General features: G+C 61.8%; 62 protein-coding genes and 2 tRNA genes (1 of these 64 cut by a window edge). 29 read left to right on the top strand and 35 right to left on the bottom strand.

All coding sequences use genetic code 11. The features are described from left to right. Positions 1–198 carry the 5' portion of a CoA pyrophosphatase gene (locus RPS27_RS05025; RefSeq protein ID WP_211415726.1) on the bottom strand. 429 nt of this gene lie to the left of the window's left edge, so only the first 198 of its 627 coding nucleotides appear in the window; it begins with the start codon at positions 196–198; its stop codon lies beyond the left edge, outside the window. A gap of 70 nt (positions 199–268) precedes the next feature. On the opposite strand from RPS27_RS05025, the gene RPS27_RS05020 reads away from it, so the two are divergent. The 6 genes from RPS27_RS05020 to RPS27_RS04995 all read left to right on the top strand — a co-directional run bounded on the left by RPS27_RS05020 (position 269) and on the right by RPS27_RS04995 (position 6062). Further along, on the top strand, positions 269–694 hold the full coding sequence (locus RPS27_RS05020) for a PaaI family thioesterase (RefSeq protein WP_211415725.1): 426 nt from the start codon (positions 269–271) through the stop codon (positions 692–694). Positions 695–922: 228 nt separating this feature from the next. Continuing rightward, positions 923–1945, top strand: a complete 1023-nt coding sequence (locus RPS27_RS05015) for an aldo/keto reductase (protein WP_211415724.1) — start codon at positions 923–925, stop codon at positions 1943–1945. Positions 1946–1960: 15 nt separating this feature from the next. Continuing rightward, the gene (locus RPS27_RS05010; protein WP_212067766.1) at positions 1961–3274 is read left to right on the top strand and encodes a tetratricopeptide repeat protein; all 1314 of its coding nucleotides are present in this window, start codon (positions 1961–1963) and stop codon (positions 3272–3274) included. A 201-nt stretch (positions 3275–3475) separates the two neighbouring features. Beyond that, positions 3476–4066, top strand: coding sequence for a hypothetical protein (locus tag RPS27_RS05005; RefSeq protein WP_212067765.1), 591 nt, complete (start codon positions 3476–3478; stop codon positions 4064–4066). Between the two features lie 147 nt (positions 4067–4213). Then, positions 4214–5215: a hypothetical protein gene (locus RPS27_RS05000; protein ID WP_313753883.1), complete on the top strand. Its 1002-nt coding sequence runs from the start codon at positions 4214–4216 to the stop codon at positions 5213–5215. 67 nt (positions 5216–5282) lie between these two features. After that, positions 5283–6062, top strand: coding sequence for an ATP-binding protein (locus tag RPS27_RS04995; protein ID WP_313753937.1), 780 nt, complete (start codon positions 5283–5285; stop codon positions 6060–6062). A gap of 35 nt (positions 6063–6097) precedes the next feature. Here the strand turns inward: RPS27_RS04995 and RPS27_RS04990 are convergent, their stop codons facing one another. Together RPS27_RS04990 and RPS27_RS04985 are read right to left on the bottom strand one after the other, a co-directional pair. Next, positions 6098–7657 carry an oleate hydratase gene (locus tag RPS27_RS04990; RefSeq protein WP_212067763.1) on the bottom strand — a complete coding sequence of 520 codons (1560 nt, stop codon included), beginning with the start codon at positions 7655–7657 and terminating at the stop codon, positions 6098–6100. Between the two features lie 97 nt (positions 7658–7754). After that, a complete protein-coding gene (locus RPS27_RS04985; RefSeq protein ID WP_249132009.1) occupies positions 7755–9617 on the bottom strand; it encodes a long-chain fatty acid--CoA ligase in 1863 nt (620 codons plus the stop codon). 95 nt (positions 9618–9712) lie between these two features. Here RPS27_RS04985 and RPS27_RS04980 point away from each other — a divergent pair, with 95 nt between their 5' ends. From RPS27_RS04980 to RPS27_RS04970, 3 genes are all read left to right on the top strand, one after another. Further along, complete coding sequence (locus RPS27_RS04980) at positions 9713–10060, top strand: DUF3088 domain-containing protein (RefSeq protein ID WP_211415718.1); 348 nt, start codon at positions 9713–9715, stop codon at positions 10058–10060. A 122-nt stretch (positions 10061–10182) separates the two neighbouring features. Then, positions 10183–10752: a cysteine hydrolase family protein gene (locus tag RPS27_RS04975; RefSeq protein WP_211415717.1), complete on the top strand. Its 570-nt coding sequence runs from the start codon at positions 10183–10185 to the stop codon at positions 10750–10752. A gap of 163 nt (positions 10753–10915) precedes the next feature. Then, the gene (locus RPS27_RS04970; RefSeq protein WP_211415716.1) at positions 10916–11233 is read left to right on the top strand and encodes a hypothetical protein; all 318 of its coding nucleotides are present in this window, start codon (positions 10916–10918) and stop codon (positions 11231–11233) included. A 32-nt stretch (positions 11234–11265) separates the two neighbouring features. Here the strand turns inward: RPS27_RS04970 and RPS27_RS04965 are convergent, their stop codons facing one another. The 5 genes from RPS27_RS04965 to RPS27_RS04945 all read right to left on the bottom strand — a co-directional run bounded on the left by RPS27_RS04965 (position 11266) and on the right by RPS27_RS04945 (position 14789). Further along, positions 11266–12537: an NAD(P)/FAD-dependent oxidoreductase gene (locus RPS27_RS04965; RefSeq protein WP_212067762.1), complete on the bottom strand. Its 1272-nt coding sequence runs from the start codon at positions 12535–12537 to the stop codon at positions 11266–11268. Positions 12538–12545: 8 nt separating this feature from the next. Beyond that, positions 12546–13253 carry a dihydrofolate reductase family protein gene (locus RPS27_RS04960; RefSeq protein WP_212067761.1) on the bottom strand — a complete coding sequence of 236 codons (708 nt, stop codon included), beginning with the start codon at positions 13251–13253 and terminating at the stop codon, positions 12546–12548. Between the two features lie 21 nt (positions 13254–13274). Then, positions 13275–13946, bottom strand: a complete 672-nt coding sequence (locus tag RPS27_RS04955; RefSeq protein WP_211415713.1) for an FABP family protein — start codon at positions 13944–13946, stop codon at positions 13275–13277. 234 nt (positions 13947–14180) lie between these two features. Beyond that, positions 14181–14360 carry a hypothetical protein gene (locus RPS27_RS04950; RefSeq protein ID WP_212067760.1) on the bottom strand — a complete coding sequence of 60 codons (180 nt, stop codon included), beginning with the start codon at positions 14358–14360 and terminating at the stop codon, positions 14181–14183. A gap of 180 nt (positions 14361–14540) precedes the next feature. After that, positions 14541–14789, bottom strand: a complete 249-nt coding sequence (locus RPS27_RS04945) for a hypothetical protein (protein WP_194404658.1) — start codon at positions 14787–14789, stop codon at positions 14541–14543. Between the two features lie 299 nt (positions 14790–15088). Here RPS27_RS04945 and RPS27_RS04940 point away from each other — a divergent pair, with 299 nt between their 5' ends. The 4 genes from RPS27_RS04940 to RPS27_RS04925 all read left to right on the top strand — a co-directional run bounded on the left by RPS27_RS04940 (position 15089) and on the right by RPS27_RS04925 (position 17274). Beyond that, complete coding sequence (locus tag RPS27_RS04940) at positions 15089–15634, top strand: sigma-70 family RNA polymerase sigma factor (RefSeq protein ID WP_211416590.1); 546 nt, start codon at positions 15089–15091, stop codon at positions 15632–15634. Further along, on the top strand, positions 15631–16272 hold the full coding sequence (locus RPS27_RS04935) for a ChrR family anti-sigma-E factor (RefSeq protein ID WP_212067759.1): 642 nt from the start codon (positions 15631–15633) through the stop codon (positions 16270–16272). Before RPS27_RS04940 ends, RPS27_RS04935 begins: the two co-directional genes overlap by 4 nt. Positions 16273–16352: 80 nt before the next feature. After that, a complete protein-coding gene (locus RPS27_RS04930; protein WP_212067758.1) occupies positions 16353–16937 on the top strand; it encodes an RNA polymerase sigma factor in 585 nt (194 codons plus the stop codon). 19 nt (positions 16938–16956) lie between these two features. Next, on the top strand, positions 16957–17274 hold the full coding sequence (locus RPS27_RS04925; RefSeq protein ID WP_212067757.1) for a hypothetical protein: 318 nt from the start codon (positions 16957–16959) through the stop codon (positions 17272–17274). 25 nt (positions 17275–17299) lie between these two features. On the opposite strand, the gene RPS27_RS04920 is transcribed toward RPS27_RS04925, so the two are convergent. Together RPS27_RS04920 and RPS27_RS04915 are read right to left on the bottom strand one after the other, a co-directional pair. Next, positions 17300–17701, bottom strand: a complete 402-nt coding sequence (locus tag RPS27_RS04920) for a DUF2177 family protein (protein ID WP_211416589.1) — start codon at positions 17699–17701, stop codon at positions 17300–17302. A 138-nt stretch (positions 17702–17839) separates the two neighbouring features. Beyond that, the gene (locus RPS27_RS04915) at positions 17840–18613 is read right to left on the bottom strand and encodes a DUF1295 domain-containing protein (protein ID WP_249132006.1); all 774 of its coding nucleotides are present in this window, start codon (positions 18611–18613) and stop codon (positions 17840–17842) included. A 192-nt stretch (positions 18614–18805) separates the two neighbouring features. Here RPS27_RS04915 and RPS27_RS04910 point away from each other — a divergent pair, with 192 nt between their 5' ends. Genes RPS27_RS04910 through RPS27_RS04900 form a run of 3 tightly spaced genes read left to right on the top strand, consistent with a single transcriptional unit; the run spans position 18806 to position 22133 of the window. Next, complete coding sequence (locus tag RPS27_RS04910) at positions 18806–20119, top strand: NAD(P)/FAD-dependent oxidoreductase (protein WP_212067756.1); 1314 nt, start codon at positions 18806–18808, stop codon at positions 20117–20119. Positions 20120–20123: 4 nt separating this feature from the next. Further along, positions 20124–20912 carry a DUF1365 domain-containing protein gene (locus tag RPS27_RS04905; protein ID WP_212067755.1) on the top strand — a complete coding sequence of 263 codons (789 nt, stop codon included), beginning with the start codon at positions 20124–20126 and terminating at the stop codon, positions 20910–20912. Positions 20913–20915: 3 nt separating this feature from the next. Continuing rightward, the gene (locus tag RPS27_RS04900) at positions 20916–22133 is read left to right on the top strand and encodes a cyclopropane-fatty-acyl-phospholipid synthase family protein (protein WP_212067754.1); all 1218 of its coding nucleotides are present in this window, start codon (positions 20916–20918) and stop codon (positions 22131–22133) included. A gap of 26 nt (positions 22134–22159) precedes the next feature. Here the strand turns inward: RPS27_RS04900 and RPS27_RS04895 are convergent, their stop codons facing one another. From RPS27_RS04895 to RPS27_RS04850, 10 genes are all read right to left on the bottom strand, one after another. Beyond that, the gene (locus RPS27_RS04895; protein ID WP_212067753.1) at positions 22160–23311 is read right to left on the bottom strand and encodes a hypothetical protein; all 1152 of its coding nucleotides are present in this window, start codon (positions 23309–23311) and stop codon (positions 22160–22162) included. Between the two features lie 312 nt (positions 23312–23623). Further along, a tRNA-Phe gene (locus RPS27_RS04890) sits at positions 23624–23699 on the bottom strand. A gap of 186 nt (positions 23700–23885) precedes the next feature. Then, positions 23886–24068, bottom strand: coding sequence for a DNA gyrase inhibitor YacG (gene yacG, locus RPS27_RS04885; protein WP_212067752.1), 183 nt, complete (start codon positions 24066–24068; stop codon positions 23886–23888). 145 nt (positions 24069–24213) lie between these two features. After that, entirely contained in the window at positions 24214–24846 is a 633-nt protein-coding gene (locus tag RPS27_RS04880; protein ID WP_194404668.1) for a Maf-like protein, read from the bottom strand. A gap of 285 nt (positions 24847–25131) precedes the next feature. Continuing rightward, a complete protein-coding gene (locus RPS27_RS04875; RefSeq protein ID WP_194404669.1) occupies positions 25132–25599 on the bottom strand; it encodes a low molecular weight phosphatase family protein in 468 nt (155 codons plus the stop codon). Positions 25600–25604: 5 nt separating this feature from the next. After that, positions 25605–26102, bottom strand: coding sequence for a UPF0262 family protein (locus RPS27_RS04870; protein ID WP_194404670.1), 498 nt, complete (start codon positions 26100–26102; stop codon positions 25605–25607). Then, positions 26099–27394, bottom strand: coding sequence for a histidinol dehydrogenase (hisD, locus tag RPS27_RS04865; protein ID WP_211415702.1), 1296 nt, complete (start codon positions 27392–27394; stop codon positions 26099–26101). Before hisD ends, RPS27_RS04870 begins: the two co-directional genes overlap by 4 nt. A gap of 157 nt (positions 27395–27551) precedes the next feature. Next, on the bottom strand, positions 27552–28001 hold the full coding sequence (locus tag RPS27_RS04860; RefSeq protein WP_194404672.1) for a DUF2948 family protein: 450 nt from the start codon (positions 27999–28001) through the stop codon (positions 27552–27554). Between the two features lie 83 nt (positions 28002–28084). Next, positions 28085–28744 (bottom strand): epimerase, encoded by a 660-nt coding sequence (locus RPS27_RS04855; RefSeq protein WP_211415701.1) that lies wholly within the window; start codon positions 28742–28744, stop codon positions 28085–28087. 26 nt (positions 28745–28770) lie between these two features. After that, entirely contained in the window at positions 28771–29709 is a 939-nt protein-coding gene (locus RPS27_RS04850; RefSeq protein ID WP_313753882.1) for an SDR family oxidoreductase, read from the bottom strand. 84 nt (positions 29710–29793) lie between these two features. On the opposite strand from RPS27_RS04850, the gene RPS27_RS04845 reads away from it, so the two are divergent. Then, on the top strand, positions 29794–30423 hold the full coding sequence (locus tag RPS27_RS04845) for a TetR/AcrR family transcriptional regulator (RefSeq protein ID WP_212067750.1): 630 nt from the start codon (positions 29794–29796) through the stop codon (positions 30421–30423). A 49-nt stretch (positions 30424–30472) separates the two neighbouring features. On the opposite strand, the gene RPS27_RS04840 is transcribed toward RPS27_RS04845, so the two are convergent. From RPS27_RS04840 to RPS27_RS04820, 5 genes are all read right to left on the bottom strand, one after another. Then, positions 30473–31297 (bottom strand): alpha/beta fold hydrolase, encoded by an 825-nt coding sequence (locus RPS27_RS04840; RefSeq protein ID WP_212067749.1) that lies wholly within the window; start codon positions 31295–31297, stop codon positions 30473–30475. Positions 31298–31452: 155 nt separating this feature from the next. Continuing rightward, positions 31453–31962, bottom strand: coding sequence for a hypothetical protein (locus tag RPS27_RS04835; RefSeq protein WP_212067748.1), 510 nt, complete (start codon positions 31960–31962; stop codon positions 31453–31455). 296 nt (positions 31963–32258) lie between these two features. Beyond that, complete coding sequence (locus RPS27_RS04830; protein ID WP_194404678.1) at positions 32259–32567, bottom strand: EthD family reductase; 309 nt, start codon at positions 32565–32567, stop codon at positions 32259–32261. A gap of 229 nt (positions 32568–32796) precedes the next feature. Next, positions 32797–34503 carry an FAD-dependent oxidoreductase gene (locus tag RPS27_RS04825; RefSeq protein WP_212067913.1) on the bottom strand — a complete coding sequence of 569 codons (1707 nt, stop codon included), beginning with the start codon at positions 34501–34503 and terminating at the stop codon, positions 32797–32799. 25 nt (positions 34504–34528) lie between these two features. Continuing rightward, positions 34529–34717: a hypothetical protein gene (locus RPS27_RS04820; RefSeq protein ID WP_194404679.1), complete on the bottom strand. Its 189-nt coding sequence runs from the start codon at positions 34715–34717 to the stop codon at positions 34529–34531. A gap of 318 nt (positions 34718–35035) precedes the next feature. Here RPS27_RS04820 and RPS27_RS04815 point away from each other — a divergent pair. The 4 genes from RPS27_RS04815 (at position 35036) to RPS27_RS04800 (ending at position 40363) form a co-directional block, all read left to right on the top strand. Further along, positions 35036–35110: transfer RNA gene (locus tag RPS27_RS04815), tRNA-Thr, on the top strand. Between the two features lie 80 nt (positions 35111–35190). After that, positions 35191–36816, top strand: coding sequence for a DUF6538 domain-containing protein (locus RPS27_RS04810; protein WP_313753881.1), 1626 nt, complete (start codon positions 35191–35193; stop codon positions 36814–36816). A 343-nt stretch (positions 36817–37159) separates the two neighbouring features. Beyond that, positions 37160–38971 (top strand): metallophosphoesterase, encoded by a 1812-nt coding sequence (locus tag RPS27_RS04805; protein ID WP_313753880.1) that lies wholly within the window; start codon positions 37160–37162, stop codon positions 38969–38971. A 60-nt stretch (positions 38972–39031) separates the two neighbouring features. After that, on the top strand, positions 39032–40363 hold the full coding sequence (locus tag RPS27_RS04800) for a hypothetical protein (RefSeq protein ID WP_313753879.1): 1332 nt from the start codon (positions 39032–39034) through the stop codon (positions 40361–40363). Positions 40364–40398: 35 nt separating this feature from the next. Here RPS27_RS04800 and RPS27_RS04795 read toward each other — a convergent pair whose 3' ends face one another. The 6 genes from RPS27_RS04795 to RPS27_RS04770 all read right to left on the bottom strand — a co-directional run bounded on the left by RPS27_RS04795 (position 40399) and on the right by RPS27_RS04770 (position 44018). Continuing rightward, the gene (locus RPS27_RS04795) at positions 40399–40788 is read right to left on the bottom strand and encodes a hypothetical protein (RefSeq protein WP_313753878.1); all 390 of its coding nucleotides are present in this window, start codon (positions 40786–40788) and stop codon (positions 40399–40401) included. A 28-nt stretch (positions 40789–40816) separates the two neighbouring features. Continuing rightward, entirely contained in the window at positions 40817–41608 is a 792-nt protein-coding gene (locus RPS27_RS04790; protein ID WP_313753877.1) for a hypothetical protein, read from the bottom strand. A 144-nt stretch (positions 41609–41752) separates the two neighbouring features. Continuing rightward, a complete protein-coding gene (locus RPS27_RS04785) occupies positions 41753–42007 on the bottom strand; it encodes a hypothetical protein (protein WP_313753876.1) in 255 nt (84 codons plus the stop codon). 31 nt (positions 42008–42038) lie between these two features. Further along, entirely contained in the window at positions 42039–42611 is a 573-nt protein-coding gene (locus RPS27_RS04780; protein WP_313753875.1) for an AbiJ-NTD4 domain-containing protein, read from the bottom strand. A 10-nt stretch (positions 42612–42621) separates the two neighbouring features. Continuing rightward, on the bottom strand, positions 42622–43434 hold the full coding sequence (locus RPS27_RS04775) for a hypothetical protein (RefSeq protein WP_313753874.1): 813 nt from the start codon (positions 43432–43434) through the stop codon (positions 42622–42624). 209 nt (positions 43435–43643) lie between these two features. Further along, positions 43644–44018, bottom strand: a complete 375-nt coding sequence (locus RPS27_RS04770; protein WP_313753873.1) for a hypothetical protein — start codon at positions 44016–44018, stop codon at positions 43644–43646. Positions 44019–44261: 243 nt separating this feature from the next. On the opposite strand from RPS27_RS04770, the gene RPS27_RS04765 reads away from it, so the two are divergent. Together RPS27_RS04765 and RPS27_RS04760 are read left to right on the top strand one after the other, a co-directional pair. After that, entirely contained in the window at positions 44262–44906 is a 645-nt protein-coding gene (locus RPS27_RS04765) for a recombinase family protein (protein ID WP_313753872.1), read from the top strand. Between the two features lie 229 nt (positions 44907–45135). Further along, positions 45136–45225, top strand: coding sequence for a helix-turn-helix domain-containing protein (locus tag RPS27_RS04760; protein ID WP_313753871.1), 90 nt, complete (start codon positions 45136–45138; stop codon positions 45223–45225). 124 nt (positions 45226–45349) lie between these two features. Here RPS27_RS04760 and RPS27_RS04755 read toward each other — a convergent pair whose 3' ends face one another. Then, on the bottom strand, positions 45350–45658 hold the full coding sequence (locus tag RPS27_RS04755) for a hypothetical protein (RefSeq protein WP_313753870.1): 309 nt from the start codon (positions 45656–45658) through the stop codon (positions 45350–45352). Between the two features lie 218 nt (positions 45659–45876). Continuing rightward, a complete protein-coding gene (locus RPS27_RS04750; RefSeq protein WP_313753869.1) occupies positions 45877–46218 on the bottom strand; it encodes a hypothetical protein in 342 nt (113 codons plus the stop codon). 550 nt (positions 46219–46768) lie between these two features. Between RPS27_RS04750 and RPS27_RS04740 the strand changes: the two genes are divergently transcribed. From RPS27_RS04740 to RPS27_RS04725, 4 genes are all read left to right on the top strand, one after another. Then, entirely contained in the window at positions 46769–47161 is a 393-nt protein-coding gene (locus RPS27_RS04740) for a response regulator (RefSeq protein ID WP_409517540.1), read from the top strand. 12 nt (positions 47162–47173) lie between these two features. Then, positions 47174–47497, top strand: coding sequence for a response regulator (locus RPS27_RS04735; RefSeq protein WP_313753867.1), 324 nt, complete (start codon positions 47174–47176; stop codon positions 47495–47497). A gap of 1940 nt (positions 47498–49437) precedes the next feature. Then, on the top strand, positions 49438–49749 hold the full coding sequence (locus RPS27_RS04730) for a hypothetical protein (RefSeq protein WP_313753866.1): 312 nt from the start codon (positions 49438–49440) through the stop codon (positions 49747–49749). A 191-nt stretch (positions 49750–49940) separates the two neighbouring features. After that, a complete protein-coding gene (locus RPS27_RS04725; protein ID WP_313753865.1) occupies positions 49941–51818 on the top strand; it encodes a hypothetical protein in 1878 nt (625 codons plus the stop codon). A gap of 168 nt (positions 51819–51986) precedes the next feature. Here the strand turns inward: RPS27_RS04725 and RPS27_RS04720 are convergent, their stop codons facing one another. Further along, the gene (locus RPS27_RS04720; RefSeq protein ID WP_313753864.1) at positions 51987–53075 is read right to left on the bottom strand and encodes a GGDEF domain-containing protein; all 1089 of its coding nucleotides are present in this window, start codon (positions 53073–53075) and stop codon (positions 51987–51989) included. A 526-nt stretch (positions 53076–53601) separates the two neighbouring features. On the opposite strand from RPS27_RS04720, the gene RPS27_RS04715 reads away from it, so the two are divergent. Further along, positions 53602–53874, top strand: coding sequence for a hypothetical protein (locus tag RPS27_RS04715; protein WP_313753863.1), 273 nt, complete (start codon positions 53602–53604; stop codon positions 53872–53874). Between the two features lie 63 nt (positions 53875–53937). On the opposite strand, the gene RPS27_RS04710 is transcribed toward RPS27_RS04715, so the two are convergent. Continuing rightward, a complete protein-coding gene (locus tag RPS27_RS04710; RefSeq protein ID WP_313753862.1) occupies positions 53938–54720 on the bottom strand; it encodes a UPF0489 family protein in 783 nt (260 codons plus the stop codon). A gap of 248 nt (positions 54721–54968) precedes the next feature. Here RPS27_RS04710 and RPS27_RS04705 point away from each other — a divergent pair, with 248 nt between their 5' ends. Next, on the top strand, positions 54969–55319 hold the full coding sequence (locus RPS27_RS04705) for a RidA family protein (RefSeq protein ID WP_194404680.1): 351 nt from the start codon (positions 54969–54971) through the stop codon (positions 55317–55319). The last annotated feature ends 230 nt before the right edge of the window (positions 55320–55549 follow it).

Genomic DNA, 55549 nt, shown 5'->3' with positions numbered 1-55549 from the left:
CTGGCCGCGATGGGAGCGCAAGCTCGACGCGCGCCTGGTGAGGAGGAAGGCGGTGTCGTCACCGTCGCTGGATTCGGTCAGCGCCAGCACCACCGCGGCGCGCTTCAGCGCCGACGGCTCGGCCTCGTCAGGCAGCCGTGCGAAGGACGCGCAGGCCGCTTCGATATTCCGTCTGGTGGCATCGCCGAAAGGTCTCATGAAGCTTGACTACACCAGGACCGCATCTGATGAAACGAGCAGAGACAGCGTTGCAGGGATGAACCTGAAGATGACGAGCAAGGCCGCCGCGAGGCTGAAATCAGAGGGCTGGAGCATCCTCGAGACCACCGGCTTCATGCACCTGGTCGGTCCCCTGTGGGAGCGCGAGGTCGACGGCCATTACGAGTTCGCGCTTGCCACCGAAGACAAGCACCACAACCGCCGCGGCATGGTCCAGGGCGGCGTCATGATGACCTTCGCCGACCGAACCTGCGGCATGACCGCCCGTTACGTCTCCGGCAAGGAGTTCATGGCGACGGTGCAGCTCGACACCCATTTCGTCGAAGCCGGCCAGATCGGCGACATCCTGATCTCCCGCCCCCGCGTGGTGCGCTCGACCCGCAGCCTGATCTTCATGAGCACGGAAGTGACGGTCGACGACCGCTGCATCGTGATGGCGAACGGCGTGTTCAAGATCCTGAAGGGGCCGGGGTAGCGCTCGCGCTGGCTCGCCCCCCGCCGCCTACCACGCACCGAGGCGCGCTTGTCCCGGACGACGAGAGGAGATTGGGCTTCTTTCCTCACACCGTCCTTGCGAGACGCCCTTGCGACGAAGCAATCCAGGCTGCTTCCGCGGACGCAGCTCTGGATTGCTTCGCTGCGCTCGCAATGACGAACGTAGCTGGCTATGCTGCCCTCCATCGAACGATCGAGGAAATCGCCCATGCAATACCGTCAGCTCGGCCGCTCCGGCCTGAAAGTGTCGCCGATCTGTCTGGGCTCCATGATGTTCGGCGGGCCCACCGATGAAGCCACATCGAAGCGGATCATCGCGAAAGCTCGCGATGCCGGCATCAACTTCATCGACACCGCAGACGCCTATTCGAAGGGCGCATCCGAGGAGGTCGTCGGCCGCGCCATCGCAGGCAACCGCCACGCCTGGGTGCTTGCCACCAAGCTCGCCAATCCCATGAACGCTGGGACGGGGGACGATCCCAACCGCGTCGGCCTGTCGCGGCGCTGGGTGCTGCAGGCCGCCGACGAAAGCTTGACGCGGCTCGGCACCGACCACATCGACATCTACTATTTGCACAAGGAAGACCATGCGACGCCGCTGGAGGAGACGGTGCGCGCGATGGGCGATTTGATCCGCGCCGGAAAGGTGCGCTATTTCGGCGTTTCCAACTACCGCGCCTGGCGCGTCGCAGAGATCTGCAACATCTGCGACCGGCTCGGCATCGACCGTCCCGCGGTGAGCCAGCCCTATTACAACGCGATGAACCGCATGCCCGAGGTTGAGCATTTTCCGGCCTGCTCCTATTACGGCCTCGGCATCGTGCCCTACAGCCCGCTGGCGCGCGGCGTGCTCACGGGCAAGTACAGGCCGGACGCCGCCCCCGACAAGGAGACACGCGCGGGACGCAACGACACCCGCATGATGCAGACCGAATGGCGGCCGGAATCGCTTCAGCTCGCACAGGAGATCAAGACTTACGCGGAGAGGCGGGGCATCACCGCCGGCCAGTTCGCGGTCGCCTGGGTGCTCAACTCCGCCTTCGTCTCCTCGATCGTCGCGGGGCCGCGCACCGAGGAGCAGTGGGACGGCTACATCAGCGCGCTCGACTATCGCTTCACCGCCGATGACGAAGCATTGATCGACCGGCTCGTCGTTCCCGGCCATCCGTCGACGCCGGGCTACAACGACCCCGCCTACCCGATCGAAGGCCGCCGCGCGCGGACGGCGTGAACTTCGGAGAGGATCATGCTCCACGAAGACCGCTACGGCCTGCCGCTCTCCACCGCATCCGATGCGGCTGCCTCCGCCTATCGCGAGGGCGTGGACCTCATGCTCGCGGGCTGGACCGGCATGGCGGAGACGCTGGAGCGCGCCATTACGGCCGACCCGGATTTTGCGCTTCCCCATATCGCCCGTGCCCGCGTGCACGCCTTCTATCAGCAGGGCGATCTCGCACGTCAGAAGGCGGCGCTCGCGCGCGAGCTGGCCGCCAGGCGCGGCACGGAGCGCGAGCGCTCGCATGTCGGGACGCTGGCGCTGGCGATCGAGGGTCGGCTGCCGGAAGCGATCGCAGCGACGCTGAAGCATGTCGAGAGCTGGCCGCGCGATGCCCTGGTGCTGTCGCTGCCGCTCGGCGCCTTCGGCCTGTTCGCCTTCTCCGGCATGGCGGACCACGATCGCGCGCGGCATGAGCTGTGCGAGAGGGTCGCGCGGCATTACGGCGAGGACTGGTGGTTTCTCACCATGGCCGGCTGGGCGATGACCGAGAACGGCGACGTTGCGCGCGGCCGCGCCATCACCGAGTGCGGCTTCAATCTGCGCCGGGCTAACGCCCATGCCGCGCATGCGGTGCTGCATGCGATGTTCGAGGACGGCTCGATCGACGCGGCCGACCGCCTCGTCGGCGAGTGGATTCCGACTTACGACCGCGCCGGAATCCTGCACGGCCACATTCGCTGGCACCAGGCGCTCGGCGCGCTCGAGCAGGACGATGCGGCCCGCGCGCTCGCGATCTATGCCGACGTGCTCCAGCCCACAGCCACGCAAGCGCCGCCGCTCAACGTCATCACCGATGCCGCCTCGCTGCTCTGGCGCCTGTCGGCCTACGGCCACACCGTACCAAAGGCGCTCTGGACCGAGGCCGACGCCACTGCACAAAAACTGTTTCCGAAGTCGAGCCTGCCTTTCGCTGACGTCCACATGGCGCTGTTCGCGGCGGCGACGCAGAATCAGGAGGCGCTCGCTGCACGTCTTGCGATGATCGAGCAGCGGCTCGCCGAGGGCAGGTTGCCGGCCGGCCCCGTGGTGCCGGCGATCTTCCGCGCGCTGGCGGCCTTTGCCGATGAGGACTACGCCTCATGCGTGCAAACGCTCGCGCCAGTCCTCACGGAGGTCGTGCGGATCGGCGGCAGCCACGCCCAGCGCGAGCTGGTCGAGGACACCTACATCGTCGCGCTCATGCGCAGCGGCGAGCTGCCCCGCGCCCGCGCCGCACTGGACGCCCGCCTGCACCGCCGCCCCTCGCTTCGCGATGCACGCTGGCAGGCGGCGATGGGCTAGCTCTGCCACGAAAAAAACACCGGCCTGACGGCAAGTGCCGGCCGGGACGGTTGGGCGATTGCGGCGAATCGCCGTCGGGGTGGCGCGGTGGTATTCCAGAACGGTCTTGCAGAACAAACGGGATCGCAACCAATTTGCGGTTCGATCGTTATGGTGCGGACCTATTCCGCCGCCACGGCCCTCCGGCACACGAGCCCGACGATGCGCCTTCGCCGACCGGTCCTCTTCGCCATGGCCATGGTCTTGACCATGCCCTTGGCAAGTCCTTGTTTTGCCGAGACTTCCGAACCGATCCCGGTCAACAATCCGCCGGCGCAGCAGAATGCCCTCATCGACCTCCTGGCGCTGATGTCGGGCCATTGCAAGACGCTCAAGGTCGCCGGCCGCGCCTTTGCCTGCAAGACGGTGGCCTACGCCCATGGCGACAAGGGCCGGGTCAATTTCGCGGTCGCAGTCGACGATCCCTCCGACGACAGCCACGTGGTGTCGTTCTCCGGCGAGAACGGCAAGCGCGCCGACGACAATTCCTACGAGCTGCCGATCGACCGCATGCTGCTCAACTCCAAGGACCGCCCCAAGGTCGATGGCCTGCCGGTGCCGGCCGAGCAGACCTCCACCGGCCTCTGCCGCCAGACCGGCAACTTCGCCGCCAGGAAGGTGACCGATGTCACCTGCTCGGCGACCGACAACGAAGGCCGTCGATATGAACTGCTGTTCGTCTCCGACGGTACGCCGGTGAGCGTTCGCCGCATCCGGCAGTCCTCGCCGTCGATCCAGGATCCGTTCAAGTAGCGGCACTTCGTCTCGGCTTGCGTGGTAGCGCAACCGTCACGCATCGCTCCGTTGAAACTCCAGGCGAGGCGGTTATGCTCACGCCAGCGTTCTCATCGCGGAGACGCGATCGCAGTGGGGGCGGGCCGACGGTCCAGCAACGCGCGTATGATCACCGGGCTGGTGCGCATCCTGATCGTCTGCCTGCTTGCAAGCCTGTCGCGCGACTGCATCGCGGCCGAGGGCAAGCGGCAGGGTTCGATCCTGGTTCTTGAAGAAGCCGATTTTCGCTCGCCGTTTTATTCCGAGATCTTTGCCGGCATCCGCGCCGCCGCGAAGCAGAGCGGCACGGCTGACACGGTGATCTACGGCGAGAGCCTCGATCTCAGCCGCTTCCCTGGACCCGGCTATGAAGAGAGCGTGGTCGGCCACCTCAGGACCAAATATGCACAGCGGCCGATCGACGTCATCGTTTCAATTGGCGTCACATCGGCGAAATTCCTTCAAAAGCGCAAGCAGGAGATTTGGCCGACCGCGCCAGTCGTCTACGGCTTCGTGCCTGATCTGCCCGAAACGCGCGCGCTGTTTCTGCCCGATACCACCGCCGTCTTCGCCCGCGTGACGCCAGCACATTTGCTGAATGCTGCGCGCGCCATCGTCCCCGACCTGACCCGCGTCGTCCTCGTGGGCGATGCCTGGAAGAATCCGCTGGTGTATGGACATTGGAAGCAGGACTTCGCGGCCATGATGCCGGGCCTCGAAGTCACAGATCTCTCCGATGCCGTGCTGCGCGACGTCCGCAAGCAAGTCGCTTCGCTGCCCGACCGTTCCGCGATCCTGACCTCCGCGATGTATTCCGACGGCGAAGGCACCCTATTATTCCCCGGCGTCGGCGCTCGCGCTCGTCGCCGAGACTGCGAACCGTCCGATCGTCATCACGTCCGACACATTCCTCGGGCGATCGGGCGTCGGCGGCTTCCTGCTGATGCCGGAGATCATCGGACGGGAAGCCGGCGAAGTCGCCATGCGGATACTCGACGGCGAAGCGCCGTCGAACATCGTCCCCTTCGACGGGGACAACGTGAAACCGATCTTCGACTGGCGCCAGCTGAAGCGCTGGAACGTGAACGAGGCCAATCTGCCCCCAGGCAGCGAGGTACGTTTCCGTGAACCGACCTTCTGGGGGCAGTATCACTGGCACGTCACCATCGTTGCGAGCATCGTTCTGCTACAGGCGATGATGATCGCGATTCTGCTGCGCGAGCGCCACCTGCGCTTCGTGGCCGAGGTCGAAGCGCGGCAGCGCATGTCGGAGCTCGCCCACTTGAATCGCCGCGCCACCGTCGGCGAGATGTCTGCCTCGCTCGCCCACGAGCTGAACCAGCCGCTCGCCGCCATCATGATCAATGCCGAGTCGGCCCAGCAGATATTGCGGAATCCGGCTCCCGACCTCGGCGAGATCGAGGACATATTGGCCCACATTCGCCGAGACGATCAGCGGGCCGCCGAAATCATCAGCCGGCTGCGTGCGTTTCTGAAACGAGACCCGACCGTACGGCACGAACTCGACCTCAATGCGATGGTCGGCGAGGTGTTTCGCTTCCTCTCCGTGCAGGCCTTGACGCACGATGTCGAACTCGTGACGGAACCCTCGCCCGCGGATATCCGCGTCAAGGGCGACAAGGTTCAGCTCCAGCAGGCCATTCTGAATCTGGCCATGAACGGCATCGATGCGGTGGCCCATCTACCGAACAAGCGGCGCCGCGTGGTCGGCCGAACCGGTCTCGCCGAGGGCAATCTGGCCCTCGTCTCCGTCGCCGATGCCGGTGACGGCATCCTCGCAGAGAGGGTGACGGAGATATTCAAGCCGTTCTTCACGACCAAGGCGCAAGGCATGGGCATCGGCCTGTCGATCGCCCATACCATCGTCGAAGCGCATGGCGGGCGGATCTGGGCCGAGAACGCGCCCTCAGGCGGCGCCGTCTTTCACGTCGCCCTGCCGCTGGCGGCGCCATAGCCGCGATCGCAGGCACCAGCGCCGCCGAACCGGCATCACGCGAACGCCTTTTCCAGCGTCGCGAAGATCACCGCGAGCGACTTGTCGTGCCGCGTCACCGGCGGCACCGGGCGGTCGATCTTCATGAGCTGATAGACCGCCATCTGTGCTGCCCGCACCGAATATTCGACGGTGAACACGACGTCGTCGGGGATTTCGACGAACTGGCTGACGAAAGCGAGGTTGACCGAATTCTTCGGCACCGGCAGCGGCCGATCAGTCAGGTTGCGCGGCATGAACATGCTGGTGATGTAGGGCATGCGGCAGGGAACGCAGATCGCGTCGTCGAGCACGCTCGCATCGAAGTTCAGGTGGCCGCACAGCTCCTTCAAAATATCCGCGCCGCCGCAATCGGACATCGGCTTGCCGACGAAATTGCCGACGCGGTCGGGATGCAGCGCATAGCCCCAGAACACCTGCACGTTCTTCGGCTGGCCTGCGAAATGCGGCTGGTGATACAGCACGACCGACATCAGCCAGTTGGAATCCTTGAACGTCACGAGGCCGCCGGTGCCGGCCCTGTTGCCGGAGAACGCCTCCATCCGGTCGAAGAACTGCGGATCGCGGCAGGTGACGGTGAAGGACAGCCAATAGGATTCGGGGATCGACGAGTTGAAGGCGGCGGGATTGCCGAACTCGGGACGGCCTTGCGCGATCGTCTCCCACAGCGCCCAGCCCTGGCTCTCCTTCTTGGTAAGGCGCGACGGCGGCTCGGTCATCGAGCCCAGGCTCGAGGCGTCCGTCATCGAGCCGTTCTGGAAGAACACGAGATCGCCGTCCTCAAGCCGGACATTGGCGATGCGGCCGTCGCGGTCGAGCACGAGCTGGCGCACGCGCAAGCGTCCGCCTTCGCTCTCGATCGCCATGTCGGTGACGCGCGTGCCGCGCACGAATTGCACGCCCTGGCGCTTCAGCCAGTCGGCGAGCGGCTGCACGATCGCATCATACTGATTGTAGACGGTACGCTTGACGCCGGCGAGCGTCTCGATGCGCGGAAACTCGTTCATGAAGCGATGCAGGTAGCGCTTCAGCTCGACCGCACTGTGCCAGGGCTGGAAGGCGAAGGTGGTCTGCCACATGTACCAGAAATTGGACTCGAAGAATTTCGGCGAGAGCCAGTCGGTGATGCGGCTGTTGCCGAGCGTCTCCTCCGAGGCCTCAGTCAGCCTCAGCAGTTCCAGCCGGTCGCGCGCGGAGAAGCCCATATGCGAGACGTCGACTTTGAAGCGGTTGCGGTCGACCAGCCGCGCCTGCGAATGCGCGGGGTTCTCCAGGTTGAACGCGATGGTCTCCTCGCGCACGCTGAGGCCGGGACGCTCGAGCGAGGGAATGCTGGAGAGCAGATCCCAGGTGCATTCGTAGTGGTCGGTGGTCAGCATGCGGCCGCCGCGCAGCGAATAGGCGCCGTTCGCGAGCTGCGCGCCGTCGAGACTGCCGCCGACCAGCGGCTGCGCCTCGTAGATCACGATGTCACGCCCCGCCTGTTGCGCGTCGCGGATCAGGAACGCCGCGCCCGCGAGCGATCCAATGCCACCGCCGATGAAATACGCCTTCATGACTTGCCTCGATTGCCACACGAATTTGTCGTGGGCGACATTGCATGCGGAGGCAGCGGCCGAAGTTGCGCTGGATCAAGCGCGGCGGAAGCAGCGTTCAAGAGGACGTGAGCGCGCTCGCGGGGAGAGCCGAAACATTCGCCTTCTTCGCATAGATGTGCTCGATCTCGTCCGCGAAGCGGCGCTCGAGCGCGGGCCGCTTGTTCTTCAGCGTCGGCGTCAGCAGGCCCGCCGCAATGGTCCACGGATCCAGCGTCCACCACACCGCGCGCGGTGTGGCGTAGGACGGGTAGGCCTTTACGGCCGCGGCGATCCGCGCCAGCAGCGCCGCCCGTTCCGCCGCGCCGCCTTGCTGGCCGCGCGCCGCCAGCCTTTCCTTCTCCTCGACCCAGGCCTTGGCATTCAGCACCACGAGCGCGGCGAGGAACGGCCGCTGCTCGCCAACCACCAGCGCCTGCTCGAACAAGGGATCGGCGAGGATCGCGGTCTCCAGATCGACCGGCGCGACCTTCTCGCCGGTGGAGGTGACCAGGATGTCCTTGATGCGACCGGTGATGGTGATGCGCCCGTTCTCGATGCGGGCTTGGTCGCCGGTATGCAGCCAGCCATCGGCGTCCTTGACGCGGCGCGTCTCCTCGTCCTTGTGCCAGTAGCCGAGCATGACGCTCGGACCGCGCACCAGCAATTCGTCGTTCTCGCCGAGCCTGACCTCGACGCCGTCGAGGACATGGCCGACCGAATGCGGATCGTTATCCTCGACGGTATTCACGGAGACCACCGGCGAGGTCTCTGTCATGCCGTAGCCCTGGAGGACGTCGAGCCCGAGCGCGAGAAACAGGCGAATGACGGGCGCCGCGATCGGCGCGCCACCGGACACCGCGACGCGCAGGCGACCGCCGAGCTGCGCCAGCACCTTGTCGGCGACAAGCCGCTTCAGCAGCGGCCAGGCCAGCCGGTCCAGCAGCGACGGCATGGCGTGCTGCTGCCGCGCGTCGAAGCGCCGCCCGCCGACGGCGACGACGAGATCGAGCAACGCGCGCTCGATCCAGCCCGCGGATGCCCGATGCTGCATGATCAGCGCGTAGATGCGCTCGTAGATCCGGGGCACCGAGACCAGCACCGTCGGCCGCACATGCTTCAGATCCTCCGCCAGTTGCGGCACCGAGCGGGCATAGGCGACGCAGGCACCGGCCGCGATCGGGTAGTAATAGCCGCCGGTGCGCTCGAAAGTGTGCGAGAGCGGCAGAAAGGACAGGAAGACGTCGTGCGGCTCGGCTTCGATGCGGCGCGCGATCGCTTTCACATTGGCGACGACGTTGCCATGCGACAGCATCACGCCCTTGGGCCGCCCCGTGGTACCCGAGGTGTAGACGATGGCGGCGAGATCGTGCGGTTCGATCGCGACATCGGACAGCGGCGCGCTCGCGCCCGGGGCTTGCGCGAGCCAATGGTCGAGCCCGACGATCCGCGCGTTCGGCGTGATGAGCCCGCTCGCATCCGCGCAGACGACGCGCTTGAGATGGTCGAGCGGCTGGCCGGTCGCCACGATCGCCTGCCAGCGCTCCAGGGTATCGACGAACAAGAGCAGTGCGCCGGAATCGACGAGGACGTAGGCGATGCTGTCGGGGTTGTCGACGGCGTGCATCGGCACCGGGACGAGGCCGCGCGACAGCGCCGCCTGGTCCATCGCGATATGCGCGATACCGTTCGGCATCAGGATCGCGACGCGCTCGCCGGGCGCGAAATTCTCCGCGGCCAGCGCCCGCCGCCACAGCTCGAATTCGGCATCGATCTCCCGCCAGGACTGGCTGACCCAGCGCTTGGCACCGGCGTCGAAATGGCGATAGGCCTCCGCCGCCGGCGTCGCCTTGATTCGCCAGCGCAGGAGCTCCGGCAGCGTCTTGATGTCGGCAAGACCGTCTGGTTGACTCGCCTGTCCCGGCATGGCGTTCTCTCGCATCTCGTCGATTCCCAACCATTTGGTGCCTCGACCCTAGGCCGGCCAGTCCTTGCCGCTTTGATCCTCAGCAAGCCGGCCATGCTTTGGAGCGACCCATGACGCGCGACCGCCTGTTTCTGCTGCGGCCCGGTTTCGAGGACCCGGCCTTTCCGGGGCGACTGTTCTATTGCTGGCACTGTGCGCTGATCGAGGGCGTGCTGGCCTCGTTTCCGCAGCTTGCCGCAAAGCTCGACGTCGAGCGCATCGCGTGGCCGCGCCCGCGGCAGCCGGTGATCGCGCTTCTTGGCGAGGAGAACCAGTCGCTGCCGCTGCTGGTATTGGCCGACGGCGCGACATCGCCGCACCAGACCGGCAGCCATCAGGGCCGCGCCTTCATCGCCGACAAGGACGCGATCCTCGCCGCACTTTCCGAACGCCACGGCTTTCCCGATCCGCATCCGTGAGGCGCATCCGCCAGCCGGCATGACCGCTCTCGTGTCCCGTCGCAAAACGAGGGAAGATCGGCATTGCGCGCCGTTCCCATCCTCGCATATTCGCTTCCACGACCCGCGCGAAAGATCCGATCATGCCCCACGCCCTCCCCGCTCTCATCGTCATCGACGTCCAGCGCGCGTTCGACGAATGGGAGGCCGCGGGGAAACGGCGCAACAATCCGGATGCGGTGGCGCGGATCGCCGATCTGCTGCGGGCCTTCAGAACCCGCGGCGCGCCGATCTTTCACATCCGCCATGAAGGCACCAATCCGAACTCGTCGTTCTTGCCTCAAAGCTCCGGCTATGCCGTCAAGGACGAGGCGCGCGAGCAGCCCGGCGAGACCGTCATCGTCAAGCGCGTCAACAGCGCCTTCATCGGCACGGATCTGGAGACGCGCCTGCGCGCGGCCGGCATCGGCACGCTCGTGATCTGCGGCGCGACCACCAATCATTGCGTCGAGACGACGACGCGGATGGCCGGCAATCTCGGCTTCGACGCGCGCCTCGTGCGCGATGCGACATGGACGTTCGACCGCATCGGGCCCGACGGCGACGTGCACGCAGCCGAGGAGATCCATGCGATGACGCTGTCGAACCTCAACGGCGAGTTCGCCCGCATCGTGACAACGCGTGAGGTGATCGGGTCATTCGCGGCCAAGTGATGGCAGCAATGTGATCGACGCGATAATGCGACAATAAATCTCACGACGCGCGTTCAAGGGTGCGAATCAAGCACCGCGCACTGCGTCGTTTCGACGCCCGCACTGTCCTGGAACGCAGCCGACGCCCATCTGTTGTCTCACGACATTCAACTGGAGTGATGACATGAAATATCTCATTGTCGCGATGGCGGTCGGAGCTGCGGCGCTTGCCGGCGGATCGGCGGCGAACGCGGCCGGCAGTTCGAGCGCTAAGCAGAGCGCGCAGGGCGGCCAATCGACCGACATTAGCGCGCAGCACCGGCACCACGGCCATCACCATCATTGGCGCCGTCATCACCACCATCACGGCTACTACCGTCCGCACTACCGCAGCTATGGCTACTACCCGCGGCATCACGGCTATTACGGCGGCGGGCCGTATGGATATTACGGTGGCGGCGGCCCGGGCGTGACGTTCAGCTTCGGCGGCGGACGCTGGTGAGACATGAGGCCCGCAAGTGTGCGGGCCTCTTTTCATTTCCGCAGGATCATCCCCGCCGTCTCCGCCCCGCTCGCCAGTGCCGCTTCCACCGTGCCCATGTCGCGGCCGCGATAGAGCGCTTCACCGGAGAACAACACCAGGCCGTCGGCGCCCGCCAGAATTGCCTGCGCCTCGCGCGTCCGCGGTGTCGCCCAGGAATAGGCGCCGCGGGCGAAGGGATCATGCGCCCAGTTGGTCGCCGCCGCCGCCACCAGCTCGCGCGCAAGGTCCGCGCGCGGCAGCTTGAAGATGCCGGCGAGTGAATCGAGCCCGGCCTCGATCAATTCCTGCGCATCGAGCCTGTCCAGCTCCCTTGTGCGCGGGCCGCCGAACCAGCCGGTGAGCACGGCATGCTCGCTCGGATATTGTGTCCACCACACCGGGATCTTCTGTTCGGACAACAGGAAGGTCATGCCTGCGAGTTCACGGTGCCGCTCGCGCCACCATGGCCGCGCGAAGCGCAGCAGGATCTTGATGACATTGCCGAATCCGATGTCATCAATGGCGGCAAGCCTCGTACGCGCGCTCGCCGGCAGCGCAATCTCGCGCAGCAAAGGCAGCGGCACGGTGAGGATCACGCTGTCACAGCCATGTCGATCGCCGCCGGCGCAGCGAACAGCAATCGCGCCGCGCTCCTCCTCGATCGCCGACACCACGCAGCCGAGATGGATGGTGACGCCAAGCCTGCGGCAGTCCACCGCGAGAAAGTCGATCAGCGCGCCATAGCCGCGATCGATGCGCGCCTGCGGCGCGTGCCCGCCATCCATCCATTCCTCGCGCAGCGCCAGCGTCGAGGCGCGCTCGGGGTCGGCCGCGTCATAGCCCTCGACCATCCGCTCGATCGAATGGCGCATCGGCGCATACTCATCCCCGGAAAAATGCCAGCGCAGGAAATCGGCGACGGAGAGATCGTCCTGCAAATCCCTCAGCGCGGCTTGAAGCTCCGCCTCGTGGGGATCGTCACGCGCCTCGCGCGAGAGCCTCGTTCCGTCAAAGCTCCACTGCTCGCCTTCGATCTCCTGAAGCGACAGCCCGGCCTCGCGCAGCAATCCGCGCGTGACCGGCGCCTCGCCATGGACGAATTCGGCGCCGCCCGCGGCGGGATAGCCGAACTCCTCAGCCGGCAACGGATGGATGCGGCCGCCGCAGCGCCCGCGCGCCTCCAGCACCGTCACCTTCCGGCCGGCACGCGCCAGCTCGCGCGCCGCCATCAGTCCTGCCGCGCCGGCGCCGACGATGACGATATGCTGTGACGTCTCGGACATGGCCGGCTTTACCGGATCACGCCTGGCGGGTCGTTCTTGATCAGATAGCGCAGCAGCAGCACACCGCCGCCGAGCTCCCGCGTGCTCTCCAGCGTCATTGCCGCGATCGGCGCGCGCTTGTCGCTGTCCGCCTCCGTCGAGGAGAACACGAAGGGCGCACCCGTGGCGCCATCGATCGCGGGACTGAGGATCAGGTTGAACTCGTCGATCAGGCCGGCCCGCAGGAATGCGCCATTGGCGACGCCGCCGCCCTCCACCAGCAGGCGCTTCACGCCGAGCTCGCGGTGGAGAATGTCCAGCGCCAGCGCCAAGTCGATCTCGGACTTGCCGGCAAAGACATAGGACACGCCCTCGCCGCGGAGCCCTGCGAGATGCGAATCCGGAACGCTCTCGGTCAGCACCACGACGATCGGGTCGCCGCCGATGTCCGAGCGGCCCCAGCCGATCTTGCCCTGCGCATCGAGCACGATTCCATAGGTTTTCGCGTCGCGCCGCGCGAACCAGTTTTCGCGCGGCAGCTTCTCCTTCGTCGCGGGATAGGGCTGGCCCTTGGCGAACTCCGATCCCGTGACGCGGCCGATCACCCAGGCATCGCCGCCGAGCTCCTCATGGATCTTCTCGAACCAGTCGGTGCCCGCCCCTTTCGGACGCCAGCGGCTGGGATGCGTGCGGCCGTCGAGGCTGGAATGCATCAGGCAGATGACGTAGGGCTTCATGCAATTCTCCGGAAATGCGCTTCACACCGCCGCATCGCTCTTCTCATCGCCTCTCGCGCGATCCCTGGCAATCGCCGCCAGCGGATTGAGCTTTGGCGGTGCGACCAGCTGCAGCGTGTTGGTGTCGTGATGATTGAACGGCGCGCCGCGCACGAACAACTCGGTCTGGATCAGATAGGTCCAACTGCCGTCGTCGTTGAAGGTGATGTCGCAGCGGTAGGAATCGGTGCGGAACGCCTGCTCCAGGAAATCGGTCGAGCAGATCCCGTAGGCGGTGTCGCCGCGCTTGGCAGTGACCGAGATCGTCTTGTCGCCGGGGCCGGCCTTGCCCGAGGCCAGCAGCACCTGCCCGCGCGGAATCGCCAGCGTCTGCATGATCAGCCCGGTCGCGGGCTCCCACAGCCAGTAGCCGACCTGATCGTGGAAGGTGATGTCTTCCTCGGGCGTGTTGATGTGGATGTGGTAGCGCAGCCCGTAGAGGAGCTGCGGGCCGTTGGCCTGCGGATCGATCGGATCCATGCGGATGCGCTCGATGAAGGTCCGCCGCTCGGGTCCCTCCGCCTTCGGATTGACGTCGATGCCCTTGTCCGCCTGCCAACGGCCGGCGAGGCGGCGCAGCGGGCCGAGATTGGCAAGGCCGTCCGGCGAGACGTCCTCGGGCTCGGTGAAGATGTCGGCGGGAATGGGGAGCATGGCGGCCTCGCGGGAAATTGCAGAGGCAGCCATAGCACGGCGGCGCGAACCTGGCGCGTGCTCAGGCCTCACAATCGCGAATGGACACCGGCGTTGCGCGCGGAGCGATTGTCGGGCTTTCTGGAAAGATCGTGCATTGCTGGTCGCGGTAACGTCCTCGGAGGACAGGCGGGTCGGCCCACATCGGCCGAAGCGGAGTCGAACCTGTTCGATTCGACTCCGCCGCCAGAACGCTTAGTGGCGATGGTCGCGCAAATCGGGCTGATTGCGGTGGTCGCGGACGATGGTCTGATTGCGATGGTCGCGCACGACGGGCGGATCGCGATGATCGCGCACGATCGTTAGCGCGCTTGCGGGGGTCACCGCGCCCGCCAGGGTGATCGCTGCGAAAGCCACGAGGATGAAATTGCGCATGAGTCTTTTCCTTTGCCTGGTGGATCACTGCGAACCACCTGACGCAAAGCTAGATCGACCCGCGAGGAAGTTATGTGTCACGCCTCACGCGCGGACGATCGATGCGCTGGCGGCGGCGTCATCCGATCGGATGAGCTCAGCCCCTTAAATCACCGACCTGCCGGCGTCAGCGACGAGCCGTCAAGCCGCCTCGGACACCGACTTCGCGCGCTGCTCGAGCACACCGATCGTGGAGACGAGATTGTCGCGCCGCGCGCGGAGGTTGGCGGCTAGCAGCGGATAGGTCGGCTGCTGCACGTCGAACACCCCGGCTCTGGCTTCTTCCTCGAGAATGTCGGTATTCAAGAGCCGAACGCGCCACCACAAATCGGCGATCAGCGCATCGAGCCGGAGCTCGCCGGCAGTACCAGAACGGGACATGTCTTGCATCGCTTGCCTCAACCTGAAACGGGCCTCGCCGCCGAGGCCTGACTTTGATCATGACTGAGCAAGCGGAGTGCCAGGGCCGGACCGCCACGCCCGGCAGGCGTGGGGAACTCGCAACAATGCGCCTCCCGGGGTGATCCAGCGGCTGTCCGCGGTCGTTGTCTATCCGAGAGGTCGCTTGTCGAGGCGCTATGATCGCTGCTATCCCGGCTTTGAAGATGCCGATCCGGGCTGAGGCCGGTTTACCCCGGAGGGTGCCGGCGCGGCTGTCGATTGGTGCGAGCAAAGGGCCAAAGGCAAAGGTGGATTGGGCTGATTTGATCGGACGGGTCGCCGCTGACGGCGACCGGGAGGCTTTCAAGCGGCTGTTCGAGCATTTCGCGCCCCGCATCAAGGGGCTGATGCTGAAAGCCGGTTGCAGCTCCGACGAGGCAGAAGAGATCGCTCAAAGCACCCTGATCGCCGTGTGGCGGAAGGCGCATCAGTTCGATCCTGCGACCGCGGGAGCGCCGGCCTGGATCTTCACGATCGCGCGCAATCTACGGATCGATTTGTTCCGCCGCAGGGCGCGGATAGACCGTTTGCAAGCCGGTTCCGAGCTGCCGGACGAGCCGGATCAAGCCGAGCCGGCCGATATCCTGATTTCGCGCGGGCAGGATGCGGCGCGGATCGCGTCGGCCATCCAGCAGCTCTCGGCGGAGCAATCCATGGTGGTGAGGCTGTCCTTCATCGAGGAGAGGCCGCATCCCGAAATCGCGAGCGCGCTCGGGATTCCGCTTGGGACGGTCAAATCCCGGATCAGGCTGGCGATGAACCGGTTGCGAGACATTTTGGACGAAGAAGCATGACGATCAGCCATCATCCGCCGGAAGATCTTCTGGCCGATTTCGCGGCCGGCAAGCTCGAAGAAGCCCATCATTTGGTCGTCGGTGTGCATGTGTCCGGCTGCGCGCGCTGCGCCCGTTTCGTGCAGGCCGTCGAGCAGCTCGCGGGGGCGGCGCTCGAGGAGGTCGAGCCAGCAGCGATCGCACCGGATGCGTTCGATCGCGTGATGTCACGAATTCACGAGGCTCCGAAGCAGATAGCCGCGCCTCCGCTGGCGTCGGCCACCGATGACGATGTTCCACCGGCCTTGCGCAAATATCGCATCGGCAAGCGTCGGCGGGTCGCGCCCGGTCTCAGCCTGCGGCCGATCGAGCTCTCCGGTTCGGGCACGGCGCGCGCCTTCCTGCTTCGGTCAGCGCCGGGCTCGCGGATGCTCGAGCATACCCACACCGGCACCGAGCTGACGCTCGTGCTCGAGGGCAGCTTCAGCCATGAGGGCGGACGCTTTGGCCCCGGTGATTTCGACTATGGCGACGACGAGGTCGATCACCGTCCCATCGTCGGTGACGAAGGTGTTTGCCTCTGCCTGGTCGCGATGACCGGCGACTTGCGCATGAACGGTTTCCTCGGCCGGTTGATCGGGCCCTTCGTGCGGCTCTGAACTGCTGCTCCCTTTACCGTCAGGTGATCCGGGCCCGCGCTCGGAGCGTTTCGTAAGGAAACGCAAGGGAGAGACAGGACATGACCTGTTCGGGCCTGGCCAATCGGGCGCAGAGCGAGATGTTGCCCGGACTGCTGGTACGCGTCTCGGCAGGCGAGACACGCGCCTTCGCAGAGCTTCATACGATGACCCGCGGCAGGCTGCGCAGGATTGCGCTGGCCGTCGGGACGGCGCCGCACGATGCGGACGACGTCCTGCAGGAAAGTTTCCTGAAGATCTGGCGCAATGCGGCTCGGTTCGATCCCGGTCGGGCGTCGGCCATGACCTGGATGGCTGCAATCGTCCGTCACACCGCGATTGACCATCTGCGGACCAGGCGGCAGCCCAGTGTCGAACTGGACAAGGCGCTCACGATCCCCGCAACGGCCGAGCTGTCACCAACCGAGCACTTCGATTACGCCAGCGCCGAACCCATTGCGCTGGGCGCATTGGCCCGCTTGCCGGAAGATCGCCGCAGGCTGGTCGCACTGGCCTATCTCGAAGGCGAGAGCCGCGCGAGCCTGTCTCAACGCTTCGGCGTGCCGGTGGGCACGATCAAGACCTGGCTGCACCGAACCATCTTGTCGGTGCGCAAGGATTGCCTCAGCGCATCGGCCGCGGCCTGAAGCCGGCGGGAACGTGGGCATGGACGCAGAGATTATTGAATTTCCCGAGCGTGGGCGCGAGAACCGGCTTGTCTCCTCGACGGCAAGGCTCGAAGCGATCGTGAGAGAAGTCGAAAGTGTCGTCGCCCACGAGCCTGCGGCCGGTGTCGATCGGCTGCTCGCAATCATGGAGCGCATGGGCGATCAACTGGTCGACCTCGCGAGCCTCTTGCTCGACGAGCCGACAAAGATCCAGGCTCACGAGACCTTCAAATCCTTGTCCGACAAGATCGCGGAAACCAGAGAGGCGTTCGAGCTGCTCGAAGGTCGGAAGCAGTCGGACCCGACGGCCCCCTGATGCAAGGTGATGCGGTCGCGCCGACTCAGTGCGCCAGCTTCTGCGCGACAAGAAACCCGATCCAGGCACTGACGCCGGCGAGACACGATCCCCAGCACACGTCCGCAAGGGTCAGTCCGGTCGACCAGTTTCGCAACGTCGCCTGGTTGGTCAGATCGTAGGTCGCATAGGTGAAGCAGCCAAGTAGCAGGCCGGATGTGAAAGCGCGCAGCGCGCCGCCATCCTGCTGCGCCGGCAGCACGGCAAACCAGATCAATCCGAGGGGATACAACACGTAGAACGCGGCCGCGGCCGGCAGGTTGGGCTGAGCCCGCAACATGTCACCCAGCACGGGTCGATACAGTCTTTCGACCATGATCGTCAGCCAGACCATGTCGACGGCAACGAAGGTCACGGCCACAGCCAGGTAGGTCAAGAACAGATTCATGTCGCGCGTCTCGTCGCTCTTCATCCGGCTGATCGGCCGCCCGTCAGATTAACGCTCCACAATCCGTTGCGGATCACATCCGCCACGCATTCGGTTTGCCGGCCCAGCTGGCCGGCATCGCGGCGGCCTCGACACTGTTCATCGCGAAGCCGGCCGCGACGGCCATGGAAAGAAGGCGCTGGTGCGCGCCTGATATCGGCGATAGCGGTCGCCGCGCGATCGCAGCATCTGCTCCTCGAGCGGCGGGATACCCGTCACGTGGACCAGGATCCAGTACATGATCGCCGGCGCCGCCAGGGTGGCCCAACCCCAGGCATATCCTGATGAGAGCGCGATGACCGGGTAAGCCAGCCACCCCAGCCATTCGAAGAAATAGTTCGGGTGACGCGACCAGCGCCACAGACCGACATCGCAGACCTGTCCCTTGCTTGAGGGGTCGCGTTTGAAGAGCCGCAGCTGCCGGTCCGCCATGGCCTCGCCGACGACGGCAATCAGGACGATGACGATGCCGATGTAGTCCTGCAGCCGCAGCCCCGGCGCCGGTGCGTGCGCCGCGAGGAACACGGCGAAGGGGAGCGGCAGCGAGACCAGCGCCTGTGATTGCAGGAAGAAGAACATCCGGCGCGGGGCATCCGCTCCCCATTCGCTCGCATAGTTCACATATCTGGGATCGTCGATCCCGGCTGCGGAGCGGCGCGCAATGTGCGTGCCCAGCCTTACCGACCAGAGCAGCACAAGCCCGGCAACGAGCGCCTGGCGGCCCGGCAGGGAGTCGCCAAGCGGCCACAGGGCACCTGCTGCACCGACGAGACCGCACGAACAGGACCAGATCGCGTCGACCCAGCCGGAATTGCCCGTGCGCTGCTGGACGACCCAGGCCAGTCCCATCAAGAGACAGAAGCCCAGCGCCATGCAGCCGATCGCCTGAATGTACGGAAGGATCATGCCCTCACCCAAATTGACCCTGTCGATACGTCATGTCCAGGCTGCGGTTTCACCCCCGGCGCCAGGCTCGGGCGAGTGATCCGCGACCTCCCGCCGAACGTTTCCTGAGGGTTGCTTCAAGGGCCGCAGCTGACGGTACCGCAGTGGGGGCGAAATAGAATGCGTTTGGCCGTGATCGGGACGGGAATTGCCGGCAATGCCGCCGCGTGGCTCCTGTCGAAACGTTACGCAGTCACCGTTTACGAGCGCGAGCTGCAGCCGGGTGGGCATAGCCACACCGTTCGCGTCGACTATGACGGTGAGCCCATCGATGTCGATGTCGGCTTCATCGTGTTCAACGAGACCAACTATCCGCAATTGACGTCGCTGTTCTCACATCTCGGCGTGAAGACCGTCGAGACTTGCATGAGCTTCGCCCTGTCCGCCGATCAGGGCCGCTTCGAATGGCGCGGTGGCGGCGAGACTGCCCTGCAAACGGTCTGCGGCCTGTTCGCCCAACCGCGCAACCTCGCATCCCCGTCATATTTCCGCATGCTGGCCGAGGTCGCGCGGTTCAACAAGCAGAGCGTGGCCGATCTGCGCGCCGGCCGGCTGCATGGCCTGACCCTCGGCGAATATCTGCGCCGGCAATCGTTCGGGCCGCGCCTGTTCTCCGACTATCTCGGTCCGATGGGAGCAGCGATCTGGTCGTCCTCGTCCGACGACATCCTGTCGTTCCCGGCGGAGAACTTCGTCGCCTTCTTCGACAATCACCGTCTCCTGCATCTCGATCGACCGCGCTGGCGCACGGTCGAGGGCGGCAGCCGGCGCTATGTCGACAAGCTGACCACTTCGTTCAAGCACAACATTCGGCTAGGCTGCGCGGTGACATCGATCGACCGGACGGGGCATGGCGTGACCATCCGCGACAGTCATGGCGGTATAGAAACTTACGATGCGGTGGTGATGGCTTGTCACAGCGACCAGGCCTTGGCGACGTTGTCGGACGCCGACGCCACGGAGCGTTCCATCCTTGGCGCCATCAGATATGCTCCGAACACCATTTATCTGCACCGCGATCCAAGTCTCATGCCCCGGCGGCGTCAGGCGTGGGCCTCCTGGAACTTCCTGCGCTGGCCGCGGCAAACGCCTGCCCTGAACGACGTCGCGGTGACCTATTGGATGAACCGGCTGCAGGGGATCGACGAGCGCAGACCCTTGTTCGTCAGCCTCAACCCTCCCTTCGAGCCGGCGGCCGACCTCACGTTCGGAAAATTCACCTTCGCCCATCCGCAATACGATTTGGCGGCATTCGCGGCGCAGCGAAAGCTGCCCACGATTCAAGGACGCCGTCGAACCTGGTTCTGCGGCGCCTGGACCGGCTACGGCTTTCACGAGGATGGCCTGCAGGCCGGCATTTCCGTTGCCGAGGCACTCGGCGTCGAACTTCCTTGGCGTCAACCGGATCCGGCCCTGGCCGAGGCTGCCGAGTAAGGCGATGGTCCGAACCTCACCAGCCGAAACTGAGACTGCGACAGCGCCCGCCGCGCTCTATTGGGGAAAGGTGATGCACGCGCGCTGGCGCCCCGTGCAGCACAGGTTCACCTATCGCGTGATGAGTCTGCTGATCGATCTCGACCGGCTGGGCGAAGCGGATCGCCAATCCCGACTGTTCGGCGTCAACCGAGCGGCCCCCTTCAGCTTTCACGAGCGCGATCATGGCGACGGCAGCGGCGCAGGCCTCAGCGAACACGCCCGACAGCTCGCGGCCGACCACGGCATCGACCTGTCCGGGGGCCGCGTTCTCCTGCTCTGCTATCCCAGGGTCTTCGGTTACGTGTTCAATCCGCTCTCGGTCTACTTCTGCTATGGCGCGTCCGGCACTGTTGCGCTGATGATCTACGAAGTCCGCAACACCTTTGGCGAGATGCACTCCTACGTCCTGCCAGTGCAACAGGACAGCGCGGGCCCGGCCATCCGCCAAAACCAGGCGAAGGCATTCTACGTTTCACCCTTCATGGAGATGGAAACGTATTACCGTTTCAGCGTTTCTCCACCCCAGCAGGATGTGAAAGTCAGGATCCTGCAGAGCGGCGCGCAGGGCGCGATGTTTGCGGCAGCATTTTGTGGGCGACGCCGCGCCCTGACGGACCGCTCCCTGCTGGCGGCGCTCTTTGGTCTGCCTTTCCTGACCTTGAAGGTCATCGCAGCCATTCACTGGGAAGCGATGCGGCTCTGGCTGAAAGGCGTTCCGTACGTGCCTCGTTTGAAACAACGCGAGATCTGAACCATGGACCTGGCAGCCACCCATCCCGCCGTTCAATTTGATGGCGTCCCGTTCTTCGCCCGCTTGGCTCTGCGCCTTGCATCACAGCTTCGCTGTGGCACCCTTCATGTGCGTCTCCCCGACCAGAGGATGGTGACGTTGCGCGGTCAGCTGCAGGGTCCGTCGGCCACGATCGAGCTGAAGAACTACAGGTTCGCGCGCAGCCTCGTCATCGGTGGCGACATCGGCATGGCCGAGGCCTACATCCGAGGCGATTGGACCACGCCCGATCTCGCTCAGCTTCTCTACGTATTGTGTCTCAACGAGGAGCTGGTCGACAGCGCATTCGCCGGGAATATGCTGGTTCGCCTCTGCCGGCGAGCGCTCCATCGCCTGCGCCGCAACACCAAGGAAGGATCGCGGCACAACATCCACCAGCATTACGATCTCGGAAACGAGTTCTTCTCTGCATGGCTCGATTCCAGCATGACCTACTCGTCGGCGCTGTTCTCGTCCGAGACGACCGATCTCCCTGCTGCGCAACATCACAAATACGAACAGCTGGCAAAGGCGATCGAATTGCAGCCCGGTCAGAGCGTGCTCGAGATCGGATGCGGTTGGGGTGGCTTTGCCGAATTCGCCGCCAAGACTTACGGCGCCAGGGTTTTGGCCCTCACCATCAGCAAGGAGCAGCATGATTTTGCCCGCCGCCGGATCCACAAGGCCGGGCTTGCCGAGAAGGTCGAGATCCGCTTGCAGGATTACCGCGACCAGGACGGCCGCTTCGACCGCATCGCCTCCATCGAGATGATCGAAGCCGTCGGCGAGCAATTCTGGCCTGCCTATTTCAATCAGCTGAAGCAGCGGCTGAAGCCCGGCGGACTTGCCGGCATCCAGGCCATCACGGTTCACGACGAGCTCTTCGGCAGCTATCGGCAGCGGGTCGACTTCATCCAGAGATACATTTTCCCGGGCGGCATGCTGCTGTCGGCCGCCATTCTGCGGACGCTCGGCGAACGTTTCGAAATGCCCATCGTTCGCGAGCGCATGTTCGGGCAGGACTACGCCAGGACGATCTCACTCTGGCGCGATAGCTTCAGCCGGGCCTGGATCGACTTGACCTCACTGGGATTCGACGAGCCCTTCCGCCGGATGTGGGAATATTATCTGTGCTACTGCGAGGCAGGCTTCCGGGCAGGGAAGATCGACGTCGGGCACTTCGTGTTTGCACGGCGGGGGTAAGGGGGAATCGTGCGCCCGCTGGGCTGCTAAAACCCCGCCGCCGGCACCGTCAGTGGACGTCCGCGTATCGCCCGTCCCGCAATGTCCTTGCCGCTCTGGGTGTCGTCGGTCCAGGCCGCGAAGGCCACTTCGTCCCTTGGGCCCGAAGCCGCGACAGCCGCGAGGCTGAAACGATTGTGGCCGGTGGACGTGTTGAACTGGACGACCTGGCCCAGCGGACCCTTGGTCGAGAAAACCCGCGCCTTCACGTTGGTGGTGGCGGGCTGGTCGACGTTGAGCTGGACCCAGCCGATCAGGAAGCGTCCGCCCGAGAGCGGCGCGAGGGTCGGCCAGGTCGCCTGGATACGTTGTTCGCTGGTCGAGACGAGGTGGAGATTGGCGGGCGAACCATCGGCCTTGTATACGTCAGCTTCCACGACGATCAGGGTGCTCGCCGTGGCGTCTTCGCCGAAATCATTCAGATGCGCGATGACGAACTGGCCGCCGTCGATCGCGGCCATGGCTGCCGCGGTGGTGGTCGCGGGCGTGATGTGCTCGCTGCCCACCGCTCCCTTCGCGTTGAAGAGCTGATAGCGGATATGCAGGGGACCTGTGATCCGCGCCCGCCATCCGATGACGACGTCGCCATTGGTCAGGCACGCCACCATCGGGACCTTGTGCAGCCCGGCGGTGGTGTTGGCGCGAAACTCGGCGCCGATCCTGCTTCCGTCGGCGCCGAAACGTTGCGCGCGGATGCGCTGGTCGGCCCGCTTGTCCGCCCAGACGACAATGAAGTTTCCGTCCTGCAGGCGCGCCAGAGCGGGCCGGATCAAAGGCTCGACCGGCGACGTAGAGACCTGGATTTCCGGTCCGGACAGCGTATCGGCATCGAAGACACGAAGCTTGAGCTGGGTCGGCGCCGTCGCGGCACTGCCGGCCGCCTGCTCGTTCCAGGCCACGACGAAGCCCGATCCGTACTCCACGGCCACGGGAAGCTGCCGCCGCGGTCCCGGCGGCGTCGGCAGGTTGATCAGGATCTGGTCGCTGCTCTTGGCACCGCCCGCACCGAACATCTGGCCCTTGATCGTGTTGTCGCTGTGGTCCTCCCACACGACGACGAATTGGGTGCCCTGAAGGCCGCACACGCTGGGCTGGCTTTGATCGCCGGCTGTGGTCGTGTTGATCAAGACCTCGTCCATGGCGTTTCCCTTCCTCAATCCAAACGTGATGAAAAGCGCGGGGCCGACCGAAAGTTGGGACTATAACACGAGCGCTTGCGGCGATTGCAATTGAGCAAGGGGGGCAATGTGGCCCATGGCGCAGAGGTTCGGCGGGCGACGAGCGTGGTCGCCCCTGTGCATTTCCATTTGAGGCTGGGCATCAACGTGGGGAAGCGACAGCGCCCGCCTGGATGCGGCAAGGACTTTCCGCGCTGTGCGAACCAAAGTCGGTGCCGGCCTTCACGCGTTCGCTGGGGGATGAGCGTGGCTACGCTACGCGTAACCGAAGCGTGGTGCCCAGGGGCGGAATCGAACCACCGACACTGCGATTTTCAGTCGCATGCTCTACCAACTGAGCTACCTGGGCGTGCTCCAAGAGAGGGGCCAAAGCCCATCGAGCGGGCGGTTTATAGTGGGCTGGAAGCGGCCTGTCCACCCGGCTTCGCCAAGAGGCTTCGCCGGGCGCGGCCCGGCTGTGCACAAGCTCGCACCGGCTCGCCGCGGCTGGCGCGCGGCATTACGACCGCTCAATCAAGACATTGATAATATTTAGCTATTCTACGTCATCCACGTCGTCGTCGCGGCCGGGGATAACGTAGGAGCCTTTCAGCCATCGGTTCAGATCGACGTCGCGGCAGCGCGAGGAGCAGAACGGGCGGGTGGCCTCTGACTGCGGCTTGCCGCAGATGGGGCAAGTTTTGAGCGGGCTGGCGGGCTTTTTGACCTTGTCGTCCATGATGTCGGCAGCTTGCAGGGGAGTGAAAGGGTTCAAGAGCCTGTCGGCAGACGGGTTCCCCAGATGGCGGCGCATCGGCCCCGTCAGGCCATTCTACTGTGCATGGGGTTGTTTTCGCGATTTTGTTGGGCGGCGGCTGGCCGGCTCACACCGCAGTGGTGGCGTTGAGCCAGCCGAAGCGGATTGGGAAACCTTCACCGCCGAGCAGCGTCGTGGTCTCGTAGAGCGGCAGTCCGACCACGTTGGTGTAGGACCCAACCATCTTCACCACGAAGGAGCCGGCGATGCCCTGCACGGCGTAGCCGCCGGCTTTGCCGCGCCATTCGCCGGAGCCGATATAGGCCTGGATGTCGTCTTCCGAGAGACGCTTGAAGCGGACGCGGGTCTCGACCAGGCGCTGGCGGAAGGCCTCACGCGGCGTCACCAGCGTGATCGCGGTGTAGACGCGGTGGTTGCGACCCGACAGCAGGCGCAGGCACTGCGCGGCTTCGTCGACCAGATTCGCCTTGGGCAGGATGCGGCGGCCGACCGCGACCACCGTGTCGGCGGAGAGGATGAAGGCACCACGCAGCTCGTCGTCGAGCTGCACCGATTTCAGCGCCGCATCGGCCTTGGCCCGCGCCAGCCGATTGGCGCAGGCGCGCGGCAGCTCGCCCCGCTTCGGCGTCTCGTCGACGTCGGCCGGCCGGAGCGCGTCCGGCTCGATGCCGGCCTGGTTGAGCAGCGACAGGCGCCGCGGCGAACCGGAGGCAAGTACGAATTTGGGGCGGCCAAGCATCAGGTGATTTGGGGGATGAAGCGGGGGTGAATTGCGCGCGGAACCTATCGGAAGGGGGCTGATTTCACAACCCGGGAACCCGAGGTTTGGTGATTCGAGGTTTCCGACATCCGTGCCCGCGGTCTGTGACGCCTGTGTTACGGGAGGTCTCGTGTCCCGGACGCGGCGCGGCATGAAATGCTGCGACGCTGAGCCGGACCCACGGCTTCCCACCTGGAGGTGAGATGGGCCCCGGCTCTGCAGCGCCTCGCGAAGACGCGCTGCGCTGCGTCCGGGGCACGCGCGCTATCCGCTGGCGGCCCCCACCTTCGCGAACCGCCGGCGGATGCGCATCGAGAGCTGGTCGCAAACGTCGCGATAGGCCGCCAGCTTCTGGTCGCGGCTGCCCTCGATGGTGGTGGGATCCTGCGTCGGCCAGTATTCGACGTCGGCCGCGAGCGTCCGCGTCAGCTCGAGCGCCTTGTGGTGCGCCTCGGGCGAGAGCGTGATGATGAGGTCGAAGTTCAGCCCCTCCCAGTCCTCCAGCTCCTCGAAGGTCTGCGGCTTGTGGGCGGAGATGTCCTGGCCGAGTTCGGCCATCACGGCGACCGCGAAGGGATCGAGCTCGCCCTTCCTCGCACCGGCCGACTTCACGTAGAGGCCCTGCGGAAACATGTGCTGCAGCAGGCTCTCGGCCATCGGCGAGCGCACGCTGTTCATCGCACAGGCGAACAGCACCGATTGCGGATCGCGTGCGCGTGGCGGCGCCGCCATCGCGCTTAACCCTTCCAGTGAAGGACGGTTATGAGCGTGAACAGCCGGCGCGAGGTCTCGAAATCGACCCGCACCTTGCCCTTCAGCCGCTCCTGCAGCGTGCGCGATCCCTCGTCATGGATGCCGCGACGGCCCATGTCGATGGCCTCGATCTTGTCGGGGGTCGCGGTGCGGATCGCCTGGTAGTAGCTGTCGCAGATCATGAAATAGTCTTTCACGATCCGCCGGAACGGCGTCAGCGACAACAGATGCGCGACGACGGGCGTGCCGTCCTCGCGGCGGATGTCGAACATCAGCCGGTTGCCGGTGATGCCGAGATGCAGCGTGAACGGGCCCTTGCCCTCGGCGCCATCGGGCGCGAACAGGTTCTGCTCGATCAAATCGTAGATCGCGATCGCACGCTCGTGCTCGATATCGGGCCCGGAACGGCCGATCGACTCTTCGTCGAGCGTGACGCCGACGATGCGATTGTTGGAGTCGTCCTGTTCGGGCAGCTCTGTCATGACAGATTGAGGCGCAGTCCAATCGAACGCGAATGGGCGTCCAGCCCCTCCGCTTGTCCGAGCGTCATCGCGGCCGGTCCCAGCGCACGCAGCTGGTCGGGGCCGCATTTCAGGATGGAGGTGCGCTTCATGAAGTCGTGCACCGACAGCCCCGAGGAGAATCGCGCCGAGCGCGCCGTCGGCAGCACATGGTTGGAGCCGCCGACATAATCGCCGATCGCCTCGGGCGTATGGGCCCCAAGGAACACCGCGCCCGCATTGCGGATCTCTGAGGCAAGCGCATCGGGATCGACAGTCATGATCTCGAGATGCTCGGCGGCGATCGCATTGGCGAGCGGAATGCTGTCGGCAAGGCTCTTCACCATGATGATGGCGCCGAAATCGGCCCAGGACGCGCCGGCGATCGCGGCGCGCGGCAGCGTCTTCAGCTGCGCCTCGACCGCCTTTTCGACGTCGGCGGCAAGGCGCGCGGAATCGGTGATCAGGATCGACTGCGCGCTGGCATCATGCTCGGCCTGCGCCAGAAGGTCGGCGGCAATCCAGTCGGCATTGCCGGTGTCGTCGGCGATCACGAGCACCTCGGAGGGACCTGCGATCATGTCGATGCCGACCTTGCCGAACACCAGCCGCTTGGCGGCGGCGACATAGGCATTGCCGGGGCCGACGATCTTGGCGACCGGCGCGATGGTCGCGGTGCCGTGCGCCAGCGCGGCCACGGCCTGCGCACCGCCGACACGGTAGATTTCGGTGACGCCGCCGAGATGCGCGGCCGCCAGCACCAGCGGATTGAGCTTGCCGTCGGGCGAAGGCACCACCATCACGAGGCGCGAGACGCCGGCGACCCTTGCGGGCACCGCATTCATCAGCACCGAGGACGGATAGGCCGCGGTGCCGCCGGGCACGTAGAGGCCGGCGGATTCGATCGCGGTATAGCGCCAGCCGAGCTCGACGCCGAGCGCGTCGGTGAAGCGCTCGTCCTGCGGAAGCTGGCGGCGATGGTAGGTCTCGATGCGGTCGCGCGCGAGCTTGAGCGCATCCAGCGTCGCGTCATCGCAGGCCTTCACGGCGGCCTCGATCTCCGCGGCGGTGACGCGCAGGCCGGATGCATCCAGCTTCAATCGGTCGAACTTGGCGGTGGCCTCGAGCAGGGCCGCGTCGCCGCGCCTGGCGACATCGTCGACGATGGCGCGCGCGGCGGCCTCGACGTCGGCCGAGACCTCGCGTTTGGCGGCGAGGAAGGCCGCGAATCGCTGGTCAAAATCGGCGCTGCTGCGGTCGAGGCGAACGGGCATGTCTGGCTCGATGTCTGGCTTGGCTTCTGGCTGGTCTTTGGGGCGGGTTGGCGCACCAGGTCCCCTGCTCAATGGCGCGGCGGGGAAGCGGCGTCAACCCTTGCGGGCTGCCGTTCTGGCGCAGGCCTGAGCCGGTGCCGCTGGTATACAGGCCGCCTCAACCTTCCCCCTCGATCTCCAGCCCCGTTCCCAGCGCGTCCGCCCCGAGATCGGTCAGCTCACATTCCAGGCATTCGACGTCGAGCCGGATGGCGCCGCCTTCAGCGAACAAAAGCAGGGCACTGCCGGCGGGCTCCTCGTCGCGCCCGTCCCTCGGGTGAAACTCGATGCCGACGAGGTCCAGGACCTTGTCGGGAGCATTGAGGTCGATGTTGCGCGACTTGCAGGCGAGCACGCGGTCGAAGCGGAGCGCCGCAACCAGCCGGCGCGGCTCGGCCTCGCCCTCCAGCGTCTGCTCCCAGTCCAGCCGGCTCATTCCGACCACAAGCCGCTTCTCGCTTTGCCGCCAGATGATGTCGGAGGCATGGACACGGGCGTCCTGGACGTGGGTCGAGATCACGGCGAGATCGTCGGCGTCGAGCGCGATCAGTTTGAGCTGGGGCGACATCGCCGACGCTTCTCCTTCGGACATGGACAGGGCTCAACGCGTGCAGGCCCTGAAATTTCCGCACAAACTAACGGGCCGGCGGCCTAGAGGCTATTGATATCCTCCATCTCCAGCACCTTCCGCGGATACCCCTCCCGGACGACGCGGATCATGGCGCGGCCGATCTGCTCGGTCGAGGTGACGAGCGAAGGCGAGAGCCGGCGCAGCACCGACCAGAGCGGCCAGGTCGCGGTATAGACCGCCTGCACCCAGGCGGTCTTGGAACGGGCGCCGTGCAAGGGCTGGATCGCGCCGGGCCGGAACATGTAGGCCGCCCTGAACGGCAGCTTGAGCAGGTCATTCTCGGTCTTGCCCTTGATCCGCGCCCACATCCGCGATCCCTGCTCGGTGGAATCGGTGCCGGCACCGGTGACATAGGTGAAGACCATCTGCGGATTGAGGCGTGCCAGCATCGTCGCTGCCGCGAGCGTGAGGTCATAGGTGAGGTGGCGGTAGCGCTCCTCGCTCATGCCGATCGAGGAGACGCCCAGGCAGAAAAAGCAGGCATCGAAGCCGGTCAGTTGCGCTTCGATCGCCGAATAGTCCAGGAAATTGTCGTGGATGATCTCGACGAGCTTGGCGTTGCGCACGCCGGTCGGGCTGCGGCCGACCACGAGCACACGGCCAATTCCGGGATCGATCAGGCATTCGCGCAAGACGCCCTGCCCGACCATGCCGGTCGCGCCGAAGATGATGACTTGCATCGGAACGTCCTCCACGGGCTCGCGGCTCATGCGGCGGCCGCGATCTCGTCGAACGATACACCGGTGAGCATGGCCGAGACATCCCACAGCATGGCGGCGGTGGCAAAGTCCTTTGCGTGCGGCATGATCCGCGCCGGTCCCGGTGCCCCCTTCATTTCGTAGAATCCGGTCGGACCGTAATAGCCGCCGGGCTCGGCTGTAGGCGAGGTCGCCGCGAACAGCGTGGGCAGCGCGCCCTCGGCGGCGGACTGGCTGAACAGCGGCTGGAGCAGCCGGCCGATCCGCCACTGGAACGTGTTGGCGCCCGGCCCGTTCGCAATGAGGTCGGTGCGCGCAAAGCCGGGATGCACCGCGATGCTCTTCACGCCCCAGCCGGCCGCGAGGCTGCGACGCTGCAGCTCCAGCGAAAACATCAGCATCGCGAGCTTCGACTGGCAGTAGGCGCGCCACGGACGATAGGAATGCTTGGCTTGCAGATCGTCGAAATTGATCGCGCCGGAGCGGTGCGCGAGGCTCGAGAGATTGACGACACGAGCCGCCTTGGCGCGGCGCAGCTGCGGCAACAGCCGCGCCGTCAGGACGTAGTGGCCGAAATAGTTGGTGCCGAGCTGCATCTCGAAACCATCCGCGGTCTGTTGCCGTTTCGGCAGCGCCATCACGCCGGCATTGTTGACGAGGAGGTCGAGCTGCTCGTTGCCGGCGGCAAAGCGCCTGGCGAAATCGGCGACGGAGGCGAGGCTGGCGAGGTCGAGATGCTCGTAGGCGATCAGCGCATTGGGAAACCGTTCGCAAATGCCTTCGATCGCCCGCAGGCCCTTTGCGTCGTTGCGTCCGGTGAGTATGACAATGGCACCGGCGCCCGCCAGCGCCATCGCCGTCTCGTAACCGAGGCCGCCCGTCGCTCCGGTCACGACGACCGTCTTGCCGCTGAGCGAGGGGATGTCTGCCGTGGTCCAGTCGGTCATGCCATGTCTCCGTTCGGGGCTGGAATGAGGCCCGCGGCCTGTCTAAATGTGCACTGAGTGCAACTTTGCAAGAGGTGAACCGATTTGAAGGCTTCGAAGGTTGCCCGGAAATTGCCTGCGGGCGGAAAAGCCCCTGATGTCACCGGCCTACGCCAGCGCAAGCAGCAGGAGACCCGCGCGCGGCTGACCCGGGCGGCGATGACGCTGTTCCTGGAGCGCGGCTTCGAGGCCACGACCATCGACGACATCGCGGCGGCGGCGGAAGTGTCGCGCCGGAGCTTCTTCCATTATTTCGCGTCCAAGGAGGACGTCGTCACCGCCTGGCAGGAGAATGCCGCCAGCGCATTGACCGCCGAGATCATCGCACGGCCGGCGGACGAGTCCATGCTGACGGCCGCGGAGAACGCGATCGCCGCGGCGATCAAGCGGATCGATCCGGCGGAAACCGCGGCGATGTCGCGGCTCAAGCGCGACAATCCCGCGCTTCAGGCCCGCGACCAGCTCAAATACGAGAAGCTCGAGCGCGCGCTGGCCGATGGGCTCGCCCAGCGCGGGCGAACCAAATCCGACCGGCTGAAGGCGCGGCTCGTCGCCATGATCGCCACCGGCGCGATGCGCGTCGGCGGCGAGAGCTGGATCGGCGACGGCGCGCGCGAGAAGCCGGAGGCCTTCGTCAAGCGCACCTTCGATGCGATCCGGGCGATCTTGAAGTGAGCTTTCCTAACCTCCTCCCTTGCGGGAGAAGGTCAGGAATCGCGCGCCCCTATTCCTTGAAGAACGCCAGCAGGTCCGCGTTGATGGTCTCGGCGTGCGTGGTCGGCATGCCGTGCGGGAAGCCCTTGTAGGTCTTCAGGATGCCCTTCTTCAACAACTTGGCCGAGAGTGGGGCGGAATCGGCGTAGGGCACGATCTGGTCGTCGTCGCCGTGCATCACCAGCACGGGCACGTTGATCTTCTTGAGGTCTTCGGTGAAGTCGGTCTGCGAGAACGCGACGATGCCGTCGTAATGCGCTTTCGCGCCGCCCATCATGCCCTGGCGCCACCAGTTCTGGATCACGGCTTCCGAGGGCTTTGCGCCCGGACGGTTGTAGCCGTAGAACGGGCCTGCGGCGACGTCGCGGTAGAACGCCGAGCGGCCGGCGGCAAGTTGCTTTTGGAAATCGTCGAACACGCTCTTGGGCAGGCCGCCGGGATTGGCCGCGGTCTGCAGCATCAGCGGCGGCACCGCCGAGAGGATCGCGGCCTTCGCCACCCGGCTCTCGCCGTGGCGCGCGATGTAGTGCACGACCTCGCCGCCGCCGGTGGAATGGCCGACATGGAGCGCGTTCTTGAGGTCGAGATGCGCGGTCACCGCCGCGAGGTCGTCGGCATAGTGATCCATGTCGTGACCGTCGGCGACCTGCGCCGAGCGTCCGTGGCCGCGGCGGTCATGGGCGACGACACGGTAGCCGCGCGTGACGAAGTACATCATCTGCGCGTCCCAATCGTCCGACGACAGCGGCCAGCCATGGCTGAACACGATCGGCTGTCCGCTGCCCCAGTCCTTGTAGAAGATCTCGACGCCGTCTTTGGTGGTGATAGTGGGCATGTTGGGGCTCCTTTGAGTGAAACGTCATTCCGGGGCGCGAACCCGGAACCCAGAGATTGTTGAATCGAGATTCTCAGGCGCGCGATTGCGCACCGGAGTTCATCGCTGCGCGATGCCCCGGAATGACCAGTGAATGCGCCGCGCTTGAGAATCGCTCAGGCAAACGCCATCGGCTTGAAGCGGCGCCAGGCGCCGATGGTGAGCACGACGAAGAACACCAGCACGATGCCCTGCACCGCGGCGAACACCGGCCCCGACGGCGGCGCCGGCGCCACTGCCGGTGCGAGCGCGGCGAGCGCCGGCACTTTGAGGAACGACTGAATCACCAGCACGAAGACGTTGAAATAGAGCGAGATCATCGCGGTCACGACATAGACCGGACGCCAGACGCCTTTGAGCTTCATGCCGTACAGCGCGACGCAGGCGACGGCGAGCAGCGCCAGCGAGATGATGCCGATGATGTGCGAGGGCAGCAGCTTCTCGAACGGGAACAGGAAGCCGGTGGCGCTGGTCAGGATCGTGAACGCCAGGAAGATCGCGGTGAGGCCCGGCATCGGCTTCGAGCCGAGCAGGCCGAACATCACGACGAGGCCGGCGGCGATGGCGATCAGGCTGATGACGACATGGACCAGCGTGAAGGCGGGTAGACTCAAGCCAAGGACCATGACATCCCTCCTACTCTCCATTGAGATTCAGGAGAGTAGTATTACGGCCCTCATGGGATTGCCACCTGCGTTGACGTCACAGGCACGTGCGAAGCCATGCGTCATCGTGCGAATCGACAAACGCATGGCTGAATTTTTTGCACCGCTGTCACAAACGACAGCAGGCTGTTGTTTGTAGCCCGGATGAAGCGCAGCTTAATCCGGGGTTCTCGCGTGTGGATGGCGCTGTCCCGGATTGCGCTGCGCTCCATCCGGGCTACGAGCTCTCAGGTTTCGACGAAAGTCGAATCGAAGTCTCACACTTCCTTGGTGTCGAAGATCAGGAGGTCGGCGCCGCCACTGGCGAATTTCGGCACGTCGCCTGCGGCCGCCTTGCCTGCTTCGCTGCCGAAGGCCTTCTGGATATCGCCCACGCTGTCGAAGGTAAGGATGGCGACGAGATGAACTCCGGAGGGACCGGCGGGTGAGCCGACCGTGCCCGTGCTGACCGCGTATTTCTTCAGGCCGGGAAGTTTCTTCGCGAGCGGGATGTGCGTTTCGGCATAATGCTTGTCGAAGGCCGCAGCATCCTTGGGCGTCTTGTAGAGCACGACGAGTTCAGCCATTCCTAGTCCTCCCGTTAAGCGTTTTGTTTGTCAGTCTCAGATCCTCATGGTGAGGAGATAGTCTGCAGTTGGCGGCACGATGGCAAGCCTCATTCGACTTGCCATTCGCTTGAGTTCTCGTTGCCTAGAGCCTCGTTCCGCTTCCGATGCAATCGGAACGAGGCTCTAGATTCTTGTTTTGACGCGTTTTCTCGACGCGAACCGGAATCCACTTCGCTCGAAAACGCTTTTAAAGCGCCGGTTTTGCGGCATCGCCGAGATAGCCGTGCAGGGAGGCCACGACCTGCGCGCCCTCGCCGATGGCGCCGCCGACGCGCTTGACCGAGCCGGAGCGGACGTCGCCGACGGCATAGACACCGGGAACGGAGGTCTCGAGCGGCGCCACGAGACGGCCCTGGTTCTGCTCGGACTGCGCGCCCGTCACGACGAAGCCGCCGCGATCGAGCGTGACCCCGCAGCCGTCGAGCCAGGCGGTGGCGGGATCGGCGCCGACGAACAGGAACAGGTTGCGGATGTCGGCAGCATCCTCGTCGTCGGACAGCCGGCTCTTCCAGCGGATGCGCCGCAACAGCGCGGCCTCGTCGCCCTCGAGCGCGGTGATCTCGGTGTTGAACATCAATTCGATGTTCGGCGTCGCTTCGATGCGCTCGATGAGATAGCGCGACATGCTGGCGCCGAGACCGCCGCCGCGGATGATCATCAGGACGCGCTTGGCGTGTCCCGACAGGAACACGGCCGCCTGGCCTGCCGAATTGCCGGCACCGACCAGGGCCACCTCCTCGCCGGCGCAGAGCCGCGCCTCGATCGGCGAGGCCCAGTACCAGACGCCGCGTCCCTCGAAGGTGTCGAGGTTTGCGATCTCGGGCCGGCGATAGCGCGCGCCGCTCGCGACCACGACCGAACGCGCGCGCAGGGGATCGCAGCCGTCGAGCGCCACCGCGAAGGCGCCGTCCTTGCGCGTGCAGTCGAGCGACTTCACCGTCACGGGGATCATGATGTCGGCGCCGAACTTCTGCGCCTGGGTGAAGGCGCGCGCGGTCAGCGCCTGGCCGGAGATGCCGGTGGGAAAGCCCAGATAATTCTCGATGCGCGCACTGGCGCCGGCCTGGCCGCCGAAGGCGCGGATGTCGAGCACGGCGACCGACAGCCCTTCCGACGCCGCATACACCGCGGTGGCGAGCCCGGCCGGTCCGCAGCCGACCACCGCGACGTCGTAGATGCGGCCGTCCTTGGCGCCGCCGATCATGCCGATGGCGCGCGCAAGCTCGGTCTCGCTGGGGTTGCGCAGCACTGTGCCATCAGCGGCGACGACCAGCGGCCAGTCCTCGGGCTTCGGCGAATAACGCGCGATCACCTCGGCGGCGTCGCGATCGCGCTCGGGATCGAGCAGATGGTGCGGCTGGCCGTTGCGGGTGAGAAAGCCCTGCAACCGCACGACGCCGGCGGAGTTCGACGGTCCGATCAGCACCGGACCGCCGATGCCGCCCTGGATCAGATTGACCCGGCGCAGGATCAGCGCGCGCATGATGCGCTCGCCGAGCTCGGCCTCGGCGACCAGCAGCGCGCGCAGCCGGTCCGGCGGCAGCAGCAGCGTCTCGACATCGCCCTCGGCGCGGCCGTCGACCAGCGCCGGCTGTCCCGAGAGCTGGCTGAGCTCGGCCAAAAATTGCCCCGGTCCCTGGTCGATCACCGGCGTGACGTGACCAAGGCCGTCGCGCTGGGTGATGGCGACATGGCCCCTCAGCACGACGAACATGCCGGGACCGGGCTTTCCGGTCTCGAACAGGAACTCGCCGTCCTGATAGAGGCGGACCTCGCCGAAATGCCTGATCCGCTCGATCTCGGCCGGCGTCAGCGTCGGAAAGGTCTGTTCGGGGCGCGTGAACCGCGACATCAGCGCCTCACCACCGGTTCGTTGCTGTTCGTCCTGCCCCATGGTCATTCCCATTCATTCCAATGTCTCAAGTGCCGGCTTTCCCGGCGGCCCCTTCATTGAGGGAACCATCGTCGTTTGGCGAAGGCTCAGCGCTTGCGGCGCGTTCGCGCGCCTGCAGCTTCCGCCGCTTCAGGTTTTCGCGCAGCGCCGATTTCAGGCGCTCGTCCCGGGACGTCTTCGCCTGGCGCGCGCTCTTCTCGTTCTCGTCCATCATCACGGGGTCCGATATTGCCGTCGGCGATACCATGCCCAGAGATTGCGGCAGCTCAAGAGGCTCCTCGCGATCGGATCGTGCGAAACTCGAAATGGACCGAATCCGGTCGCGTGGCCACCTGGCCAGTTGGCGGGGGAGGAGCGGAACGCGAATCGGCGGAAAGCCGGTAGTTTCGAGCCGAAATGCGCATTTTGGCCCCGATATCGGCCCGATTTTCTCGTTTTGACCGGCCGAGCAAGCTTGCACAGGAGGGGGGCTTGTGGCAGATATCGGCCCGCTTGGTAGGCCCCTCGGGCGCCCGATTCTTCACCAGCACATGCTGCCGTAGCTCAGTGGTAGAGCACTCCATTGGTAATGGAGAGGTCGACAGTTCAATCCTGTCTGGCAGCACCACCACTTCTCCTGAAAGATCAACACCGTATTGATGCGGTTATGGTTTTCGCGCCGCTCCTGTTACACAGGGGTGTTACACAATGGTGCTGAAAGTCGTGTCGCTAACTAAGAGGAACGGCTCGAACAATTGGTGGTATCGCCTCACGATCCCCGCCGATGTTCAGCGGATACTTGCGAAGCTGCCCAACCATCCTAGACCGAAGGGATGGTTCGCGACGCACATCATGATCACGACTGGCACTCCTGATCGCACCCTTGCGAAGGCGAAGGCCGTAGACATCGCCGCTGAGGTGGAGCGACAGCTCAAGGCACTTCGCGAAGGGCCGAAGCCGCTTACGGCCAAGCAGATTTCAGCGCTGTCCGGCATCGTCTACCGCGCCTTTGCGGGAGGGCTAGAAAACAACCCCGGCCTGACATCGCAGCAGTGGTTACGTGTGGCAGACGAGAACAGGGCCGCGCAGCGCGGGGAATACAGCGTTGGCGCTCGCCTTGGCATCTTCAAGGATGAGGACGAACGACGTAAGGCCGACATGGAGAACCGCTTTGCTGGCATTGTTGACGCAACTCTCACCCGCGAAGCTGTGTTCACCACTGAGGAGAGCCGGTGGCAGATCATCGAAGCAGTCTCCCGTGATCTGACCGAAGGCACGAAGAAGCTCGCTAGGAACGCTGACGGCGACTTTACACCTGATACTTATGCCAACCGCTTTCCACCGCCCACTGACCTGCTGCAAGGCAGTAGACCGACGGGTAAGTCGCTGACCGCGCTCGCCGACGCTTGGCACAGCGCGGCAGTGGCAAGAGGCGTTCGTCCACGCGATGCAAGGCGATGGAAGGCCGTTGTTCTCCGCTTCAAGGAGTGGCTGACTTATGACGATCTGAGCCGGATCACTCCGGAGAGGGTTCAGGCATGGGGCGACGAACGCAGCGCCGCTGGCGTTGCGCCGAAGACCATCAATGACACCGATTTCGCAGCGCTGAGGGCGGTGTTCGGCTGGGGCAGGCAGCGCGGCTGGCTGGCAATTAATCCCGCAAAGGAAGCGAGGATCGAGGGTCGCGGAAAGAAGCGCATACGCGAGAAATGGTTCTTAGAAGGGGAAATAGCCGCGATACTCAATGCCGCGCTGGCCGTTCAAGGGACTAAGCGGGAGAACCCGAAGACGACTGCTGCCAAGCGGTGGGTGCCATGGCTCTGCGCTTACTCGGGAGCTCGGGTTGTTGAGATGATCCAATTGCGCAGGGAAGACATTAGGCGTGAAGGGATCGCATGGGTTATCCGTGTCAACCCCGAAGCTGGAGACGTTAAGACTGACGATTATCGAGATGTCCCGGTTCATGAGCATCTGATCGCGACCGGCTTCATTGAGTTCGTGCAACAGTCGAGACCGGGGCATCTATTCTGCGACATCGGCAAGGACGGCAACACGGCTGGAACGGCTGACGGCGTCTACAAGCGCGTCTATACCATGGTGCGCAGCGTCTTGACTGATGATCGCGTTCAGCCCAACCACGCATGGCGGTACACTTTCAAGACCTTCGGCCACGACGCGGGACTGAATGACCTCACGATTGATGCGATCTGCGGACACTCTGCCCGGACAGAGGGTGAGAAATACAGGGGCATCACGGTCAAGAAGCGGATGGAGGTCATGGCCGCATTCCCGCGATACAAGCTCGCCAGCATCGAGCGAGCAAAACCAGCATAGACCGGGCTGAAGGTCTGGCATTGCTCTCAAAACGCTACTCGCTGGTTCAAGGCTCGCATGAAAGAGCCCTCAAAAACAGCTGTTGCCCTCGACCCCGTTCCAAAAGTCGATCCATTGACCGGAGGCTACATCAATTCGCTCAGCGCCTATCCGGATGCTGCATAGCGAAAGGTTAGACTAGTGGACTTGCCAAACTCTAGACGCTTTTTACTACCCCGCCGTCGAATCATTTACACTATGGGTTGAGTCCCGCGCAAGCACCACCCACCAAAATACATAGCTCTGCCAGAGGCGTTGCGAGCCTCAGTCACCACCTTCTCGTAATCGACGGACCCGCACCGACATGAAAGTTCTGCACCTTTCTGACCTCCATCTTTCGACGAAACACCAGCACGACGAGGAAGTTGTTCTAAGGGCTGCAATAGAAACGATTGAAGCTCGCCGGGATGAGGCAGGAGCGTTCGATCTTGTAATCTTTTCGGGCGACCTCGTGAATCGCGGCGGAGATGAAAATGTCTTTCAAACGGCAAGATCGACGTTCATCAAACGGTTTTTAGACGCTGCTGGCGCTTCTGAAAGCCAGTTTGTTATATGTCCCGGCAATCACGACATCGACCGAGATGTCGTTCGGAAAGTTGGCTACATCGAAGCCGGCCTCCTCAAGACGCTTACTAATCGAAGCGAAATCAACAAGTTTATCGACGATCATTGGTCGTTCCCAATTTCGTCTGTCCCCGCTCCATTTGCACGATTGTCGGGATTTTATCGTGACGTTTGGGCTACCAATCCAGATAGCTGCATCTCAACCAATCTTTTCTTGAAAGCCTACATCATCAAACAAAGCGATGGCGACATTGGTGTCGCCTGCTTCAACACCGCATGGCGCTGCACCGGCGAGGCAGGCGACGTTGATAAGGGAAATCTGGTTCTTGGCGAGAGAGTTGTCGATCACGCAATCGAACTTTTGCGTTCCGCTCGCATAAAGATAGGCGTATTCCACCATCCCCTTCATTGGTTGAATGAATCTGACCAGGTTGCCGTCGAAGGTCGGCTCCAAGCAGCATTTGACTTACTCGCTTGCGGTCACATTCACCGTTCAGGACCCGAGCTGCGTAAAACGACGATGGGCGATGCGATACTTTCGCAGGCTGGATGCCTGTATGGAAGCCGCGAATGGTTCAACGGCTACAGTATCGTGGAGACCGATAGCAGCGATACTGCGATTGTTCGCTTGTATGAATACTCAGATCAACGTCGAAAGTTTTTGCCAGCCACCCGAATTGTGGACGAGGGCATTGTCAAATACCCCTTTTCCTCCTCCGGAGTCGCCTCTGCTTCCCACTTTGGAGGCACCTCTGCCAACACGCTTTCAACAATACTACGGAAAGCGCGCCCCAACATCCGAAGGCTAGCAAACGACCAAATCGCCCTCGCGGGCACTGGAGAACAGGCTAGAGATATCGACGAGCACTTTGTTTGCCCACCCCTCAACAAGCTCTCGCAGGCAATCCCAGCCTCGCAGGTCAACGACACTCCAGAGAATGACCGCGAAAACCTGCTAGCCATTCTAAAAGGCAAAGAGAACATCACCATCGTGGGCCGGTCGGAGCTTGGGAAAACGACCGTCGCCCACTATATCGCCGTCAAGATTTCAGAAGGATTCGGCGATCAAGCGCGTATTCCCTTGATCGGAAAGTTTGCCGAGCTTGATTCGAAGGATAGCAGTCTTTGGCGACTTCTTCGCAGCTATGCAAATGAAGTGTCAGATGGCGCCACGACCAGAGCCTTTGTTGAAGGCAATCCCGTATTCGCAATCGTTGATGACATTGACCTATTTGATGAGACTCGGGTCAAGGCTCTCGGCTTGCTGATCACAAAGCATAAGAATGTCCGGTGGTGTTTATTTGTCCGAGCGTCCGCCGGTTCAGAGTCTTTTTCGAAGGCTTCAGACAACGCTTTTCCAAACACCGAGCAGTACGTCATTGGAGAGCTGCGTCGAGGAGCGATCAGAGCACTATCTGATACCTACTTCATAAGTAAAGACGAGCAAGACCGGCGCTATCAGAGCCTGATGGAGCAGTTGCAGCGAATTGGCCTACCAAGAAGTGGGTATGTCGTTTCACTAATTCTTTGGGCGCTGAAGAATAGGTCTTAGGGCGAGCTGCTAAACGAAGCGGTCCTACTACAAAATCTGATCGATCACATACTAGGTCGCATGGACTATACGGGTGCGCTTCGTCGTGAATTTGACTTCACCATGAAGTCGCTAGTTCTTCAGCACCTAGCATTCCATTTCAAGACAACCAATGAAGTCCAATCAAAGAATGACGTAGTTGCCTTCGTAATCGACCTGCTCAAACGCAAAGGACTTAGATATGACGCAGCGGAGATTGTTCGCGCGTTCATCAAGTGCGGCGTTTTGTATGAAGTTTCTGAAACCTTATCATTCCGTTACCGACGCTTTCAGGACTTTTTCTTGGCTGGATATCTCCGAGACAATCCCGCTGACATCGAAGAAATTTGCAAAGGGGAGCGCTGGCTAGATTACACAAAGGAGCTTGATATTTACACGGCGAGATTTCGCCACGAGAAACAATTTCTCGCGTTTGGGCAGCAGATTATCGAAGGCATCGATCGTCCCGAGCCGGCTCTCTCGATTGAGCAACTCGAAGACTATCTTTCCGACGGCCAAAATCTAGACTTTACGAAGGCGCAACTCAGCAAGATGCGCAAAGAACCTATGACGTCCGAAAAAATCGACGAACTTATGGACAAGACGGATCAGCGCATAGCTGAAAAGCGCGAGAAGGAGGCGGCTGAAAAGGCCAAGACCGGGATTGATATCCGCAGCAATCGAATCATCAAATTTTCCATGGCTGTAGAAATGTACAGCGAGTTCATACGAAACCTTGAGTTTGTCGATAAGGAGGTGAAGACGGCTCACCTCGAATATTGCTTGACGTGCTGGGAAACAATCCTTCGTGGCTTTGTTTCCGGCCTCAAAGAGGCAATCGACGACCTAGTTCACGATCTACAAAATGGCGGCGAAGGCAAGGCAAAAGCCGTTGCTGCAAAAGTGAACGGTAAAGGAAGCACACTCACGCATGAAAAACTCGCCCAGCTATTCAGGTTTATCGAGGGCGCGATCAAACATGTAATGCCGACCATTGTTGCTGAGATCGCCTATCAAAACCTTGGAAGCGAAAAGCTGATTGATTTTATCGATGAGCAGATACGCAATAAGACGTCCGCAATTCGCACGTTGATTTGTTGTTTCATGTTGCTCGAGATCGACGCGTCCCTTGCCATAACCAGGATAAGTGAGTTCTACGGTTCGGAAGATACGCCAAGGTGGGTGACGGCTGTCATAAGCGAACGGCTATTCAGCTACTATCGCCAGCGCCCGCTGGCGGGAGCAACACGCACAAAGTTCGAGGATCTTGTCGTGAAGCTCGAAATGCGATTGGCCGGTGAGTCTCGTGCACGAGTTCGGGGAAATTATTTGTCCGCTTTGAAGAAGAAGGCGTTCAAAGAAACAAAATCCTGAGCTCCTATCTGACGCTTGGAGTTTTCCTTGTGAGCTCAGAAAAGTCGAGTAGCGGGACGACACGTAAGGTCCCAATGGGTGTTGTTGCCGACGTTCTCATACATCCAATCGAACTCAGCGCTTCCAGTAACTCGGTCGATCCCGCCAGAGATAGTCGGCCTCCCCTTGGCGTACTGGCTGCTGAACCCGACAAGTGTGGCGGTGATGGTCGTGATCGGTATCACGTTATCAAGGAACGAAACCGTTCTGTTGGTCGCGTTCACGATGACACCGAGATTGGTGACTGGATCGGGCTTCATCTCTGCGGCGGACGTCGCCGTATACTTGCTCGTTCCGTTGCAAGAGAGCGTGATCGTCGAATTTTGTTGCTGCGCATTTGCGGACTGCGCCAGCGCCAGGAATAGAATCGCGCATGTGAATCTCATAGGAGCCCTCTCGTCGCGACCCAAAGCGTCAACCGAGCGGCGGTTCTGTCGCGGTCGCCGCTTGCTTGAATCGTCCGCGCAGTTTGAAGGTGGCTTCAACACTCTTTATTGCGGTCCAAAATACGATTAGCGCGAGAACAATGTTTTTGCCGCCGCCTTGATAGATCTTCAGTTGAGTGCTGATGGTTGCTCCTAATGCGGTTGTCGCCGCAATAAGGAGAATAACAGCAGCGACGCGGCTTCGACCCCACCTCAGCCAAGCTGCACACACTGCATAAAGTACAACGTCAATAACTGTTTCACCGACGTCGAAGCCGACATCCGGATATTGCGTTCCCATCCATATTCCGATTGCGCCCTGCAGAATGGCAATGAAGAAGAATACGGTGGAAGAATCCTTGATGGTTTTAAGGGCCTCTTCCGGTGTCTGAATGGCATTGAACCATTTCGATTTGCTCGCGTCCGGCTCGGCGCTAGCCGGGTATGCAGCCGGATTTACGAGCGGGGAGTTGAAGACTTTTGGCGGCAGCGCCATTCGCTCTGACTGTTGCGAAGGGAGCGGAGGTGGAGCTGACCACGGTTGCAGCGGAGCAGCAGTTGGAGACGACCAAGGTTGGGGCGGAACAGGTGAAGCTGCGGCGATCTCTCGAATGCGCCTGAAAAACTTGTGATCGCGGGCTGCTAGCCACCGCCCCTCTTCGTCACTCCAGACAAGACTGTCGTAACCGACGTGCCTGGCCTGAATTAGTTCGTAGAGGTGATCGACGTCATGGACGTCTTGTTCACGTCCTTCGGCGTCGATGAACCGCAGTATCGACATGGTATGCCCCAGCCCATTCCCAGCAAAAGCGTATCTCGTCTGTGCTTGCCAACGCAACCAATAGCACACACCGATCTGGGGAGTCGCGGTTCCTGCGGTGAAACACCGTGTAGTTACGGTGGGCTGCGTGTTCCGTGCGTTGGCTTAGATTAAGCCAGTAGAGCGCGCCTTGTTCAAAACGTAAGAGACGAAGGCGGCGCAGGCTCCGAGCATGAACAGGGCGTCGGCTTCGTCGACCTTTGCAGCATCTTCGAGCAGGGCGTGCCGTATCCCGCCCTCATCATTGGTGTAGCCGTACAGAGACGAGAAGCCGCTTTTCATAGCTGTGTGGATCGAAATTTTGTGCTCTAACTTTTTCAGGGCTTTGGACAAGATGTCGGCGGAAGGATCAAGGGTCACGCAGACCGCTTCCACTGCATGAATGCTCTCTCTAACACTTGCCGGCGGTCAGGTGGGAGCTAGCGTTGCGCAGGTGTGCCCGCGCCCCATTGAACTGAGTGGATGCGAGATCGGCGAATGCCCTAACGATGGTCGCATGTTCGGTCTCTGAGCCTATGGGACAGATCACCTTCTTGTCGACCACCCGATAAGCCGCCTGACAAAGGCGCAAGGTGCCCTCCACCTCGCCAGCAAAATTTGGCGGGCACGATGGATGCTTAATTACGAACTCCAACCACCCGAAGATGGCGGTGTAATTTTGCCGCTCAAAAATGTCCCGCACCTGCGCGATTAGGTTCTTCGCAGTATCATCGAAGTCGTCCACCATGCCATGCTGGCGATCGACGTACTCGTCTTTCAGAATCGTCGACCAAGGCTTGCCGATGTAATCGTGGCTGTACTCAGCGTGCTGTCTGGCACGGATGAGATGGCCGTGAACCAGATGCCAAAGAGCGGCCCTCAGCTTCGGCGATATTTCGCGCAACTGAAGCTGGGCTGGTAACGGCTCGATACCCTCCGCCTGTTCAAATGAAAGCCGTTTTCGTTGTTCCATATCTTCCGCCACAGGCATCTCCTCAGCGCGGAGTTATCATGACTCGGACTGCCATCTCTTTTTGATCGCTATTCAAGTCGTTCTCAATCCCGCGCGGGTTGGCTATGAAACCCTGTGGATCGTAGACCAAGCAAAGCAACGCTCGACATTGCGGATGCTGGCGATATCTAGCGATGTCCACAATCAATTCCTCACCAAGCTTCCTTGCCGTAAGGCTTGGGCGGGTCATCTTCACCTCAACAACTGCTTCCGCCGCTGGCAATAAGAAATCCATTCGAGCGGCGCCACCAGCGTAGGTCGGAGTCCATTCCTCCTCCCGAACGTCATCATAATGAAGCCGGAGCAAGGCATGGAGCGCATCTTGCACGTCATACTCATCTTCGATGTTCAGAGTCGTCCGGTCATTGTGCCTTTGGCGAAGCTGACGAGCGAAGAGATGGAAACGGTCCCAGAGTTGCGCGACTGCTTCGGTATCCCGATGCCCCTCTTTAGCCGCCGCAAGTTGGACCTGCTTCAACGCGAGTGGTGTTCGCCTCACCCTCGTCAGCGCAGCGGCCACGACCCCTTTCACGCACTCGACGCCATGATACGACGGAGAACCAGTGAAGTTGGAGATGCTGTCTTGAAAATAAGAGAGCAATGGCGCGGTGTGGATCTTGGGAGAAGCAAACTCGTCATCAAACAGCGATGCGAGTTCAAGGACGATCTCGCGATAACGAGCGTCGTCCTTAGGCTGGATGGTGATGCTATCGCGCTGTCGGGTGAACCTCGACAGGATGCCTTCAAGCTCGCCCTGATACTTGTCCAAAACGACGATCGCGTCCGCAGCGTTCATTAAGTGGTCTCCAACAGCCCCGAGAGCGACTCACCTAGCCAGGCAATGTCATATCATCGTCCAATGGAGACAACGGCAGAAGGCGGCGTTCCACTACTAGAAGGCGTTGACGCCTGAAAATCCGAGAAAAATGCGAGAGGCTAGCCGGTGGTCTGGAGGCGGCTGTGTCCCCCTTGGGGGTGGCCCTGAGATCGGGGCCAAGGCGTTGTTCATGCGGACCAGTTGGGCCAGCAACCATCCTCCTCAAGCCGCCCGGTTCGATGAGCGCATGTTTGATCGAGCAGACGTTGACCCACGTCTTTCCAAACTGCATGTGGCCCGTAATATCTAACAGCATCCGCCTTCTGCATCTCGATTGTCCGGAAGCAGCGCAGGCATTCGACGCGCAGCACGTGACGCGGGATTTCAGACAGGCGGCATTGCTGGATCGGCAGCGGGGGGCGTCCAGCAGCGCGAGGATCGCGCAGCACGGCGTCCCATAGTTCATCGGGCATTGGCTCGCCGGGGCCTGCGATTGCCTCAGGTGGCTTGGGACACTGTTCGGCCGCGCGGGCTAGCTTTTCCATCTGCTTCGGGGACGGCATTCGCCAACTCGCTGGTCTCTCGCTGCTCATAATTTATGAGAACATAATAAGAACAAAGAGTCGAGCGCGACTACCTGTGAGTTGCTGTGGATCCCCTACCATCTGCCAAAATCGCCGAACCCTTGGTCTCTTTTAGGTATCCCCTAATCAGACTGCTCCGCGGGCGGTCCGATAAGTGCGATTGACAATTCAAAACGGACTGATACCAATCGGACTATTTAAATCGGACTGATGGGGTTCAGGATGTTCGTTCGGGCTTACCTTCGCGCTTCCACAGATGAGCAGGATGCCAGCCGCGCCAAGGATCAACTCAAGGCGTTTGCCGTTGAGCGCGGCCTGACGATTGCTTGCTGGTATGTCGAGAATGAAAGCGGCGCCTCCCTCTCCCGCCCGGAATTGTTCCGGCTGCTGACTGACGCCTCGCCTGGCGATGTTTTGTTGGTCGAGCAGGTTGACCGGCTGTCGCGTCTCACCGCTGCGGATTGGGAACGGCTCAAGGCCGAACTGACGGCTCGCAAGGTGCGTGTAGTGGCCTTGGACTTGCCCACTTCATGGATGATGACCACGGGCAACGGTGATGAGTTCACCGGGCGCCTGTTCGACGCAATCAACAACATGCTCCTCGACATGCTGGCCGCTGTCGCTCGCAAGGATTACGAGGATCGCCGCCGTCGTCAGGCTCAAGGACAGGCAAAGGCCAAGGCCGAAGGCAAATATAAGGGACGCCCGGAAGATACGGAACGCTATTCCCGTATTGCTCGCCTGCTCTCCGCTGGACACTCATGGAACGAAGTAATGGAGACGGTCGGATGCAGCCGCACCACCATGGCAAGGGCGGCAAAGAGGCTCGCATTTGCTGAGACCAAGGCAGAACCTGGCCAACGCTGAACGGCAGCTTGCGACTTGGGATATATGATCTCAACGGCTAGCTAGCATTAGCGATCAGAAGGGTCATCACGTGGGCAGTTGGCCGCATGATGCTGACCGTGCTTGGCATGGTAGCTGAGAAGGAGCTGGGTTCATCAAGGAACGGCAGGCAGCTGGCATCGCCAAGGCGAAGGCCAACGGTGTCTACAAGGGCAGGCCAGTCAGCCTCGATCACGACCAGATCAGGACGTTGCGCTCGCAAGGGCTCGGTGCGACCGCGATTGCGAAGCAGCTTGGGTGTTCACGGGGCGCGATCTACAAGGCGCTGAGCGTTCAGTAGCCGCCAACTCCAATGCAAAAGTCGAAGACTAGGATACGTTGAGTTCCGGTACAGGAACACCGCATTACTACGGATTTTCCAGCCGTCGCGGCGGAGTCAGGATGCTCTCGCCGGGGCTGCTATTTCATCCTGAAGACATTTTTCCGGCAGGGGTCGCGCTAATGCGACCCTTTTCTGCGATTGGAGATGATTGCGGCTCATGATTTTTGAGAGCGGGCTGCTTGATTTCCCGGACAGTGATTTCCGCCAGCGCGACCGCATCAGTAACGCCGCGCATGCTAATGTCGATCATTCGCTTGGCGATAAGGTCACAAATCGGATCGTCGCGATCCACCAAGTCGAGTTTGCGCAAGGCGTGATTGAAGGCCAGTTCAAGGACGTGTTTTTGTTCGGGAGTGAGATCAATGTTCGCCATGAGGCGTGAGATCGGCATGACCGATGCCCCCTTTTGAGCAGGCGGGAGCACAACTGGTCTCTCAGTCACCGATTGAAGCCGGAAGCCGTGCGATGATGTAGAGAATACTGTTCCTCAGCAATTTGGCAGTCAATCTATTTTTGGGCCAAATGCCAGAGGACAGCACGTCCTAGTGCGGATTGCCGCGCAGCTTCCTAATCAGTTCGCGTAGATCAGTGATCCACATAAGGGTTCGCTCAACCGCGCGGCGTTGGCTGTGGCGACGGTGTCGCGGCAGGCTGCGACGATGTAGCAGGAGGTTGCTGCTGCGGAGCGACCGGCTGTTGATCGCCGCCGCCATGCGGGACGCACGTCCCCACGTTGCTCAACAGCCGCTTGGCCTGTAAGTCACGGGCCTTTCGGTAGTCCCTTCGGCCCTCGATCCGCGCCGCAGCCATCCGGTCCCACGCCTCGAAGGCGTCAGCATAGTGTTGCCGCATCTGCTCCTCAGCGGCGAGGCAATCACTGAACTTGTCGAAGACCAGATCGGTATTGACGGGCGAGACGCCGCCTACCAAGACAACCAACATCCATTTCATTGTCTATCGCTTTCGCTCAACATCGATGTCTCGCCGTTCTTGTCCCGAACCGTTACGTAACGAGACGGCCTTGCATGTCACCCGATTGCAGACTGCCAATTTGAGGTGACGAGTACGAATGAGCCTGCGTTGAAATGTAAGTGGCATTCCGTCGGGATGCAGGCTATTCGGGTGGCCGCAGACCGGGAGAGCGCAACCAATTGCTCATATGTGAGCCGGTCTCAGCCTGCCGAGCTTTGCGCAACAGCTCCTCCCTAGCAGCGCCTGGCGGGGTCTTTCTGGCTTGCTCACGCAAACGGGTTGCCTCTGCGGCAAGATGTTGTTCCAGAGATTGGGGTTGATCAACACGACCTGACACTGGCGCACCTTTATTGTTATTGTCGTAAATAATGCGACCGGGCCGGGAAAAACTAGCAATTTATTTTTGCAACTATTTTGGAACTTTGATCTACAGGCTGTCTCGGTTCGTTATCAGAGTCAGGCGTTCGTAGTGGATGCGTTCCCATGCGGGATTATGTTTACATTGCGGGTACGTGGGAGAGTAGTAGCGGTGGAACTTCCAGCCATTCTGTTGGTCGAAGACGATGATGCGATCCAAGCTATCGTCGAGGATGCCCTCGTCGAGGGCGGCTTTCACTGCGCGGCTGTGAAGACAGGCGAGGAAGCGGTCACGCTTTTGAAGGGTGGCCTCACAACCTACAAAGCTATCCTCACTGACGTAAATCTTCTTGGACGGCTCGACGGATGGGAGGTCGCGAGGGTGGCCCGCGAGATCGACCCGCATTTTCCCGTGGTTTACATGAGTGGTGCCTCCGCTGATAAGTGGCCTGTACATGGTGTGCCCAACAGCATCCTGCTTCAAAAACCATTTGCGCCAGCGCAAGTCGTTTCGGCTGTTTCCCAACTCCTGAACGGAGGCTCGCAGCAGACGGGTCCCGCGTGAGGAACCCCGACCGTGCCTGCTTCCGTGCTCCTCATAGAAGATGAGGCCCTCATCCGTATGATGTTGGTTGAGATGATCGAAGAAGTCGGTCATTCGGTCGTTGCGGAGGCGGGAGATGTCGGGAACGGGGCGGTTCTTGCGACCAACGCTGACTTCGATCTTGCGATCCTGGACATCAATCTCGGTGGCGACACCATCGAGCCAATCGCCTCAGTAATTGCTGATCGCGGCTTTCTTCGTCAGCGGGTATGGATCGTCGGGAGTGCCGAAGGCGATCAGGGGTATTCCGGTGGTCAGGAAGCCTTGCTTGCTCGCCGAGTTGCAATCCGCCATTGATGCAGCATTGCCTCAATTACCCCGGAACAGGCTGGGGCCAATCTAGCGGGTAGATTGGTGAGCACCGGGAGACCTCGAAGGGAAGTCATCCCGTGGTTCCACGTAAGTAGTGATCCTGAGGCGCTCGCTCTCCACGTCAGTGCTACTGGGCGCTGATGGACAAGAAACCCCAACCGTCAGAAGCGAACTGTCTCAAGTGCGGACTGCCACTTCGGATCGTTCAAACGCTCCTCGATCCAGTCTCAGGCCAAAAGCATCGGCTCTATCGCTGCACATGTGGCTACCAAGCGTGGGAACGCGGCACCTGAAATACTGAAATGAAACGTCGGTGCCATCGCAGAAGAAAATCGATACCATCCTCACCTGCCTGCCAGCCGAGCCTGATATCCTGCACTAGCGAACCCCTGTATTGACGTCGGTTATTTCAAAGGCTTAGCCATAACTTGGAAGAAGCGGCCCCACTTTCCAGCCTTCTGTCTGTTCGTGCGCGACCGTCAGATGCTTTTCGGCCGACGCCCTGGTGTCAAAATTTGGTTCAGCAGAAGAGTCAATGACTTACATCGAAAACCAAGGGTAGTCTCTAACGCCGATCTGCGGTTCCACTATGACCCCTCCCATACCGCGAAACAGAACGCGGCCTGATCGTGACCCCCACCATACAGCGTAAAAAGCGTGCTTACCGTCTAGGAGGCAGCATGCTGCTAAGGGCGATCCCCTGCGCACAGCTTAGACAAGTTCCAATGAACACGGGGTGCTGAGAGGGCAATTCGTTCCACTCTGCGAAATAACGCTTAGCCGGGCGGTGTGTGGACCAGCATGCCCGAAGGGCAATCCCCCGGATACAATGTAGCAGAACGAGGGTTTCTTCGAAGACCTGCTGCCCGAGGGGCAACCACGTGCATTCAGCATAATGAAACGCTCGAAGGCGCTGCCCCACGTGGCTCCGGGTCTAGCGCACGTAAGTCTGTTTGGGCCGGTATTCCTTACGTCTACCAAGACCACAGGCTGTCTACCTCGCTCGCTCCGGCGATCCTGGCGAGACGCATCACCATCATCACCATCAATCAAGGAGAACACTGCGTGAATGACGCAAGCCCGGCTCACCGGGTCCACTACCGTGAGCGATCCACCAACCGCACCTTCAAGAAGGGACACGTCCTTTCCTTGAGAGTCGATGACGACATGCTTCAAAAGCTGAAGCACCTAAGGAAGGCCTTAGCGGCTCGGATCGGGGTCCGAGAGACCACGATGTCAACTGCTCTAGCCTACTGCATCACCACCGCCAGCGCGGACTAGCGTCGTCCCGACCTTCGTTCAACGCGTATGGCCCGGAAAAAGCCCCTCAACATGCTGATCCCTTACAGTGCCTTGAGGGGGTTTCTCCGTTTCATCAACTCAACCGGGGCCAGACAGGTCTGAACCTGCAGCCCTCTCACATCAGTTGAAATCAAACATGATAAACGTAAAACTCCGCGAAAGCGTTCGGCTCGACCTAGAGCCAGCGGCTTACTCCCGCCTTCTGCAACTGCGGGAAGAATGCAAGAAGAGGCTGTCCAGAGACCTGACCACGGACGACGTCGTCAGAGGCATTGTGAACCATCACCTGAGGCGGGGCGCCGATGCCATGCTCACATTGAGACATACTTCTGAAGCGATCTAAGTGGATCGAATTGGGCCTGAGAGACCGCAATGTCGGGCTAAGCTACTGTGTCGCGATGGACAGCACCTACTGGCGTCGTTTGCAACAACGAAAAGCCCCTCAAGATGCTGATGACTTATAGCGCATCGTGGGGCTTCCCCTTCCCAACATTCAAATCGCTTCACCTTTCTCGCCGCGAAGAAAGCGAGAGCCCTTCGGCTAGTTGTCGATGGCATCTTGGTCAGATGCCGTTGAGCCCACCCCACTCTAAACTTCCACTAAGTCAAAGAAAGACAACTTCATGAACTCAGAAATCTGCACTGCCGCCACAGATCCCGTCTCGCCAATGAAGGAATACCTTCAAGCCGCAATCGCGCAAGGCTTCTTTAGCGAGCCTTTAGACCTTCTGCCCGGAAACCTTGTGGTGGGCTCCCTCGACGAATCAGTCGGATGTGAAGTCCTGCTGCGTGCTGCAAAGAAGGCGTTACGGTCCCTCGCCGAAGATGGGCACATCATCGACACCGGACGGCGCGTGAAGTGCGAAATCACGTGCGAAGAAGCGTCGTTTGGGCCAAGGCGAGCTGAACAGCGGCCATACATGAACTGGAACTAGACAGACGCGATACCCTGCAAAAGAGATACCGCGTACCGCGGTTCTCGCTCCCGAATACCCCTCAAGGCGCCAGCGTCTTATAGTGCATTGAGGGGCATTTCTTTCCCCGAACTCACTAATCCGCAACTCCGGCCCACCTTGCTTGTCCTTGCGAGCGAGGCCGAATGCCTATGTCCCCACAAAGCATCATCATGAACATCGAACTCACAAACGCCTACGAATCTGCACTTCAGGAGCAAGCTCGCCAACGCAATCAGATTATTACCCCCTTCGCTAGAAGGGTCTCACAATCCATCTTCTCGGCTGGTCTTTTGGCGATGACGGACAGTTCTCACAATGTCGCTCAATACCGGGTAGTCTCGGCTCCAACGGGCAGCGGGAAGAGCAGCTACGCTCTAGCCTTCATCAAAGCCTACGTTGAGACCGTACCGGACGCGACTGCTCTTTACCTCGTCGAGACCATCCGGCAAGCAGAGGACATCTACCGTGACATGTCCCGGCTCATCGGTCTAGATAAGGTGGCGATCTGGACCGCAGCCCATGACGAGCAAACCTACCCAGAAGAGGCGATGAAAGAACATGGGTTTATCCCTGCACAACACTTTTCCGTGGATGCGCTTGGCTCCTATCCCGTCGTAATCGCCACCCATAAGTTCTATACTGGGCCACGTTCGGCAAAGGCGACCCTGTATCGGGGCGAGCCACGCAAACTCACTTTCATCGATGAGCGGCCTGAGGGTGTGAGCACCTTTGATACCGACACCGGCGCCATCAAGACGGTTCGAGACAAGCTGGCACAAGCACACAGCTCGGATTTCGAGCCTGTGGTTCGCCTGACCGAACTGCACGACCACCTCGAATCAATTTGGCGATCTGCATCAAGCAAATCCGTCTTTGATGTTCTGCCCCACACTGAGGCTACGGACTTGGCTTGGTTCGCATCCGCGAGAGCCGATGAGTATGTCAAATCGCGTGATGAGCAGATCAAGCAAGTTTTCGGGTTCGCTAGGTCGTTGGCTAGCGGCTTTGCCTTCCTTGCCCGCTACGATGCTTATGGCAATGGCGCACGGTTTGTCGGCTATGACATGAACCTGCCGCTCTCTCCCGGAACAATCATCCTTGATGCCACGGCTGACATCGACGGCCTTTCGCTGATTGCGAAGCACCGCAATACGGTCGTCGTCCCTCAAGTCGATTTTCGCAACCTCAGCATTACACACATCGACCCAGAACCATTGAACGTCTCTGGTAAGCGTAAGAAGCTGAAGATTAGCGATGTCGCTAAGCGGGCTGATTTAGCAAAACCATATGCGGAATGGATATTGGCCACAATAAAGCAGCATACCCGATGTGGAGAGAAGGTGCTTGTCATTACCCATAAGGCTCTCCTCGATCACGATTACCTACCCGCCCGACGTGACTTCGCAGAGCCTTATGATCTTGAAGGCAGGCAAGTCTGCTTCATCCATTGGGGCATCGGCATCGGGTCAAACCGCTGGAAGGACGCAACTGCCGTGTTCCTGTTTGGGGAGTTTCATAAACCAAGACGAACGATGGTGGCCACTGGTCTAGGTTGGCGAGAACAGCAGGCGACCGACAACACGCTTGCGCCCTATCAAAGCTGGAATCGCAAAGATGGACCGCTGTTCACATTGCAAGAGGGTGACCTTTGTCGATGGCTGAAGCAGATGGCAATGAGAGGCAACGCTCGGAACATTGATGCACACGGTGTTTGCGGTGTGCAGCGCCTCTACGTGACAGGTGAGTTCGATCGACTCATTCGTCATAAGGACCGGATGTTTCCAGGGGCAACGGTGGTTCTGGATAGTCCGCATCTGAGATTTCAGCGCGGGGGCGCCGAAGCGCTCATCGCTCTACTTTACCAGTCCCAGGAGGAGACCATCTCTGTATCAGAGGTAAAGGAAGCAACCGGTGTTGATCTACGAAGAAATCGCAACCGCTATTTCTCGGTCCCGGAAATCAAGGAAGCGATGAACCAGAAACATTGGGACTTCCTTCCAGGAGCGGGCCGGGGGCGGATGGGTCATTTCATCCGCTGTAGCGTATGATGCTGTAGCCTAGTGATGGCCGGAGAAGACCTCACCAAGAGGCCCCGGCCGACGCTGCGGTCACAAGGTCTGCTGGTGGGGGTAAATCGGACATCGGCAACCGGAGCCACGAATGGTCGCATTTGACCCGAGGCAGACAGCAGGGCCTCCAAGGCTTGAGACGATCGATCATGCAGCTGCTGCGGCTGCAATCTCCGAAGATACGTGGCCGCGCCCGCTACGCTTAACGTCGTAGAGGCGCTCGTCCGCCCGTCGCTTGAGTGATCGTACGTTGTCTCCGTCAACTGCTGTTGCCAACCCGACGCTCGCACCTACCGTGATGCTATTGGCAGCGATCGGGAACGGTCGTTCGAGCGCTTGCACGAATCGTTCCGCCGCGCGGGTTGCGTTGGCTACGTCGAGCACCTCGTCGAACAATATGGCGAATTCGTCTCCGCCCAATCGAGCGACAAGATGGCGATGGTCAAGCTCAGCAACAATGCGTGAGGCTACGGCCCTCAGCAGTTCGTCACCGGCATCGTGCCCGTACGTGTCGTTGACCGGCTTAAATCGGTCGAGGTCGATCATGGCGACGATGGCAGCAGCGCCGGTCCCCAATCGCTGCGTGAGTGCGCCGTCAAACGCCGCGCGGTTTGCAAGGCCCGTTAGCGGATCGGTGGATGCTGCGCGTGCCATTTCCTCTTCCGCCAGCAGCTGAGAGCGAATGCGATCATGCATGGTACGTATCAGCTGAACCGTTCCGATCCAATAAAATGTCAAGAGAATGGCAGCCGCCCAATAGTCGGAACCACGAGTTACTGCGGCCGTCACGATGAGCGGTCCGAACAACGAGGAGGCGTGCGGAATAGCGAGCGCCGGTACAGCTGCGGCTCTGATGGTCACGCCTGACAGATATCCGGCAGCGGCGGTAACGGCTAGAGCGATGGCAACGGGATCACCTACCGAGAATGCTCGTGCGACTAGAGCGGCGAGCAGGGCTGAGTAGACGATGCCAAAGGCCAGCAAAGTCGCGAGATAGACCGATGTCGCCCTATATAACTTAACCAATGCGACCCGCAGTGCACACAACGAGACTGCGGCTACTGCGCACGAAGTCATCGCGATATCGCCTGTCCGTAGCCACATTGCGATCGACATCACAACGAGACCGAGTGCGTATGCGACCGTAGAGAGCGGCGCAGCGTAGAGCATTGACTCGAGACGGAGAGCAACACTATTCGGCAGAGTTGGATCAATGAATTTAATCCGCGGCAACATTTTATTCCCCGTCGCAATAGGTCCACTATTGCAGATAACCATTGCCGCCAAGTTCACGATGGCGGTTAGCGTGCCGTGATCTCAAAAAATAAACTTTTACCGATTCGAGGCTTCTCAAAACTGCAATTTGAGCGCGACGTGCTGTTACGGACGTCCGAGCTATCGAGGTCTTCTGACGTTGGATGGTCTGCTCATGGCCCTTTGCCGACTAGTAAGGCTTGAGCCGGACACGTCTGCTTGTAAGGGAGAAGCGCTCGGCCTTAGCTTGTCACGACTATGCACACGTCGGTAGAATGGCCTGTTGCAAACTGCCACATCAATGGCAATCGCTCGACGCGTGAATATAACGATCACATGCTCGGATGAGGCGCTGCCCTTGTGCACCTTTAATCGGCAAGACGAATATTTCGGGTCTGGCCGCCATCTATTCCAACCCAAATGGATTGTAGATCGCGGCTGTAGCGATGCACACCGGGCTAGATCCGCCGTCGAACTCGGTAAGGACATCCTCAGTGGTGAGCTTGCGGTGGATGACCCGATCTGGACCGGCTTGCAGCAGCGGGGCATCAGCAAGGATGCCGCTGTCGGGTCGGTGCAGCAGGTTGTCTCTGTCGGACAGGCAGCGGCTATGCATGAGCTTGGACAGGTCGAGTACGACGAACTAAACCGACTGGCGGGCACCAGCGCTGCCATCAAGAATCTCGTCATTGATCACGGCATCAGGCGCATGACCGGCAAGGGCAAGGGCGTGACGTGGAAGCAAGTGCTGACCTTGGCCCGCCAGTTCGCGAGGGGCTGAACCATAGCCGCGAGGGTCCGCGTTCAAACAGAGCCGGGGGTGCAGCTTGCACCCCCACGGTCCTTAAACGTTGGAGGGCAGCGTGGGACCGAAATCAATGTATTCAGCAAAAATAGGAATAAGGGCGTCGGACGTCTCGGGCGTATAGCCGGGCGACTGGCACAAAACTGCGGCTTTGAAGCGCTCGGAAGAATGGAAATTGTCAGTCGAAACCTTCGTAAAAGGAACAGGAGGCTCTATCGCAGTTGCCTCGTTGGGGTCGGGACTGTCCATACGATCAAGCGCCCGATTGACTACAGAAAGAGGGTACAGTCTCATTTCCACAAAGCCGGAATCCGGATCGTTGTCACGAAAATATTGTGCAATACAGTCGGTGCCCCCTTCCGGATGGTGAACGTAGGTTAATCGCGCCAACATTCTGTTGGCGAGTGCATACGCTAGATAGTTGCCCTGATGCAGTCTATTCGTCCCGCTGCTAGGAGCAACTCGGTTACGGACCGGCTGCCTCAAGTATTCAGTGATGATGTATTTCCAAGCGGGACCACCAAATCCCAAGTCAGCATGGGCATCAACATGCGTGACACTTATTGGGCCGTGCTGCTGAAACAGTCTCTCAAAATAGCCCAATGCCTGATGATGTTCCTCGATGAACTCACCAGGGATTAGGCAATCGCGGCTCAGCCCGCACTGCACTTCCAAGAAATTCCGGAGTTTCGTCTCCGACCAAGGAAAATATGCACTAGCGTCGAGCCGGGAGCTGCCTGTCTTGCTATGTGCGATCCCATCCAAAAATGCATCGAGATCAACGTCGAGGACGCCGATAGGCTCAGCTGGAACGTCCGACACCAGTCACCTGCTTCAATTCTGGCACCAGCCATCGAGGATTACCCCCAAGGCTTGTCAAACACACTGTACCTCTGATGCCATGAGTGATACATAGCGAGGAGAAGCGACGCGAAATAGCCGAGGTTTTTCAGTGACCTGAGCGGTTCTCTGGACAGTTCAATCCTGTCTGGCAGCACCATTCTCTTCCCCGATTGACGCGAGCCGTCTTCGCCTGACCAGCGAGCCGCCAACTTTCCACGGATGCCATCGTGATCAAACGTTCCCTGCCCTATGAAGGACTGCTCCACGAGATCGTCGAGCATAACGGCGTGCTCTATCTCGGCGGCATCGTCCCTGAGGATGCTGGGCTCGACATGGCCGGCCAGGCCGATGATGTGCTCCGACAACTGAAGACATTGCTAGAGGGGGCCGGCTCCGATCTCTCCTGCGTTCTGCAGGTGACCATCTTCATGGCCGATCTCTCCGACAAGGCGGCGTTCAACGAGGTGTGGAAGCGCTATTTCACTGCGGACCAGCTGCCGGCGCGCGCCGCCATTGGCGTTGCGGATCTCGGCAAGGGCGTCAGGCTGGAGCTGACGGCGACCGCCGCCCGTCGCTGACCGGCGAGGCGCGATCGTCGGTCATTGTGATGTCCACACATGAAGCAGCATTCTCGCGGCTTGAAGCGCCCGAGTTTTGCTCGTTTCCTTGACCCTCTTCCTCGAAGAGGGTGCAGGGAAGGCCGGGTGCCGACAGACACCCGCGGTCCGCTGCGCGAAATGCACACGCAGGAAGAACCGCACAGCAGCATACAGGTGACGCCGATCACTCGGCCTTCCCTGCGCGATGG

Source organism: Bradyrhizobium sp. WYCCWR 12699 (assembly GCF_032144035.1).
Lineage (GTDB): Bacteria > Pseudomonadota > Alphaproteobacteria > Rhizobiales > Xanthobacteraceae > Bradyrhizobium.
This window is presented reverse-complemented; position numbering and strand designations above follow the sequence as displayed.

Bases quoted from the DNA above. Each gene is read 5' to 3' on its own strand.
- RPS27_RS04835 (WP_212067748.1), bottom strand. From the start codon at position 31,962: ATGGTCCTTGGCTTGAGTCTACCCGCCTTCACGCTGGTCCATGTCGTC.
- RPS27_RS04910 (WP_212067756.1), top strand. From the start codon at position 18,806: ATGCGTTTGGCCGTGATCGGGACGGGAATTGCCGGCAATGCCGCCGCG.
- RPS27_RS04790 (WP_313753877.1), bottom strand. From the start codon at position 41,608: ATGTCGATACTGCGGTTCATCGACGCCGAAGGACGTGAACAAGACGTC.
- hisD (WP_211415702.1), bottom strand. From the start codon at position 27,394: ATGCCCGTTCGCCTCGACCGCAGCAGCGCCGATTTTGACCAGCGATTC.
- yacG (WP_212067752.1), bottom strand. From the start codon at position 24,068: ATGGACGACAAGGTCAAAAAGCCCGCCAGCCCGCTCAAAACTTGCCCC.
- RPS27_RS05015 (WP_211415724.1), top strand. From the start codon at position 923: ATGCAATACCGTCAGCTCGGCCGCTCCGGCCTGAAAGTGTCGCCGATC.
- RPS27_RS04805 (WP_313753880.1), top strand. From the start codon at position 37,160: ATGAAAGTTCTGCACCTTTCTGACCTCCATCTTTCGACGAAACACCAG.
- RPS27_RS04725 (WP_313753865.1), top strand. From the start codon at position 49,941: ATGAACATCGAACTCACAAACGCCTACGAATCTGCACTTCAGGAGCAA.
- RPS27_RS04955 (WP_211415713.1), bottom strand. From the start codon at position 13,946: ATGCTCCCCATTCCCGCCGACATCTTCACCGAGCCCGAGGACGTCTCG.
- RPS27_RS04820 (WP_194404679.1), bottom strand. From the start codon at position 34,717: ATGATGGACGAGAACGAGAAGAGCGCGCGCCAGGCGAAGACGTCCCGG.
- RPS27_RS04930 (WP_212067758.1), top strand. From the start codon at position 16,353: ATGACCTGTTCGGGCCTGGCCAATCGGGCGCAGAGCGAGATGTTGCCC.
- RPS27_RS05000 (WP_313753883.1), top strand. From the start codon at position 4,214: ATGATCACCGGGCTGGTGCGCATCCTGATCGTCTGCCTGCTTGCAAGC.
- RPS27_RS05010 (WP_212067766.1), top strand. From the start codon at position 1,961: ATGCTCCACGAAGACCGCTACGGCCTGCCGCTCTCCACCGCATCCGAT.
- RPS27_RS04965 (WP_212067762.1), bottom strand. From the start codon at position 12,537: ATGTCCGAGACGTCACAGCATATCGTCATCGTCGGCGCCGGCGCGGCA.
- RPS27_RS04855 (WP_211415701.1), bottom strand. From the start codon at position 28,744: ATGCAAGTCATCATCTTCGGCGCGACCGGCATGGTCGGGCAGGGCGTC.
- RPS27_RS04830 (WP_194404678.1), bottom strand. From the start codon at position 32,567: ATGGCTGAACTCGTCGTGCTCTACAAGACGCCCAAGGATGCTGCGGCC.
- RPS27_RS04920 (WP_211416589.1), bottom strand. From the start codon at position 17,701: ATGAATCTGTTCTTGACCTACCTGGCTGTGGCCGTGACCTTCGTTGCC.
- RPS27_RS04775 (WP_313753874.1), bottom strand. From the start codon at position 43,434: ATGAACGCTGCGGACGCGATCGTCGTTTTGGACAAGTATCAGGGCGAG.
- RPS27_RS04750 (WP_313753869.1), bottom strand. From the start codon at position 46,218: ATGAAATGGATGTTGGTTGTCTTGGTAGGCGGCGTCTCGCCCGTCAAT.
- RPS27_RS04895 (WP_212067753.1), bottom strand. From the start codon at position 23,311: ATGGACGAGGTCTTGATCAACACGACCACAGCCGGCGATCAAAGCCAG.
- RPS27_RS04720 (WP_313753864.1), bottom strand. From the start codon at position 53,075: ATGTTGCCGCGGATTAAATTCATTGATCCAACTCTGCCGAATAGTGTT.
- RPS27_RS05005 (WP_212067765.1), top strand. From the start codon at position 3,476: ATGCGCCTTCGCCGACCGGTCCTCTTCGCCATGGCCATGGTCTTGACC.
- RPS27_RS04970 (WP_211415716.1), top strand. From the start codon at position 10,916: ATGAAATATCTCATTGTCGCGATGGCGGTCGGAGCTGCGGCGCTTGCC.
- RPS27_RS04730 (WP_313753866.1), top strand. From the start codon at position 49,438: ATGAACTCAGAAATCTGCACTGCCGCCACAGATCCCGTCTCGCCAATG.
- RPS27_RS04975 (WP_211415717.1), top strand. From the start codon at position 10,183: ATGCCCCACGCCCTCCCCGCTCTCATCGTCATCGACGTCCAGCGCGCG.
- RPS27_RS04795 (WP_313753878.1), bottom strand. From the start codon at position 40,788: ATGAGATTCACATGCGCGATTCTATTCCTGGCGCTGGCGCAGTCCGCA.
- RPS27_RS04995 (WP_313753937.1), top strand. From the start codon at position 5,283: ATGATGATCGCGATTCTGCTGCGCGAGCGCCACCTGCGCTTCGTGGCC.
- RPS27_RS04755 (WP_313753870.1), bottom strand. From the start codon at position 45,658: ATGCCGATCTCACGCCTCATGGCGAACATTGATCTCACTCCCGAACAA.
- RPS27_RS04840 (WP_212067749.1), bottom strand. From the start codon at position 31,297: ATGCCCACTATCACCACCAAAGACGGCGTCGAGATCTTCTACAAGGAC.
- RPS27_RS04925 (WP_212067757.1), top strand. From the start codon at position 16,957: ATGGACGCAGAGATTATTGAATTTCCCGAGCGTGGGCGCGAGAACCGG.
- RPS27_RS05020 (WP_211415725.1), top strand. From the start codon at position 269: ATGACGAGCAAGGCCGCCGCGAGGCTGAAATCAGAGGGCTGGAGCATC.
- RPS27_RS04870 (WP_194404670.1), bottom strand. From the start codon at position 26,102: ATGACAGAGCTGCCCGAACAGGACGACTCCAACAATCGCATCGTCGGC.
- RPS27_RS04960 (WP_212067761.1), bottom strand. From the start codon at position 13,253: ATGAAGCCCTACGTCATCTGCCTGATGCATTCCAGCCTCGACGGCCGC.
- RPS27_RS04800 (WP_313753879.1), top strand. From the start codon at position 39,032: ATGGACTATACGGGTGCGCTTCGTCGTGAATTTGACTTCACCATGAAG.
- RPS27_RS04880 (WP_194404668.1), bottom strand. From the start codon at position 24,846: ATGCTTGGCCGCCCCAAATTCGTACTTGCCTCCGGTTCGCCGCGGCGC.
- RPS27_RS04985 (WP_249132009.1), bottom strand. From the start codon at position 9,617: ATGCGAGAGAACGCCATGCCGGGACAGGCGAGTCAACCAGACGGTCTT.
- RPS27_RS04825 (WP_212067913.1), bottom strand. From the start codon at position 34,503: ATGGGGCAGGACGAACAGCAACGAACCGGTGGTGAGGCGCTGATGTCG.
- RPS27_RS04875 (WP_194404669.1), bottom strand. From the start codon at position 25,599: ATGGCGGCGCCGCCACGCGCACGCGATCCGCAATCGGTGCTGTTCGCC.
- RPS27_RS04905 (WP_212067755.1), top strand. From the start codon at position 20,124: ATGGTCCGAACCTCACCAGCCGAAACTGAGACTGCGACAGCGCCCGCC.
- RPS27_RS04860 (WP_194404672.1), bottom strand. From the start codon at position 28,001: ATGTCGCCCCAGCTCAAACTGATCGCGCTCGACGCCGACGATCTCGCC.
- RPS27_RS04915 (WP_249132006.1), bottom strand. From the start codon at position 18,613: ATGGCGCTGGGCTTCTGTCTCTTGATGGGACTGGCCTGGGTCGTCCAG.
- RPS27_RS04990 (WP_212067763.1), bottom strand. From the start codon at position 7,657: ATGAAGGCGTATTTCATCGGCGGTGGCATTGGATCGCTCGCGGGCGCG.
- RPS27_RS04850 (WP_313753882.1), bottom strand. From the start codon at position 29,709: ATGACCGACTGGACCACGGCAGACATCCCCTCGCTCAGCGGCAAGACG.
- RPS27_RS04945 (WP_194404658.1), bottom strand. From the start codon at position 14,789: ATGCAAGACATGTCCCGTTCTGGTACTGCCGGCGAGCTCCGGCTCGAT.
- RPS27_RS04900 (WP_212067754.1), top strand. From the start codon at position 20,916: ATGGACCTGGCAGCCACCCATCCCGCCGTTCAATTTGATGGCGTCCCG.
- RPS27_RS04810 (WP_313753881.1), top strand. From the start codon at position 35,191: ATGGTGCTGAAAGTCGTGTCGCTAACTAAGAGGAACGGCTCGAACAAT.
- RPS27_RS04935 (WP_212067759.1), top strand. From the start codon at position 15,631: ATGACGATCAGCCATCATCCGCCGGAAGATCTTCTGGCCGATTTCGCG.
- RPS27_RS04765 (WP_313753872.1), top strand. From the start codon at position 44,262: ATGTTCGTTCGGGCTTACCTTCGCGCTTCCACAGATGAGCAGGATGCC.
- RPS27_RS04770 (WP_313753873.1), bottom strand. From the start codon at position 44,018: ATGCCGTCCCCGAAGCAGATGGAAAAGCTAGCCCGCGCGGCCGAACAG.
- RPS27_RS04950 (WP_212067760.1), bottom strand. From the start codon at position 14,360: ATGCGCAATTTCATCCTCGTGGCTTTCGCAGCGATCACCCTGGCGGGC.
- RPS27_RS04980 (WP_211415718.1), top strand. From the start codon at position 9,713: ATGACGCGCGACCGCCTGTTTCTGCTGCGGCCCGGTTTCGAGGACCCG.